Raw genomic sequence first — 57,671 nt, 5'->3', positions numbered from 1 at the left:
TCGCCGATCGGCGGCCGTGGCGAACGCGAACTCGACGCGCTGATCGGCATGTTCGTCAACACGCTCGTGCTGCGTACGCGGGTACCGGCCGACGTGCCCTTCACCGAATTCCTGACCCGAGTCAAGCAGGCCGATATCGAGGCCTTCGCCCACGCCGAACTGCCCTTCGAACGCCTCGTCGACGTGCTGGCGGTCGATCGCAGCACCGGCGCGCATCCGCTGTTCCAGGTGATGCTGAGCTACGGCGAAGCCCGGCCGAATGTCATGCCAGAGGTGCCGTGGCTGACGCTGGAACCGATCGACATCCCCGATACCGGAGCCAAATTCGACCTGCACCTGGTGCTGAACGAAACGGTCGATTCCGCCGCGCTGACCGGCAGCCTGCGTTACGCCACCGATCTGTTCGACGCGCCGACCATCGCCTCGTTCGTCGTCCGGCTGCGCCGGGTGCTCGCCACCGTCGCCGCCGATCCTCGGGTGCGCGTCGGCGATATCGACCTGCTCGACGTCGCCGAGCGCACCCGGCTGCTGCGCGAATGGAACAGCACCGACCATCGCATCGACCGCACGCTCACGCTGCCGTCCCTGTTCGCGGCGCAGGCGCGGCGCACCCCCGACAGTCCCGCGGTGACCTTCGACGCGACGACTCTGTCCTACGCCGAATTCGCCGACCGGGTGCACCGGCTCGCGCGCTGGCTCATCGCGCGGGGCGTCGGACCGGATACGCTGGTCGCGCTGGGTATGCGGCGCTCGATAGACCTGGTCGTCGGCATGTACGCGGTCAGCGTCGCCGGTGGCGGTTACGTGCCGATCGATCCCGATCACCCGGCCGAACGCGTCGGGCATATCCTCACCACCGCCGACCCGGTCACCGTGCTCACCTCGGGGTCGGATCTGGACCTGCCGGTCGACCAGACGCGCATCGATCGACTCGACCTCGACCGGTTCTCGAACGCGCCGGTGACCGACGCTGATCGACGGATGCCGCTGCGTGCGTCGAATACCGCGTACGTGATCTTCACCTCCGGTTCCACCGGGCGGCCCAAGGGCGTCGCGGTCAGTCACGGCGCGATCGTGAACCGGCTGCGATGGATGCAGTCCACCCATATCGCCCTGGACGAATCCGACGCGCTGTTGCAGAAGACGCCGGTGACCTTCGACGTCTCCGTGCCCGAGTTCTTCTGGCCGCTGCAGGTGGGGGCGCGCCTGGTCCTCGCCCGGCCCGGCGGCCACCGCGATCCCGCGTATCTGGCGACAACCATTCGGCGCGAGCAGATCACGGTGGTCCACTTCGTGCCGTCGATGCTGTCGGTCTTCGTCGCCGACGAGATCGACGTGCCGTCGCTGCGTCACATCCTCTGCTCGGGTGAGGCGTTGCCCGCCGCGACCGCGCGCCGAGTGCGCGAACTCACCGACATCACGGTGCACAACCTCTACGGTCCGACCGAGGCCGCGGTCGAAGTGACCCACCACGAGGTGACCGACGCCGATGCGCGCGAGGTGCCGATGGGCGCGCCGGTCTGGAACACCCAGGTCTATGTGCTCGACGCGCGGCTGCACCCGGTGCCTGCCGGGGTGCCGGGCGAACTGTATCTGGCGGGCGCGCAATTGGCGCGCGGCTATCTCGGCCGGTCCGACCTGACCGGAGATCGGTTCGTGGCCAACCCGTTCGGCGCGCGTGGTGCTCGCATGTACCGCACCGGCGACCTGGTGGCCTGGCGCACCGACGGATCGGGTGAGCTGGAGTTCCTCGGGCGCACCGATTTCCAGGTCAAGGTGCGCGGTCTGCGGATCGAACTCGGCGAGATCGAGGCGGCGCTGCTCGCCGCGCCCTCGGTCGCCCAGGCGGTGGTGCTGGTCCGCGACGATCACGGCACCGGCGATCAGCTGGTCGCCTATCTCGTCGGCGACGGTGATCTCGATATCGCGACCATACGCGGGGAACTCGCCCGTCGACTACCGGCCTACATGGTGCCGACCGCGTTCGTGGTCCTGCGTGAATTCCCCGTCAACGCCTCCGGCAAACTCGATCGCGGCGCGCTGCCCGCTCCCGCCGTCGCGACCGGGGTGTTCCGGCGTCCCGAAGGCACCGCGGAAACCCTTGTCGCCGAGACTTTCCTGGCGCTGCTCGGCGCGGATCGGGTCGGCGCGGACGACGATTTCTTCGCCCTCGGCGGCAATTCGCTCATCGCCACCCAGCTCGCGGCCCGACTGAGCCGGGCGACCGGCTCGGAGGTGCCGGTGCGCACCGTCTTCGACGCGCCGACCGTGCGCGAATTGGCACGGCGGCTCTCGGTCGCCCCGACGGGGTCCGATATCGAGCCGGTCGCGCTGCCACCGTTGACCGCGCAGGAGCGCGATTCGCCCATCCCGCTGTCCATCGCCCAGCAGCGCATGTGGTTCCTGAACCGGTTCGACAGCGCGAGCGGCGGTTACAACATTCCCTTCGCGCTGCGCCTGACCGGCTCGCTGAACGTGGGCGCGCTCGAATCGGCGATCGCCGATGTGATCGCCAGGCACGAGACCCTGCGGACCATCTATCCCGAACGCGACGGCGATGCCACGCAGGTGGTACTGCCCGCGGGAACCCGGCTGGTCGAATTGGTCGCACGGACCGTGCGCACCGACGAGGTGCCCGATCTGCTCGCCGCGTCCGCGCGTACGGGATTCGACGTGACGAGCGAGGTGCCGCTGCGCGTGCGCCTGCTGCGGATCGAGGACGCGACGCCAGCGGCGCAGCAGACGCACATCCTGCTGTTCGTGATCCACCACATCGCCGCCGACGGCTGGTCCTTCGCGCCGCTCACCCGCGATCTCGCGGCCGCCTATGTGGCACGGTGCGCGAATATCGCACCGAACTGGGGTGAACTCCCGGTGCAGTACGCCGATTTCGCCCTGTGGCAGCGCAGTGCCCTCGGCCGCGCCGACGACGAGAATTCGGTGCTGGCACGGCAATTGGGTTACTGGACGGCTCGGCTCGACGGACTGCCCGAGGTGTCGACACTGCCGGCGGACCGGCCGAGGCCCGCCGTGGCGACCAATCGGGGCGGCGCGCGCACCGGCCACCTCGACGCGCGGCTGCACCGCGATATCCACCAGCTGGCCGCGACGCACCGCGTCACGCCGTTCATGGTGTTGCACACCGCGCTCGCCGTTCTGCTGAGCCGTCTCGGAGCCAGCGCCGATGTCGTCGTCGGCACCCCGGTGGCCGGCCGCGGTGACGAAGCGCTCGACGAACTCGTCGGCATGTTCGTCAACACCCTGGTGCTGCGCACCGAGGTTCGCGCCGACGCCACCCTCGCCGAACTGCTCACGACCGTGCGCGCCGCGGATCTCGCGGCCTTCGACCATGCCGTGGTGCCGTTCGAGCAACTGGTCGATGTGGTCAATCCGATGCGCTCCCAGGCGCACGCGCCGCTGTACCAGGTGGCGCTGACCCTGCAGAACCAGACCAAACCGGATTTCCGGCTGCAACGGCTGTCCTTCTCCGCCCTCGACGTCGGCCCCGCGCCGATCCAGCTCGATCTGGACTGGACCCTGACCGACCGCTACGACGCCGACGGCGACCCCGACGGCATCGACCTGCATCTGCACTACGCGCTCGACCTGTTCGACGCGCAGACGGTGGACGGATTCCTCGCTGGCTTCGAACGCGTGCTGCGGGCCATGGTCCGCGATCTCGGCACCGCGGTGGGCGCGGTCGAACTGATGTCGGTCGCCGAACGCGGCATGCTGCTGTCGGACCGCAACGCCACCGCGCATCCGCTGCCGACCGAAACGCTCGACGACCTGCTCACCGCACGGGCCGCCGCCGATCCCTCCGGTATCGCCGCCCGATTCGATGGCGACGAACTCGAATACGGCGAATTCGCCGCGAAGGTGAACCGGCTCGCGCGCTGGCTCATCGCGCGGGGGGTCGGGCCGGAGACCATCGTCGGGCTCGGGGCCCAGCGCTGCCTGGACATGCTGGTGGCGATGTACGCGATCGTCCGCGCGGGCGGCGCGTACCTGCCGATCGATCCCGCGCATCCGGCCGAGCGCCTAGCGCAACTGGTCGAATCGGCCGAGCCCGCGCTGATCCTGACGGTCGGCGGGACGCGACTGCCCGAGCAGAACGCGGTCCCGGTGATCGACCTCGCGTCATTGGATCTGACCGGATTCGACGACGGACCGGTCACCGACGCGCATCGGCGCGCCGCGCTGCGTCCGGCCAATACCGCCTACGTGCTGTTCACGTCCGGCTCGACCGGTCGACCCAAGGGTGTCGCGGTCAGCCATCGCGCCATCATGAACCAATTGCGCTGGCTCGAATTCCGCTACGGAGTCACCGCCGACGACCGCATCCTGCAACGTGCCCCGCTGACCTTCGACGTCTCGGTGTGGGAATGCTTCCTGCCCGTCGCGGTCGGCGCGCCCCTGGTGATCGCGCGCCCAGGCGGACATCTCGACCTGGCCTATTTCGCCGATCTGCTGCGTGAGCACCGCATCACCATCGCCGAATACGTGCCCTCGGTACTGGCGGCCCTGATCGGCGAGGGCATGGGTGAGGCGCTGCGCTCCTTCCGGCACCTGCACTGCGGCGGCGAGGCGCTGACCCCGGATCTGCTCGCCGCCCTGCGCGGCAGTGTCGGCGGGGCCGTCCACAATGCCTACGGACCGACCGAGGCGGCCATCTCGGCGGTCTACCACGAATTCACCGATGCGGACACCGCCGCCGACACCGGCCAGGACGTGGCGATCGGCAGGCCATGCTGGAACACCCGCGCCTACGTCCTGGACGCGCGACTGCGACCGGTGTCCATCGGTGTGACAGGCGAGCTCTATCTCGCGGGCGATCAGCTGGCGCGCGGATATCACGGGCGCAGCGGCCTGACCGCCGAACGGTTCGTCGCCGATCCCTTCGGCGTGCCGGGCCGGGTGATGTACCGGACCGGCGATCTCGTGAAGTGGAACCGCGACGGCGACCTGGTCTACTTGGGCCGCAACGATTTCCAGGTCAAATTGCGCGGGCAGCGGATCGAACTCGGCGAGATCGAATCCGCGCTCGCCGGAGTCGACGGCGTGACGAACGCGGCGGTGGCGCTGTCCTCGGACACCTCCGGATACGAATATCTCGTCGGATATGTCAGCGGCGCGGGCCTGACCTCGGAGGCCGTGCTGGCGGCCGTACGCGACCGGTTGCCGGGCTACATGGTGCCATCGCATCTGGTGGTACTCGACGAGATGCCGCTCACCACGGTCGGAAAATTGGACAGGGCGGCGCTGCCATCGGTCGAATTCGCCACGACGGCAGCGGTATTCCGCGCGCCGCGCGAGGGGATCGAATCCGTCCTCGCGGCCTTGGTCACCGACCTCGTCGGCGCGAAGGCCCCGATCGGCGCCGACGACGATTTCTTCGCTCGCGGCGGCAATTCGCTGCTGGCCATGCGCCTGGTCGCGCGCGCCAACGCGGCGTTCGGCTCGGCGCTGACCGTCCGGGAGGTATTCGAAGCGCCGACCGTCACCGCACTGGCGACGCGCGTGAAGCAGTCGGCCCGATCCGGTGCGCGCACCGAAACCGTTCCACTGGTGGCTCGCCCACGTCCGGCCCGGATTCCGCTTTCGATGGCGCAGACCAGGATGTGGCTGCTCAATCGGCTGGAGCCGGAGTCGGTGGTCTACAACATCCCGATCACCATCCGGCTGACCGGCGTACTGGACGAACAGGCGCTGCGGGCGGCACTCGACGATGTGATCGCCCGCCACGAATCGCTGCGCACCGTCTTCCCCGCCGACGACGCGGGACCGCATCAGGTCGTCCTGTCCGGCGCGGACGTGCCGGAACTGGAATTCGGTCCGGTGGAGGTCGTCGAGAGCGCTCTGCTCGACGCCGTACTCGCCGTCGTCGCGATCGGATTCGATCTGCGCGCCGACCTTCCCGTGCGCGCCAGGCTGTTCCGGGTGCGCGCTGACGACCACGTCCTGGTCGTGGTCGTGCACCATATCGCCGCCGACGGCGTCTCCACCGCCCCGCTGGCCCGCGACCTGATGACCGCCTACAGCGCGCGCAGTGCGGGCACGGCACCACGGTGGACCCCGCTGCCGGTGCAATACCCCGATTTCACGCTGTGGCAGCACGAGCGGCTCGGCACCGCCGACGACCCGGAATCGGTGCTGTCGCGCCAGATCGCGCACTGGCGCACCGAACTCGCCGGCCTCGCTCCCGTGCTCGAACTGCCCACCGACCGCCCGCGTCCCCCGGTGGCCTCCGGTCGCGGCGCGGCCCACGAATTCGCCATCTCCGCCGAACTCACCGCCGCCGCCGCGAATGTCGCTCGTGTGCACGGGGTATCGCTGTTCATGGTGGTGCACGCGGCCTACGCGACCCTGCTGTCACGGCTCGCCCGGACCGAGGATGTCGCCATCGGCACCCCCGTGGCGGGCCGGGGCGACGCGGCACTCGACGATCTCGTCGGCATGTTCGTCAACACCCTGGTGCTGCGCACCGCCGTCCCCATCGGGACGTCGTTCGCCGCGCTGCTCGCCTCGGTGCGCCGAACCGATGTCAGGGCCTTCGCCAGTGCCGAACTACCGTTCGAGCGCCTCGTCGAAGAGTTGAATCCGGTGCGTTCCCAGGCTCATTCGCCGATCGTGCAGACACTGCTCACCTTCGAGCATCGTGACGACGCGGTCCTGCGGCTGCCGGAACTCGAGGTCAGCGCCTACCCGATCGACAACGGCATCGCGCAGGTCGACCTCGCCCTCGAAATCGCCGAATACGGCACCGAGGCGGGTACCGCCATGCGCGCGGTCCTGCGCTACGCGACAGATCTGTTCGACGACGCCACCGCCCAATCCCTCGCCACCCGTTTCCTCCGGATACTGAAGGCGGCGACGAGCGATACCGCGGTGGTTGTCGGCGATATCGAACTGCTCGATCCGGCCGAGCGCGCCCTGGTGCTGCGGCGGTGGAACGACACCTCCCGGCTGCTGCCGTCCGGGCACACGCTGGTCTCGCTGTTCGAGCAGCAGGCCGCGACCAGGCCCGACGCGATCGCGGTCAGTTATGAGGGGACGAGTCTGTCCTACGCCGAATTCGCGGGCCGAGCCCATCAACTGGCGCGCTGGCTGGTCCAGCAGGGTGTCCGGCCGGATTCGTATGTGGCACTGGGGATGCGGCGTTCGCTGGATCTGGTCGTCGGCATATACGCCGTGGCGATGGCGGGCGGGGCGTACATGCCGCTCGATCCCGACCACCCCGCCGAACGGGTCGACTACATGCTGCGGACGGTCGAGCCGGTCTGCGTGCTGACCTCCGGTTTCGAACTGGAGATCACCGCGACCCGTCAGGTGCGGATGGACCTGCTCGACCTGACCGGATACCCGCCAGGCCCGCTGATCGCGGTGGATCGCAACGGCGTGCTGACACCGGGTCATCCGGCGTATGTGATCTTCACCTCCGGCTCCACCGGGCGGCCCAAGGGCGTCGTCGTCTCGCACGCGGCGATCGTCAACCGCCTGCAATGGATGCAGGACCGCTACGGTCTGCGCACCGGCGACGCGGTGCTGCAGAAGACCCCAGCCACCTTCGACGTCTCGGTCTGGGAGCTGTTCTGGCCGTTGCAGACCGGTGCGCGACTGGTCGTCGCACGCCACGACGGTCACCGCGATCCGGCGTATCTGGCCGAGGTGATCGCCGCCGAGTCCATCACCACCGTGCATTTCGTGCCCGCGATGCTATCGGTATTCCTGGGCGAACCCCGTGCCGCCGAATGCCGGACGCTGCGCCGCGTTTTCGCCTCGGGCGAGACGCTGTCGGCGACCGCCGCACAGCGCGCGCGCCGGATCACCGGCGCGCGGGTGCACAATCTGTACGGACCGACCGAGGCGGCGGTCGACGTCACCTTCCACGAGGTCGACGACGCCGACACCGTCACCGTTCCGATCGGCAGGCCGGTCTTCAATACCCTTCTGCTCGTGCTGGATTCGCGCCTGCGACCGGTTCCCGTCGGCGTCCCGGGCGAGTTGTACCTGGCCGGTGCGCAATTGGCGCTCGGCTATGTGCGGCGTGCCGATCTCACCGCCGACCGATTCGTCGCCGATCCGTACGGCGAGGCCGGGGCGCGGATGTACCGCACCGGCGACCTGGTGGTCTGGACCGCGCACGGCGAGCTGGAATATCTCGGCCGCACCGATTTCCAGGTGAAATTGCGCGGGCTGCGCATCGAACTCGGCGAAATCGAGGCGGCGCTCACCGGCGTGGACACCGTCGATCAGGCGGTGGTCGTCGTCCACGGTGACGAACGGCTCGGCGACCGGCTGGTGGCCTACCTGGTCGGCGACGCGATCGACATCGATGACGTCCGCGCCGCCGTGAGCGCCGAACTGCCCTCGTACATGGTGCCTTCGGCGTTCGTCGTCGTCGAGGAATTCCCGGTGAACGCCTCGGGCAAGCTCGATCGCCGCGCGCTGCCCGCTCCCGTCCTCGGGACCACGACCTATCGCGCCCCCGAATCCGAGGAGGAACGGGCCGTCGCGCGGATCATGGGCGAACTGCTCGGTGTCGACGACCTCGGTCGCGACGATGATTTCTTCGCCCTCGGGGGGAATTCGCTCATCGCCACCCGTCTCGCGGCCCGACTCGGCGCTGAATTCGGGGCCGAGATTCCGGTGCGGACGCTGTTCGAAGCGCCGACCGTCGCCGCATTGGCCGCCCGCGTCGCCGCGTTCGGCCGGGCCGAGCCGCACGCTGCGCTGATCGCGGTCACGCGGCCCGAGCGAATCCCGCTCTCGCCCGCCCAGCGGCGCATGTGGTTCCTGAACAGGTTCGACCCGCAGGAGACGGTCAACAACATTCCCGTCGTCATCCGGCTGACCGGACCGCTCGATATCGACGCGCTCACCGCCGCCGTCGGGGATGTGATCGCCCGCCACGAAACCCTGCGCACCGTCTATCCGGAGCTCGACGGCACCGGCTACCAGCGGATTCTGGCGCCGGGCGCGGCGCAGCCGCTGGAATCGCTCGATCCGGCCTCGATCGAGCGCTCCCTCGTCGACTTCGTCGCGACGCCGTTCGACGTGACCGCCGAGGTCCCGTTGCGCGTCGGACTGGCCCGCCTGTCCGAAGGCGAACATCTGCTCGCACTGGTGGTGCACCATATCGCGGCCGACGGTTTCTCGATGGGTCCGCTGGCCCGCGATATCGCCGCCGCCTACGCGGCCCGGGTCACCGGGACCGCGCCGGGCTGGCCGGAACTGACCGTCCACTACGCCGATTACGCGCTGTGGCAGCGCGAAACGCTCGGCGAGCAGGACGATCCACAGTCGATCGCCGCCCGCCAGGTGAATTTCTGGGAGCGGACGCTGCGCGGACTCCCCGCGCAGCTGGATCTGCCCGCCGATCGCCCGCGCCCCGCCGTCGCCAGCCACGCGGCGGCCAGTACGACACTGCCACTCGACCCCGCGCTGCGCCGCGGCGTCGACGCGGTGGCGGCGCAGTACGAGGCGACGCCGTTCATGGTGGTGCACGCCGCCTTCGCGGTACTGCTCGCCCGGCTCTCCGGCACCACCGATATCGCCGTGGGGGCACCGGTCGCCGGTCGCGGCGCTGCCGCGCTCGACGATCTGGTCGGCATGTTCGTCAATACCCTCGTGCTGCGCACGCCGGTACCCGGCTCCGATCGGTTCGCGACCGTGCTCGCCCGGGTCCGCGATGCCGATCTCGACGCCTTCGCCCATGCCGACGTGCCGTTCGAGCAGCTGGTCGAGGTGCTCGACCCGCCGCGATCGCAGGCGCGGCATCCGCTGTTCCAGGTGGCGCTGTACTTCCAGAACCTCGCGCCGACCGGCATGGAGATCGCAGGGGTGACCATCGGCGAATACGACGTCGACTACGAGACCACGCAATTCGACCTGCAACTCACCGTCACCGACGAGGCGCTGCGCTTCACCTACGCCACCGATCTGTTCGACGAGTCCACCGTCGCGGGCTTCGGCGACCGGTTCACCCGGCTACTGGCCGCGGTGACGGCCGATCCGACGCGGGTGATCGGCGATATCGACCTGTTCGGCGCGGGGGAACTGCACCGGGTAGTGACCGAATGGAACGATTCCGCGCATACCGCGTTCGTCGCGGAACTGCTGCTCGACGAATTCGAGGCGCAGGCCGCCGCGACCCCGGACGACCCGGCACTGGTCTATGTCGCCGACGACGAGACCGCCGCCACCGTGCTGACCTACGGTGAACTCGATCGCCGCACCAATCAACTCGCCCGCCACCTCATCGCGATCGGTGTCGGTCCGGAATCGCTGGTGGCCCTGGCGATTCGCCGCTCGATCGATCTCGTCGTCGCCATGTACGCGGTACTGAAGGCGGGCGGCGCGTATGTCCCGATCGATCCGGACCACCCGGCCGGTCGCATCGCCCACATCCTGGCGACGGCGCGACCCGCGGCCATGCTCACCGCGTCCGACGGCGACGAATTCGGTTTCACCGGTCCGGTGGTGCGCGTCGACGCCGAGGCGTACGACGCCTACGACGACGGCCCGGTCGCGGTGAACGAGCGCTCGGCTCCGGTCCATCCCGACCATCCGGCGTATGTGATCTTCACCTCCGGTTCGACGGGTAGACCCAAGGGCGTCAGCGTGTCCCACGCCTCGATCGTCAACCAGATGACCTGGATGCAGTCGCAATACCAGTTGCTCGCCGACGATGTGTATCTGCAGAAGACCGCCACCACGTTCGACGTCTCGCTGTGGGGATATTTCCTGCCACTGCGTGTCGGCGCCACCCTGGTGCTGGCGACCCCGGACGGTCATCGTGATCCCGGCTATCTGGCCGAGGTGATCGGCGGATACGGCGTCACCGTCACCGATTTCGTGCCGTCGATGCTGAATGTCTTCGCCGGGCATATCGAATCCAGCGGCTCGCGTGACGCGGTGACCACGCTGCGCATGGTGTTCGTCATCGGGGAGGCGCTGGGCGCCGAGACGGTCCGTGCCTTCGGCGCGGTGAGCGCGGCGCGCGTGCACAATCTCTACGGCCCCACCGAGGCCGCGGTCAGCATCACTTACCGCGACGTCACCGGCGAGACCGCGCGGACCGTCATGCCGATCGGCAATCCGGAGTGGAACAGCCGCGTGTACGTGCTGGATTCGCGTTTGCGCCCGACCCTGCCCGGAGTGGCGGGGGAGCTGTACCTGGCGGGAGTCCAGCTCGCCCGCGGCTATCAGGACCGCCCCGACCTGACCGCGGATCGGTTCGTGGCCAACCCCTTCGGGGCACCGGGCGAACGCATGTACCGCACTGGCGATCTGGTGCGCTGGGAGACCGGCGGACCCGTCGCGGAGCTGGCGTATCTGGGCCGCACCGACTTCCAGGTGAAATTCCGCGGGCAGCGCATCGAACTCGGTGAGATCGAGTCCATCCTCGCGACCGCGCCCGGGGTGGCCCAGGCCGCCGCGCGGGTGGTCGTCACGGCCACCGGTGACCACCTCGTCGGCTACCTGACCCCGCGCCCCGGCGCGCAGGTGTCCGACGCGCAGGTGTCCGACGCGGAGGTACTGCGCGTGGCCGCCGCGGCGCTGCCGTCCTACATGCTGCCGTCCGCGCTGGTCACCCTGGACGCGTTCCCGCTCAACAGCTCGGGCAAGCTCGACCGCGCCGCGCTGCCGGAACCGGTTTTCGATCGCGTCGCCTACCTTGCCCCCGTCACCCCGGCCGAGCGCCTGGTCGCCGCCGCCTACGGGGCGGTGCTGAACGAGGCCCGCGTCGGCGCCGACGACAGTTTCTTCGAACTCGGCGGCAATTCGCTCAGCGCCACCCGAGTGCTCGCCCGCCTCGGCGAGCGGCTCGGCAGGCGGGTTCCGGTCCGGCTGCTGTTCGAGGCACCGACCGTGCGCGCGCTCGCGGCGAGGATCACCGGCGAGGCCGAGGCGGGCGAACAGGTGCTGCCGCTGATCGCGGGCCCTCGGCCCGATATCGTGCCGCTGGCTCCGGTCCAGCGCGGCATGTGGTTGCTCAACCGGCTCGACCCGGCCTCGGCGGCGCACAATATCCCCGTCGCGCTGCGGATCATGGGCGAACTGGACGAGGTCGCGCTAGCGGCGGCATTCGCGGATGTGGTCGCCAGGCACGAGACGCTGCGCACGGTCTACCCGGCGGGCGTCGACGGCGACGGATATCAGCTGATCCTGCCCGCTGACCCGGCCCCGGTGCGTCTCGTCGTGGCATCGCTCGATTCGGCGACGCTCGACGAACGGATCGCCGAATTCCTCGGCGCGGGTTTCGATATCACCTCCGAGGTGCCGGTACGCGCGGTCCTGCTGCGCGAGGACGCGGACAGCCACGTCCTCGTCGCGGTCGTGCATCACATCGCCGCCGACGGCTATTCGATGACCCCGCTGCTGCGCGACCTGCTCTCGGCCTACCTGTCGCGGGTACTCGGCACCGCCCCGGTCTGGCCGGAGCTCTCGGCCCAATACGCCGATTACGCACTGTGGCAGGCCGAAACCGTCGACGCCGCGGCCGTCGGGCAACTCGCCTACTGGCGCGAGGCGCTGCGCGATCTCCCCGATGAACTGGCGCTGCCCACCGACCGCCCGCGCCCGGCTCTCGCCTCCAAACACGGCGGCAATACGCGCGCCAGAATCGGCGGCGATATCGCCGACCGGGTGCGCGAAATCGCCGCGGCCAACGGCGCGACCCCGTTCATGGTGGTGCACGCCGCGCTGTCGGTGCTGTTGGCGCGGCTGTCGGGCGTCACCGATATCGCCATCGGCACGCCGGTGGCCGGGCGCGGCGCCGCCGCACTCGACGATCTCGTCGGCATGTTCGTGAACACGCTGGTCCTGCGCACCCACCCGGAACCGGACCGCACCTTCGCCGAACTGCTCGCGGAGGCGAAGGCGGTCGATCTGGCGGCATTCGGCAATGCCACCGTCCCCTTCGAACGTGTGGCCGACGAACTCGGCGTCGAATCGACGCAGTCCCGCCATCCGCTGTTCACCGTGGCATTGAGCTACCTCGACGCGGGCGGCCCGGCTTTCGCAGTGCCGGGACTAGATCTCGCCCCGGTCGAATTCGACGAGCCGGTAGCGCGTTTCGACCTGCAATTCACCGTGGCCGCCGAACCCGACGCCGACGGTCACCTCGGCGTCGAACTGAACTACGCGACGGATCTGTTCGACGCGGCGACCGCCGCCGGTCTGCTGCGTCGTTTCGGCCGTGTACTCGGGGCGCTCACCGCCGATCCTGGCCTGCCCGTCGGCGCGGTGGATCTACTCGCCCCCGCCGAGCGTGCCGACCTGCTCGGCCGCACCGGAGCGGCACCCGTGCCGCTGCGCACCCTCGCCGCCTTGATCGCGGACGCGGTCGCGATCAATCCCGATGGCCCCGCGGTGGTATCGGGGGAGTCGTCGCCGACCTACCGCGCGATGGACGAGCAGTCATCCCGGCTGGCCAGGATGCTCATCGGACACGGCGTCGGCCCGGAAGACATGGTCGCCGTCGCGATCGCGCGTTCGGTCGAATCGGTGCTCGCGGTATGGGCCGTCGCCAAGACCGGCGCGGCCTTCGTCCCCGTCGATCCCACCTATCCGGCCGATCGCATCGCGCATATGCTCACCGATTCCGGCGCGGCCGTCGGCCTGACAATCGCCGCCGAGCGCGCGGCGCTGCCCGACACCACCGAGTGGCTGGTGCTCGACTCGGCCGCGACGGCGTCGCGGATGCGGCATACCAGCGCCGCGTCGATCGCGCCGGGGGAACTGGTCTGCCCCGTGCGCGCCGACCATCCGGCCTGGATGATCTACACCTCCGGTTCCACCGGAACCCCCAAGGGCGTCGTCGCGACGAACGCCGGACTCGCGGGAGTGGCACGCGCCCAACGGGATCGGTACGCGGTCACCGTGGACGCCAGGGTGCTGCATGTGGCCTCGCCGAGTTTCGACGCCTCGATGCTCGAATTCCTGCTCGCCCTCGGCGCGGGAGCCGCGCTCGTCGTCGCGCCCGCCGATGTCTACGGCGGCGCGGAATTGACGGCGCTCATCAGGGATCAGCACGTCAGCCATGCCTTCCTCACCCCGGCGGTGCTGCGCACGCTCGACCCGAGCCGGCTGCCCGAACTCGCGCATCTGACGGTCGGCGGCGAGTCCTACGGTCCGGATCTGGTGCGGCAGTGGGCCGGCGGACGTCGCTTCTACAACACCTACGGTCCGACCGAGACCACCGTCATCGCGACGATCAGCGTCCCGCTCGAACCCGGGGGCTTCTTCGATATCGGCACACCGATTCACGGCATGTCGGCGGTCGTGCTCGACGTGCGGTTGCAGCCGGTCCCGGTCGGGGTGACCGGTGAGCTGTATCTGCGCGGCCCCGGCCTGGCCAGGGGATACCATGCCAGGCCCGGCCTTTCGGCGGATCGCTTCGTCGCCGACCCGTACGGCCGCGCGGGCGGACGGCTCTACCGCACCGGTGATCTGGTGCGCTGGACCGGATCAGGGGCGATCCAGTACGTCGGGCGCGCCGATCAGCAGGTGAAGGTGCGCGGTCTGCGGATCGAACTCGGCGAGATCGACGCCGTGCTCACCGCCCACGAATCGGTCGCGTCCTCGGTCACCGTCGGACATTCCGGCCCCGACGGGGTCGTCTCCCTGGTGTCCTACGTGGTCGCCGCGCGGGGCCGCGCGATCGATACCGGCGAACTCGCCACCTTCGCCGGACGATCGCTGGCGGCCTATATGGTGCCCGCCGCGATCACGGTGCTCGACCACATCCCGCTCACCCCGGTCGGCAAACTCGACCGCAAGGCGTTGCCTGAGCCCGAATTCCGCGCCGCGGTATTCCAGGCCCCCGCGACGGAGACCGAGCGGGTGGTGGCGCGCACCGTCGCCGAGGTGCTCGGTCGCGCCGACGCCGAACAGGTCGGGCGCGCCGACGATTTCTTCGCCCTCGGCGGAAACTCGCTGACCGCGACCCAATTGGCGGCACGCCTCGGCGCGGCGCTCGGCGTCTCGATCGGTGTGCGCGCGATATTCGAACATTCGACGGTGGCGGCATTGGCCGCCGCGCTCGAGGTGGACGATACCGGCGCGGCCCGGCCCGCGCTGGTGCGTCGCGGCGACGGCGGTCCGGTGCCGTTGTCGCTGGCCCAGCAGCGCATGTGGTTCCTGAACAGGCTGGACCGGCAGTCCACCGCCTACAACATTCCGCTCGCGGTTCGGCTGTCGGGCGCACTCGATATCGCCGCCATGAACGCGGCCGTCGCGGATGTGGTGCGCAGGCACGAGGTGTTGCGCACCGTCTATCCGCAGTGGGAATCCGGTCCGGTGCAGGTGGTGCTTTCCCCCGAGGACGCAGGGACGCCGGTACTCGCGCCGATCGCGGTCCCGGTCGACGATCTCGCCACGGCGGTCGCCGATTTCGTCGGCGCGGGTTTCGATGTCACCGAAACCGTGCCGCTGCGGGCACGCCTGTTCGCACCCGTCGGCGCGGAGACGACCACCGAGGATCATGTGCTGGTCGTCGTGGTCCACCACATCGCGGCCGACGGCTCCTCGCTGGTGCCGCTCGCCCGCGATGTCATGGTCGCCTATGCCGCGCGCCGCGACGGCCATGCGCCGGACTGGACGCCGCTGCCGGTGCAGTACGCCGATTACAGCCTGTGGCAGCGGGAACTGCTGGGCGCGGAGGACGATCCCGACTCGCTGATCTCGCGCCAGATCCGCTTCTGGAGCGAAACCCTGTCGGCGCTGCCCGATCAGCTGAACCTGCCCGCCGACCGCGCGCGGCCCGCCATCGTCTCCACCAGGGGCGGACATGTCGATTTCACCGTCGACGCCGAACTCCACGCCGGACTCGCCGGATTGGGCCGGTCGGCGGGCGCGACGCTGTTCATGGTGGTGCACGCCGCCTTCGCGCTGCTGCTGGCCCGGCTGTCCGGTACCTCCGACATAGCAGTCGGCACACCCGTCGCCGGACGCGGCGAGGCGGCACTGGACGACGTGGTCGGCATGTTCGTCAACACCCTGGTGCTGCGTACCGACGTCGCGTCCGACGACACCTTCGCGGAACTGCTCAACCGCGTCCGCGACGCCGATCTCGCCGCGTTCTCCCACGCCGAGGTCCCCTTCGAACGCCTGGTCGAAGTGCTGAATCCGCAGCGTTCGACCGCACGGCATCCGCTGTTCCAGGTCGGCTTCTCCTTCCACAACCAGGCCGAAGCACAGTTCGACCTGGACGCAATGACCGTGACGGCGGTCGACTTCGACTCCGAGGTCTCCCAGTTCGATCTGCACCTGGTGGTCACCGACCGCTACGACGCCGACGGCGCGCCCAGCGGCATCGCCGCGTCGATCACCTACGCCACGGCTCTGTTCGACGAATCCACCGTCGCGGGATTCGCGGGTCGGCTGCACCGTCTGCTCGTCGCCGTGTGCGCGACGCCCGACGTGCCGGTCGGGGATCTCGCTGTGCTCGACGACACCGAATCCCAGCGCATCCTCGACGTGTGGAATCGGGCCGATCGTTCCTTCACCCCCGCCACCCTGGACAGCGGATTCCTGGCGCAGCTCGCCCGCACCCCGGACGCGGTAGCGGTGGTCGACGAGGCGCGCACGCTGAGCTACGCCGAATTCGGGGCCGGCGTCCACCAGTTGGCGCGCGTGCTCATCGGACGCGGCATCGGCCCGGAATCCCTGGTCGCGCTCGCGATTCCACGCAGTGTCGAGCTGCTCGTCGCCATGTACGCGGTGGTCAGCGCCGGTGGCGCGTATGTGCCGCTCGATCCGAGCCATCCGCTCGAACGCACCACCGGCGTCCTCGCCGCGGCCGACCCCGAGCTGGTGCTGATCTCCTCGCGCAGACCGATGCTGCCCGCCACGCTGTCCGATCACGAAGTGCTGCTGGATATCTCGGCGCTCGATCCGAGTACCGACAGCAGTCCTGTCCGTGCGGGGGAGCGGCGCGCACCGCTGAGTCCGGCCAACACCGCCTATGTCATCTTCACCTCGGGCTCCACCGGCACGCCCAAGGGCGTCGCCGTGCCGCATGCGGCGGTGACCCACCAATTGGATTGGATGCAGTCGGAGTACGAGCTCGGGGCCGACGATGCCACGCTGCTGATGACCTCCGCCGCGTTCGACCTGTCGGTCTGGGAATTCTGGTGGGCACTGCGGACCGGAGCCAGGGTGGTCCTCGCACCGCCGGACGCTCAGCGCGATCCGGCGGGCGTCCTCGATCTGGTCTCCCGCGCCTCGGTGACCACGATGACGCTGGTCCCCTCGCTGCTGGCCATGCTGGCCGACGTGGCGGGCGAGCGGCTGCCCCGATCGCTGCGCAGATTCCTCGTGATCGGTGAGCCGTTGCCGGCGGCGACGGTCGCGCGCATCCGTGCGGCGAGCGCCGCTCGCGTCGACAATCTGTACGGCCCGACCGAGGCGGCCGTCTCGGTAACGAGTTTCCGCACCGGAGAACATGATTCGATGGGCGCGCGATCGGTGGTGCCGATCGGCCGGGTCGAGGCGGGCAACCGCGTCTACGTCCTCGACGACCGGTTGCATCCGGTCCCGGCGGGCGTCACCGGTGAGCTGTATCTGGGCGGTGCGCAATTGGCGCGCGGCTACCACGGCAGGCCGGATCTCAGCGCCGAACGTTTCGTCGCCGATCCGTTCGGGCCGGCGGGAGCCAGGCTCTACCGCACCGGCGATATGGTGCGATGGACGCCGGACGGCATCCTGGACTATGTCGAACGGCGCGATTTCCAGGTGAAGGTGCGCGGCTACCGCATCGAACTCGCCGAAATCGAACACGCGCTGCGGTCGAGCCCTTCGGTCACCGACGCCGTCGTCGTGGCATACCGGGCGAGCGATGAGAACGCCATGCTCGTCGGGTATTTCACCGCCGACTCCGCGTCGAAACCCGCGGCCGTGCGCGCGGCGCTGGCACAGGTGCTGCCCAGCTACATGGTGCCGGCGACACTGGTGGCGCTGGAGGCGATGCCGCTCAACGCCAACGGCAAGGTGGACCGCGCCGCACTACCGAGGCCCGAACTGCGCGCACGGGAATTCCGCGCACCGGCGACGGGATTGGAGCGCGCCGTGTGCGCGACATTCGCCGATGTGCTCGGCGTCGAACGGGTCGGTCTGGACGACAGCTTCTTCGATCTCGGCGGCAATTCGATGCTGGCGACCCGGCTCGCGACGCGGCTGAGCGCCGAACTGGCCGAACAGATTCCGGTGGTGTGGCTGTTCTCCGCCCCGACCCCGGCGGGTCTGGTCGACCGGCTGGTGAAGTCGCGCTCCGGGCACGCCCACGTCGACTCCGAGGCCGCCTTCGAGGTGCTGCTGCCGCTGCGCGGCGGGGGATCGGGTGAACCGCTGTTCTGCGTGCATCCCGCGGGCGGGGTCGCCTGGTCCTTCGCTGGGCTCGCCCCGCATATCGATCCGCAGCGCCCGATCTACGGCCTGCAATCACCGGCCCTGAATTCCACGGAGCCGCTGCCTGATTCGATCGAGGACTGGGCCCGCCGCTACGTCGCGGAGATCCGCGCGGTGCAGCCGGAGGGGCCGTATCACCTGCTCGGGTGGTCGCTCGGCGGCGTGCTCGCGCACGCGATGGCCGTCCATTTGCAGGAACAGGGACAGCATGTGGCAGTACTCGCCATGATGGACAGCTCCCGTGTCGTCTCGCTCGACGAATCCGCGACCATCCCCGTCGCCGACCTCCTCGGCGGACTGCTCGGCGACCAGGCCGAGGAGATCGACGCCGAACTCGACGTCGTGCGATTGGCCGAGCGCATCGGGGAACTGCCGGAACCGTTCGCCTCCTTCGGCGTCGACCGGATCACCCGGCTGCTCGACGCGGGCACGCGCTCACTCGAACTCATCGAGCGGTATCGACCGCGGCCGTACAAGGGCGATCTGGTGTATTTCACCGCCGCGCTGGACGACGCGACCGGCGCGACGGGCGCGGCGAGCTGGTCGGACGTGGTGGACGGCACCGTGCACAACCACGCCGTGCAGGCCACCCACTGGGCGATGACCTCCGATTCCGCTCTCGCCCGTATCGGCCATGTCCTGACCACGCTCTTGGACCGCACCCACCGCGCGTGACGATTTCCGATCCCCCGAGGAAGGCAACCACTATGAGCAATCCGTTCGACGACGACTCCGCCCAGTTCTACGTCCTCATCAACGAGGAGGGCGAACATTCGCTGTGGCCGATCTTCGCCGCGGTACCGACCGGCTGGACCATCGCGCACGGGGCAGCCGCCCGCACCGCCTGCCTCGAATACGTCGAAGCCCACTGGCTGGATATGCGCCCGGCGTCGCTCATCGCCGCGATGAACCCCGAAGCCAACTGAATAAGCGGGACGCACCGGTGAACATCCCCTTGCCGACCGGTGCGTCCCGCCCCCACGTGCCAGGGCTATGCCCGGCTGTGCGCCGATTCGATGACCATATGGGCCTGTTGACGCCAATCGGAGATCGCGCGGCCGTGCAACCGCTCGAGGGTGGAATCGAACTGTTTGGCCCGCTTGGTCACCGTCAGGCCCACGTAGGTGTGGCCGTCGGTGATGGCGGCGGTGGCGACAGCGCAGGCCTCGTCCACCTCGCCCGAGACGAGCAGCGCCGCGGCGTGCTCGAACCGCACCAGGGCCGGTTCCATCGTCTCGCGCGGATCGTAGAGCGATATCGCGTGCGCGGCGGCCAGCGCGGTCTCCTCGGGGCGGCCGAGCCTGGCATAGCCGATCGCTCGGTAGAAGGCGAGTTTCTCCGGCCGGAAGGAGAAGATGCCCACCGGGAGGTCCGCTGCCTGCGCGCCGTCGAGCGCCGCGGCCGACTTGTCGATGCAGTAGGCGAACTGGTCGGCGTCACCGAGGCCGGCGTGCGCGCGTGCGGCCATTCCCCACAACCAGGCCGCCGCCGCGCCCGTGCGAGGATTCTCGGCGAGCCGGGGCGCGAGCATGTTCAGCACCTCCTGCGGCTTATCGCTGTAGGTGGGCAGATAGGCGAGACCAGCGAGGGCGATATCCTCCGAATAGCGGTCGCCGATATCCTGCGCCGCGTGAATCGCGGTGGTGTACCAGTTTCGCGCCCGACCGAAATATCCTTCGTTGAAAAGTATTTCGCCGACGACATTCGCCAATCTGCCCGCGGTGCGGACCAGGCGAATCTGGTGGAGAGTCGCCTGTCTTTCGCCCAGACAGCCGCGAACCGTTCGGAATTGTTCCAAGGTGGTGTGCAGTAATTCGTGCGGGGGCACCTGCACCACCTGGCTGCCGAGCAGGTCGGCGGCCTCTTCCAGCAACCCCAGTCTGCGTTCGCTGATCGATCCGGCATCCAGTGTCGCGAGCATCTTCTCGGGTTCGTTCGCCACGAGGTCTGCCGCCTGGCCAGCCAGGCCCGCGCCGATGCAGGCCAGCAACTCTCGACGTCTCACGTCGTCTTCCTCGACTTCCTTGTCGAGCCCGATCGGCGCTGCACGGATCGCCGTGTGTTCCAGCGCTGTATACCTACCGAGCTTGGTGTTCCGCACGAGCGCCGAGCTCGCGTCTCCGGTTTCACTGGCCGCGTCGTGGCCCGCCGTGATCGCCCGCTCGAATCGCGCGACGACAACTGGATCGGCCTCGGATAGCACCCGGTCGAGCAAACGCCTGCTTGCGGCATGCATCCGGGTTGTCCGGCCCTTCTCCCACAAGACAACGGTGCGCGGGGTAACGCCCACCAAGCGCGCGAACTCGTAGCGACTTCGCCGCATCGCCGCGCGAAGCGCCATCACGTCTTCGCCCGTCCAGTCGATCTCAACCATAGGTCCTGCTTCCTCACGCCAGGCCGACTCGATCGGAAATTACTCGCAATTACCGCATTCGGGTCTGTTATCTACCGAATCGCAACGCGCACTCTGGAACTGCATCCGGCACCGGGGTTGTGCCCAGACCTTTCGAAGGCGTCGGCTCTCCGGAAAACGTGGCGCACGGTCCCGAGGCGGTCCGATCCAGCCGCTTCGAGCGCCGTTTCCGGTGGCGCCTTCCGGTGCCGGATGCACTGACCACTCGGAGGTGAACGATGGACGTGCTGCACTCGGATATCAGGGAACTGTGGCTGATTCAGAGCCGTGACTGCACGCAGGAACCATTATCCCTCGACGAGGACCGCGCCCGATTCATCCGCTCGGTGCACGCGGGCCACGGCGCGGCCTGCCGTCAGTACTTAGCGGCGTCGGCCTTCTGTTTCCGCCGAGCCGCGCAGCGCTGAACCCGTGGGATCGCTGTGGTCGATCCTCACCGGCTGCGGTCTGCTGGTCGCGGTGGTGGGGATGGTCGACAGCTGGCTCGGAGGCAACCGCGCATCCGACGAACATGACGTCCGGACAGCGTCTTTCACTGTCGAGCAGGCGCATCTGGTGATGCAGTCGCATCGCGTATGCCGTGCCGACGCCTGCCCGAGGAAAGGCGCGGCCTTCCGCACTCTCGTCGCCGCGGGGCGCATCGTGCCCGACGCGCGCGCCGACCGCTATTCGCTGTAAAGAGCCATCTGCCATCGGATGTGGCTGTACAACAACGACATCGTACTGCGATGATGACAGTAAATACGTCTCATTGATTCACGGAGGTGTCGATGGCCGAGAAGGAATCCGCGCACGTCGTGGTCGCCGGCGCTGGTCTCGCGGGACTGGCTACGGCGGTCTGGCTCGCCGAGGCGGGCCATCGGGTCACCCTGGTGGAGAAGCGGGGACGGCTGGGCGGTCGGACGATCTCGTTCGAGGTGGCTGGTATCGAGGGGCGAGTCGACAACGGTCAGCATCTGTTCGCGGGATGCTACGACGCGCTCCTGCGGTACATCGACACCATCGGCACGCGGGACCGGCTGTTCTGGGACGCACCGCCGTTCGCGATCAGAACCGGACCGGATCAGTTGCTGACCATGCGCGCGCCGAAGTGGTTGCCGCCCACGCTGCGCCGTGCCGTCGGACTGTCCTGGATGGCCTGGCCGCCGATTCCGTGGCGCGATCGCCCCGCCGCCGTGCGCACCTGGGCGAAGATCGCGCGCGCCGCGCTGCGGCCCGCCCCGGAACTCGATGATCTCACGGTGGACCGGTGGTTCCGCCGGATCGGAGCGCCGGAATCGTTGCGCGCGTTGGTCCTCGACCAATTCGTCATCGGCCTGCTGAACGAGAAGCCGGATCGGGTATCGGCCTTCATGTTCGCCCAGACACTGCGTTTCATCGGCCGTCGCGCGCTCGCGGGGAATCCTCGGGCCGGTGACGCGGTGTGGCCACGCGTGAGTCTGCACGAGCTGTTCGTCGCGCCTGCCGAGCAGTACCTGCGGGCACGCGGCGCGCAGGTTGTCGTCGGAACCGGTGTCGCCGATATCGAACTCACCGAGGACCGCCTCACCGGTGTCAGGCTCACGGACGGGCGCGTGATCGACGCCGACGCCGCCGTGCTCGCGCTGCCGCCGTGGTCGCTGACGACACTGCTCGATCGAGGACTGCTCGGGCAGTACGACCATTTCGCGCCTGCCCGCAAGATCGAGCCCGCACCGATTTCGAGTGTGTACGTGTGGCTGGATCGTCCACTGCGGATGCGGCGGCTCGCGGAGAACCTGCGCGACACCACCATCGAGTGGGTGTTCGACACCACCGGTATGCACGGCGTCGAGACCGAGGCGGGGCACTGCTATTCGCTGGCCGTCAGCGCCTCCTGGGATGTGATCCACCTGCCCAACGCCGAATTCACCGCGGCGGCAGTGGAATCGCTGGTACAGCACTATCCGGAGGCGCGCGCGGCGAAGGTGTTGCGCACCCACGTCATCCACCAGCCGCAGGCGACGTTCTCCGCGCAACCGGGTTTCGACGCGTTACGCCTGCCGCAGCGCACACCCATCGACGGTCTGTTCCTCGCGGGTGACTGGACGCGGACCGCACTGCCCTCGACCATGGAGGCCGCCGCCGAGAGCGCCGTTCTCGCCGTCGCCGCTACCCGCGAATTCCTCGACGCGAGATGACCACCCGCTCGACTCCCGGGAATCAAGGGCGCTGAACAGCCCGGAAGTCCCTGGTGACCGTGCCTTTTCGCGACTGTCGTCGCATCTTCGACCAATCCGCGCGCAGGGTGGGTCCGAATGGGAAACGACAAGAACTTTCAGGATGAAAGGCGATAGATGGGCACCGGCAAGCACAGGGCAATCAGCCCGCGTCGACAGAAGATAGGGTCCATGGTCGTGGCGGGCGCGGTTCCCGTGGTTCTTACCCTGGTGGGGAGCGGCACCGCGGATGCCGAGCCGGACCAGTACATCCCGGCGAGCCGGACCGACCACGCCGCCTCGATCGCCGACGACGCCGATTCGCCCGGTGCCGCGGTCACACCGGCGGCTCAGGACGAGGCCAAGCAGTGGCCCGCCGTGGAGGTGCCGAACGTGCGTCCGTACCTGGGCAGGCGCATCCCCGATGACACGCTGACATCACTGCAGTGGGCGCGGCCGATACCGAAGGCCGAGTACCTGGCTCCGCTGGAAGCGCTGCACGCGCCCGTCGCGGTCACGCCGGTGCCGCCGATCGCGCCGCCGCCAGGCAAGTTGCGCTTCGGCGACGTGCAGGTCGAGTCGCCGGAGTGGCTGCCGAAGGAACAGGCCATCCAGATCAACGACGGAGCGGCCATCGGCGAGGCCAATATCGCGACGTTCCTCGATTCGGTCGGCATGGAACGCACTCGCTCCGACCGTGTCGCGAGCCAGACCCTCGGCGCCGCCGCCATCGGCGCGACGGCGGGCGCGGCGTTCGCGAGCCCGTTCGCGCTCATCGGCGCGGGCGTCGGTGGTGGACTCGGCCTGGCCATCGGCATGCCGTTCGCGCCCATCGGTCTCGCCGCCGCCCCGCTCGGCGCGGCCTACGGCGCGGCCCTGATGGCCGCTCCGCTCGCGGCCATCGGCGCGGGTATCGGCGCGGGTATCGGGGCGACGGCCGCACTCGCCGCGCCGCCGCGGGCCATCGCCGTGGTGTCCGATGCCGCCGCCGGTGCCGACGAGACGGTCAACGGCTGATCGGATGACGCCGGTGCCCGCTTCGGGATCTTCGAGGCAGGCTGATCCGTGTGCGACGGCGGGCCCGCCAACTGCCCGCCGTCGCCGCGCCCGCTCCGTCAGACCAGTGGTTTCTGCCTGCGCATACGGTGCCGGAGATCGGCCAGCAGCACATGGGTGCCCCCGTGGCGCAGGGGGCGCGGGATGAAACGGTTGACGAAACCGACGAAGACGAACAGGTGCTCGAAACGGCGCTGATCCGCGGCGGTCCACTTCAGGTGCAACTGCTCACGGAAATGCGGGGCGAGGAATCCGATGGTGAGGAATTGCAGCAGCCTCTTGAACGGCAATCGCATGTACCAGTGGATCATCCGTAGATTCAGCAGATCATCGACGTAGGACCGCACGAAGTCGTCCATGATCGCCTGCTCGCAGGCCTTGTTCCAGTACTCGTCGAAATCCTTGCGGGTGGCGGGCCACATCTCCTCGGTGACCTGAAGGGTGGTGCCGAGCGTGGACGACGACGCGTAGAACGCCTCGGCCTGTTCCTCGCTCATCCGCCCCTGGAGCAGCTGGTAGGTGTCCTCGAAGCCGATGTACAGGCATGCGGCGACCCACATCTGGAGATCGCGGTCGAAGGCGTTGTACTTCACCGGGGCGCCCGGCTCCGAGCGAACATGCCGGTGCACCGAGTTCACCGCCTCCCGATACGCCGCCCGTTCCTCCTCGGTACCAAGGATGGCCACGGCAAGGTATTGGGTGGTGGTGCGCGCCCGTTTCCACGGGTGTTTCATCAGAGACCCCGACTCCACCTTGCTCTCCGCGACGCCGTATCCGACCCCCGGCCGCGCCATCTGCATCGCCACATTGGCCGCGGCGCCCGCGAAGGACCAGAAGTCCAACGCGTCGGACAGTTTGATCGGCCGCTTGGTGAGCGGCCGATGCGAGGTGCTGATGTGGATGCGGGTCTGATCCCCGTGCAGGGGCGTGGCGTCCTGGTGATCCCTCGGCTGAGCGGCGGCGGTCATCGTGTAACCGCCTTGGATACCCCGTCGTTCACGGCGGGGAGGAAGAGGTGTGCGTGTCGTTTCTGTTGCATCGCATGATCTTTCGTTGGATCGAACGTATGGGCGAAGTGGTGCGCTACACCTACAGGCTGCGGCCTGGACGCATCGCTGAAGCTGCTTTGTCGACTTGGGTGTGTCGACCACGGCCACGACCGCCGATCCGGCGTTCGATCTGCCCTACCTCGGTCACCGGAGACGGTGTGCTGCCGAGTTGGCGAAGGCACAGCGGAAGATGGCTCGTCGTTTATCGGAAGGGTCGGCCTGGTAGCAGGGGGTACGTCGAGGCGAAGCGTCGGGCGGCGAAGTTGGCGAAGAAAGCGGCCCGGCAGAATATCCATGACTCCCGTGTGTGGGCGAAGCGGGTTGTCGAGCGCCATGATCTGATCGCTGTCGAGGATTTCAAGCCGCTGTTTCTGGCGAAGTCCACGATGGCGAGGAAGGCTGCTGACGCCGCTATCGGTGTGGCGAAGCGTGAGTTGATCGAGGGTGCTGGCCGGGCCGGGCGGAGGGTGGTGTTGGTTCGGCCCGCCTATACGACGATGACGTGCGGTAGCTGTTTCGTGAGAGCCAAGCGACTCGAACTGCACGAACGTGGTTTCTCGTGTTCTTTCTGTGGTTTCACCGATTCGAGGGACCGCAACGCCGCCAGAGTGATTCTGGTTGTGGCAGAACGGGTCCACACCAGTGTCGATGACGTGAGACAAGCGGATTCGCCTCCTTCGGGGGTTGGTTCGGTTGCTGTCCGAGCTGGAAATCTCCCCGCCTTCAGGCGGGAGAATTAAGAGAGTCCTTTCGTGGTACGGCGGACGAGGCGAACGAGCGGGATCGCGATGGTCCGCGCGACGGCGGCGAGACTCGCGGCGAAGAGCAGGCAGCCGAGAAACTCGAAAACTGTCGACTCCGCGCCGAGAATCCTGTTGATCGCCTTGGTATCCCGACTCTCGGATCGAGAGACGGGACGGGCCTCTCGGCCGAAGCGCGACCGGGGCCGGCGAGAATCCGGTGCACGCCGAGATCGGCGGCTCGCGGCACGGTGTGAAACGTCATCGAACCTCCGGCGGCATGCGAAGCGGGTGGCCCCGCACCCGGTATGTTACTGCATATTCTTCTAATTTCGCAGCGTTGGGCTCGATCGATTCGGGCGGGTGCGCGGCGGGTTACGCGGGTGCGAAATGCGGTGTATAGCCAGGTAATGCGGCTGTTGAGACTTGGCCATTGCTTGACTTCCCGGGTGGCGCTGCGCAGAGGTAGTTATCGACAGATCGGACGATCTCGCCGATCGATACCGGCCGTTCGCCCGGTTGTGCGCTCATCGGTTCGGTGCCGTCCGGTCGCCGAGGATTGTCGAACGCGTTCGTCGTCTGCGATCCTCTGCTCGTGGGCGGACCCGTAGTACGTGTCGCGGAAACGGCGCGATGGGGTGTGCGACCCTCGTGCCGCCGTTCGCGCCGGACCTCTTCCCGTGCTGTGTCGCCGAACATCCCGGTAGTGTCGGCCGGGAGAACCGTCACCAACATAGTTCACTTAGTCGGCGACATAACTGGTCATATACATGCGTAGTTGCGGGTAGTTGTGAGGGATATTCGCTCGAAGGACTTCCATATATTCGAGAATCGTGCGTAACATAGCTCCCCGTACCGGACGGATGGTCACGCGATCGGCTCGATCCGTGGCGTGACCATCCCCTCGGGGCCGCGGCAGTGGGGCCGCTGGTGCTCGTTCCGGCGTAGGAAAGGACGCACGTACATGCTCGAGAAGCTGGATCGAATATTCAGCTACGAGATGAAGGTTTCCGAGTTCGTCGGAACCCTGATCATCCTCGGAATCCCTTACGGGCTGATCGGTCTCATCTGGACGCTGACGCACACGAGTCACCTGAAGGATATGCACGGACTCGACGTCGTCATGTCCTTCCTCGGTTCCATCGTGTGCTGGCCGGTGCTCACCTTCTCGAATGTGTGCATGACCTGATGATGTTTCTGGTGTGGCTCATCGACATCCTGGTGATCGGAATCAAGATCCTCGGTGGGCGTATGAAGGTCAATCCGATTCTGCGCTACGGACTGTGGGTCGCCGTGCTGAGCGCCCTCGCGGCGGGTATCGGCGTCGTCGGCTACCTCCTCGTATTGCTGCAGCATCACCTGAGCGGGGCCGCGTAGCCGCCAACGGCCGTATCGAGATCTATCCGGACGATAACTTACTGGACACTTAGATCGACCGCGTGGCTGTTCGCTGCTCGGATCAGCTCTAACCACCTGCTGATTTCGCCGTTCACGAGGTGCTTTTGCGAAGCGGTGACAGGTTTCCTTATAAGAATTAGCATTCACATCTGTGTTGTGTCTCACGTCGTACCTATGCGACACTGCACACGCTCCGCGCCTCGCCCGGGGGCGACCGGCACGCCGGTCGGCGAGTGGGCGACGGACAGCCGGGAAAGGACTCGGGCACCAGTGACCATCACCGAACGACCGCCTGAACAGACAGATCTGGGATTGGCGGTCCAGGACCTGAAGGGGTTGTGGCAGCGGCATCCACAGCGCTCGCTCGAAACGCTCGGCCGTCAAGTGATGCTGGGCCGGGACGCGGTGATCGAGCTGTTCCGCGCGATTTTCGCGCGCCGGTTCCCGTATCACGAGTTCATCAGGCAGTGCGCGTTCATGGCCAGCGTCTCCGCGGCCCCCACGGTATTCGTCGCGATACCGATCGCCGTCGTCGTCTCGATCCAGGTGGGCGCGTTGGTGAATCAGGTCGGTGCGACCACCTTCATCGGTGCGGTCGCCGGCCTCGGCATCATTCGCCAGGGTGCGCCACTGGTGACCTCGTTGATGATCGCGGGCGCGGTGGGTTCGGCGATCTGCGCGGATCTCGGCTCGCGGACCATCCGCGAGGAGATCGACGCGATGATGGTCATGGGCGTCGACCCGGTACGGCGGCTCGTCGCACCGAGGTTGGTGGCCGCGGTGCTGGTCAGCATGCTGCTGTGTGGATTCGTCGTCTTCGTCGGATTCGCGACCGCCTATATGTTCAATGTCTACGCCCAGTCCGGGACGCCGGGATCGTTCATCAGCTCCTTCGCGTCCTTCGCGGTGGCGAACGATCTGAGCATCGCGCTGATCAAGGCGGCGATATTCGGCGCGCTGACCGCGATCATCGCCTGCGACATCGGATTACACGCCAAGGGTGGTCCGGGTGGTGTCGCGAACGCGGTCAATTCGGCGGTGGTCACCTCGGCACTGATGTTGTTCGCCACCAACATCATCCTCACGCAGCTGTACAACACGCTGTTTCCGACGAAGGTCATCTGAGATGGGCTCGCAGTACACCCCGCCCGCGCTGAAACCATTCCGGGGGGTCGGTACGGCAGTGGCCGTGCCGTACCGGATGAATCAGCGCGTCGGGCACCAGGTCATCACGTTCTTCCAGGCGTTGATGGCAATTCCGGTGGCGCTCAAGCATTATCGCAAAGAGGTGCTGCGGCTCACCGCCGACGTCGGGTGGGGTAACGGATCGCTCGTGGTCGGTGGGGGCACGGTGGGTGTCATCATCATCCTGTGCGCCTTCGGCGGCATCACGGTCGGCATGGAGTCGTACTCGGCGCTGAACCTGCTCACCATGGGGCCGCTGACCGGCGCCATCTCCGGTTTCGCGACCACGAGGGAACTGGCCCCGATCCTGGCCACGCTGGCCTTCGCCATCCAGGCCGGGTGCCGTTTCACCGCGCAACTCGGCTCGATGCGGATCTCCGAGGAGATCGACGCGCTCGAATCCATCGCCATCCGCCCGCTGCCCTATCTGGTGACCACCCGGATGATCGCGTCGACCCTGACCATCATTCCGCTGTACACGGTCGGTCTCGCCACCGCCTACCTGGCCACCAAACTGTCGGTCCTGTTCCTCGGCGGCACCTCCGCCGGTACCTACGACCACTACTTCTACCAATTCCTCGTCGGCCCCGACGTTTTCTTCTCCCTGCTCAAGGTCGCGGTGTTCACGCTGCTCGCGACCTTCATCCAGTGCTACTACGGCTACACCGCCACCGGCGGCCCCGAGGGTGTCGGGGTGGCGGCAGGCCGCGCGATCAAGATGGTCATCGTCGTCATGGTTTTCACCAATCTGTTTCTCACCCTTGCGATCTGGGGCATCGATCCCGGATTCCGGATCTCGGGATAGGGGCCGCCGATGTTGCTCGATCCCAGTGGACGCGGCCCGACCGCCCGCCAGCTCACCCTGTCCGGACTCGCCATGTTCGTGGCGCTCGTCGTCGCGATGGCGCTGCTCGCACTGCGATACAACGGGTACTTCGAGGAGAAGGTGCCGGTGACCGTCGAGCTCACCAGCACCGGTGACGGACTGCCCGCCCGTGCCGACGTGAAGTTCCGCGGCATGGTCGTCGGTTCCGTCGTCGAGGTGGAGGTGGTTGGCAAGGGCGTGCGTCAACGCGCCGAGGTCGATTTGAAACCCGATGTCGCTCACACGATTCCGGCCGGGGTGAAGGCGCGGGTGGTGCCGAACAACCTCTTCGGCGTCACCGCGATCGAATTGGTGGACACCGGTTCCGGCGGCGCGAAGCTGTCGGCGGGCGCGACGATTCCCGAGGATACCGGTGCGGGGGCCGTCCAACTGCAGACCACTCTCACCGTGCTGCGAGATGTGCTGGACAATATCCAGCCGGAGAAGCTCGGCCGGGTGCTCGCCACTTTGGCCGCCGCACTGGATCCTGGCGCCCGTGCCCCCGGTTCCACCGTCGAGCGCCTGGACAACTGGCTGTCCCAGATACATTCGACTCCCGGCATCGGCGATCTCCTCGGCGATCTCGGCCGCGCCAGCACCGAATTGAGCCGCTCCGCGCCCGAATTGGTCGGTGTGCTGACGGAATCGGTGACCGTGGCGCGCACGCTCACCGAACGCCGCGCGAATCTGGTCGCCCTGCTCGCGAACGCGAGTAACACCATCGACTCGGTGAACGGTCTGTTCGCGGCGAATCCGAATTCCGCGAAGGAACTCGTGCCAGGCCTCGACCAGGTCTTCGGCGATCTCGCCAAAGATCCGGAGGCAATCCCCTTCACGGTGCGCAATCTCAACGCGACATTGGGCAAACTCGGCTCGGTCTTCCATTTCGGTCCCAAGCGCCAGATGGTGTGGTCGATGGACGTGAGTCTCACGCCGTTCCAGCAGTACACCGCCTCGGAATGTCCGCACTACGGCCCGATGTACGGTCCGCGCTGCGGCGGGCCGACGGTTCCCGAGGTCGCTCCGGAGCAGGTGTATCCGCCGCAGATGATGCCGCGCTGGCTCGACGCCGCGGGGCCGGCGCCGGTCTCGATCGTGCCCGGCGCGCAGGGGGCGACGGGCGGGGGGGCGGCCGGGAGTCCCGCTATTCCAGGACTGCCCGCGATTCCTGGACTTCCGGCGATTCCCGGACTCACCGCACCGGCTTCCGACACCACCGGGACCGGCCATACCGCGGCCGTTCCCGGCGTCCGGCCGATCGCGGCGGGACGAGGGTACGCGGGCGTCGCCGCCGTCGTCGGCGGTGCGCCGACCGCGGCGCAACTGCTGCTGATCACACCGCTGCTCGCCGGAGGAACGGTGACCGTTTACGACACCGCAGAAGGAGGTAACTGACCGTGAAATCCGGTAAAGCGCTCGTCGGATTCAGCTTCTTCGCGGTGCTGGCGATCTTCTTGACCTACACGATCTGGTCCACCCTGCAACGATCGGTGCCGGGCGATACCGCGACCTATTCCGCGACCTTCTCCGATGTGATGGGGGTGCGGATCGGCGATGACGTCAGGATGGCCGGCGTACGCGTCGGCCGCGTCGACGCGATCGACTTCGATGACGACTACCTGGCCAGGATCGAATTCCGGATCCAGGACCGGCAGCGGCTGACCACCGCGACCAAGGCGCTGGTCCGGTACCAGAATCTGATCGGTCAGCGCTATATCGCCCTGATCCCCGGCGAGGGCGGCGGCGAGGCGCTGCGACCGGGCGGGCATATCCCCATCGAACGCACCGAGCCGTCCTTCGACGTCTCCTCGCTGCTGTCCGGGTTCGAACCGCTGTTCGGCGTGCTGCAACCGGATCAGGTGAATTCGCTGTCGGAGACGCTGATCCAGGCGCTGCAGGGCGATGGCGTCTCACTGAGCATGCTCATCACCCAGGCCGCGGAGTTGGCGGGCACCTTCGGCCAGCGCGACCGGATTCTCGGCGATGTCATCACCAACCTCAGCAGTGTGCTGAGCGGATTGGCCAATCGCAGCCAGGAACTGGAAACCCTCATCACCCAGGCCCGATCCCTCGTGGAGGCGCTCTACGCGGAGGGTGAGTCGCTGAAACATTCCGTCGACCAGGTCGCCACCGCGACCGATTCGCTGGTCGGGCTCATCACCCAGGTGAAACCCGATTTGGCCAGGGCGCAGAACGACGCGACCACCGGTATCGCGCTGCTGCTCGTCAACGGCGCGGCGCTCGACAACGCCGCGATCCAATTCCCGACGGTGCTCAACGCCTTGGCGCGGTTCACCAGCTACGGCGGCTACGCCAACGCCTACATCTGCCGACTCGACGTGTCGCTGTGGGGTGTACTCCTGCCACCGGGATTGTTCTCCCAGGTCGGCGGCGACTCTCAATCGGAGGTATGCCGATGACGACGGCACGTCGATGGTCCTGGTACTCGAAGAACCGGTATCTCTGGCTGGGTGTGGCAGCCGCGGCGGCGGTCGCGCTGTTACTGGTCGTCTCCAGCGCGGTCTCCGAGGCGCGGCTGGCGGATAAGACGATTCACGCGGAATTCGCACAGGCCGCCGGGCTGCGCCCCGGCGCGACGGTGGACGTCTCCGGAATCGAGGTCGGCGCGGTGCGCGCGGTCCGGTTGGTCGGCGACAAGGTCGTCGTCGACCTGCGCGTGCGCCGCGATCTGCGGCTCGGGCCGAATGCAAGGGCGGCGATCAAGATGTCGACCATCCTCGGCAGGCTCCATATCGAACTGACTCCGGGAAATGGAAAAGAACTGCCGCAGGACACGATTCGGTTGGAGAACACGGCGGTGCCCTACAACCTGGCCAAGGTGATCCAGGATCCGAAGTACACCTCGTCGTTCGAGCGGATCGAGCGGATCGACCCCGATAAATTACGGCAATCGCTGGACCTGCTCGATCGTCAGATGGGGGATTCCCCGCAGATGACGGTCGCGGCGCTGGACAGTATCGGCGCGCTGGCGAAGGTCATCAACGAACGCCGTGACGAAGTCGACACGCTACTGAAGAGCATGGACCAGGTATCGGAACTGGTCTCGGATAATCAGAACAGCGTGCTGGTGCTGCTGACCAGGGGCGAGGCGATCGGCAATGCCGTGGCCAAGCGGCAGACTCTGCTGCGCCAGCTCCTCGACAATGTCGCCGCGCTCTCGGGTCTGCTGCAGGACATGGGCGTCGAGAACAACGGCCAGCTCGGTCCGCTCATCGAGAATCTCAACACCATGACCGAGGGTCTGGAGAAGAATCGGGAGAACCTGGACCGGCTCTACGAGATCATGCCGGTCGCGTTCCGGCAGTTCAACAATGCGCTCGGCAACGGGCCGTACGGTGATGTCTGGGCGCCGTGGTTCCTCCCCGACAACTGGCTTTGTTTCGCACAGGCGGTACCGGGATGCAACTGATGAATTTTCGTACCATGTCGAAACTCGTGGTGATGTGCGCCGCCGTGGCCTTCGCCTCGGGATGCTCGATTCTGCCGGAGAGCATCGCCTCGTTGCCGGGAGAGTATCTCGACGAACATCTGCGCATCAGCGCGGATTTCGAGAATGTGGCCGGTCTCTACGCCGGTAACGAGGTGGCCGTGCTCGGCGTTCCGGTGGGCAGAGTCGACACGGTGACCGCACGCGGCAGCTATGTCGAAGTGATCATGTCGATCGATAAGGACGTCAAGCTGCCCGCGAACGCGATAGCAGCGCTGATCTCCCCGCAGCTGATCACCAACCGGCATGTGGAACTGGCTCCCGCCTACACCGGCGACGGGCCGGTGCTCGCCGACGGCGATCATATTCCGTTGGCACGCACCAGAACCCCTGTCGAATTGGATCGGATCCTGGAGAATTTCGATCAGCTCGGCGCGGCGCTCGCCGGCGACAACCAGAACGGCCCGATGGCCAGCCGGGTGCTCTTCCCGCTGCTCGACGGCAACGGTGATCGGCTGCGAGAGACGCTGGACGCGCTGTCCTCGGCCTTCGAGGTCACCTTCGCCAACAAGGACCAGATCGCCAATACCATCGTCAAACTCAACGACATCACCCAGGTGATCGCCTCCAACGACCAGACGGTGCGCGACTTCAGCGGCAGGCTGACCGAATTGGTGCAGCTGATGGGCGAGCAGGCTCCCGGCCTGCACGCCGTGCTGACACAGCTCAACGATTTCGTCGCCAATACCTCGGCGGTCGTCGGTCAGAACAGGGATCAGCTGGCAGGCGCACTCACCCGATTCGTCACCATCACCGAGCAGATGCGCGCCAACGCCCGCGGACTGACCGAAATCATCGATGTGACACCGCTGTTCCTCCAGAACTTCTCCAACGCCGTGAGCCGGGATCAGCGTGCGCTGCGCCTGCACGGTCTGCTGGACAAGGCGGTGCTCGATGGCGAGGCGTTGGGGCTGTTCTGCGAACGCGTGCAGATGCGGCTCGACGGCTGCCGTACCGGAAAGATTCAGGATATGGGTCCGGACTTCGGTCTCACCGCCGCGCTGCTCGGGATCACCAAATGAGCGCGCGCACAGGTAGTTACGCGATCAAGGCGATGGTCGCGCTGGTCACCGCGGTCGGTATCGGCGCGGCCACCGGATGCGCGGTCACCGTGGCGAACATGCCGATGCCGAAACCGGGTATCGGCGGCGACGGCTACGTCATCCACGCCGCCTTCCACGACGCGCTCAACCTGCCGGAGCGCGCCCACGTGAAGATCGGCGGCACCGATATCGGGGTCGTGACAGAGATCGAGTCGACCAATTTCATCGCCGACGTCGAGATGCTGATCCGTGACGATATCCAGTTGCCGCGCGGCACCACGGCCGAACTGCGCCAGGCCACCCCGCTCGGCGACATCTTCATCGCCATGACACTGCCCGCCACGGCACCGGACACGCAGCTGCTGCGTCCCGGCGACACCATCGGTGTCGAGCACACCGCGGCGGGAGCCTCCGTCGAGCAGTTGATGGTCTCCATCTCCATGCTGCTCAACGGCGGCGGCCTGAATCAGGCCGCCAAGATCACCTCCGAGATGGATTCCATGTTCGCCGGGCGGGCGCCGCAACTGGCGCATGTGCTGAACGAACTGTCCAGCGCGATCGCGGCGCTCAACGCGCGCACAGCCGATATCGACGGCACGCTGTCCGGCATCACCGTACTGACCGGTGAACTCGCCCGGCGCAAGGCCGAACTCGGTGTGGCCGCCGATACCTTCCCCGGGCTGTTGGGGTTGGTGGCAGAGAACAACAAGGATATCGCCGGTCTCATCGAGAAGGTCTCGGTGACCATGGCCGCGCTCGGCGATTTCACCGAGACCACCTCGCCGGAATTCGTGAGTCTTTTCGACAGCGTCCAGAAACTGATGTCCGGTTTCACCCAGTCCACGGAGTTGGGCCAGGCGCTGGAGCGTTTCGACCAGGTCTACCCGTCCGTCATGGCCTCTTTCGAAGGACCGACCCTGGCCGTCGCCGCGACGGTTTCGTTCCTGAGCATCGGCGCGCTGACCGATCCCGCGGGCAGCAGAGCACCCGAACTCGGCGATGTCCCCGCCTTCATCGGCAGTCTCACCCAGGTGATCGAGAAGGTCATCGGCAGGTTGAACAGCACACCGCGGCCGGGAGGCGGACGATGAATATCCCGTTGTGGAACTACCTGGTTCGCCACCGGATCGGCGTCGCGAATATCGGGCTGATCGTCGTGCTGATACTGGGCTCGGCCTACCTCGGCGCCGCGGTGCTGCGATTCAACCCGCTGCCGAGCACGTATCGGGTCACCGTCGAACTGGAGACCTCGGGCGGGCTGCTGGCCAATCACGATGTGACCTTCCGCGGTACCAGGGTCGGCAAGGTGGCGCAGGTGCGGATATCCGACACCGGTATCACCGCGATCGCCGAAATAAACTCGGGCGCGAAGATTCCCGTCGGCGGCACGGTCGCGGTCGGCAGGCTCTCGGCGGCGGGCGAGCAATATCTGGATTTCCGGCCGGATTCCGACACCGGCCCGTATCTGGTCGACGGATCGGTGGTCGAGCGAGCGCGGACCAAGGCGCCGGTCACGATCGAATCGCTGCTCACCAATGTGAGCAGCCTGATCGGCGGGATGAATCCGCAGCGGCTCAACGTGATCATCGATGAGCTGGACAAGGCATTGGCGGGCGGTCCGGATCGTCTGCGCAACATGATCTCCGGGATCAGCAGGGCCATGGCAGGACTGGACGGACTGCTCCCGCAGACCCGTCAGCTGATCGAGAACCTCGGCGTGATCTCGGAGACGACCTCGCACGCGCAACCGGATCTGACCACGCTGACCACCGGCGCTGGCGCGCTGTTCGAACAGCTGACAGCGGCCGATCAGGAGGTGCGCCGCTTCTTGGATCTCGCGCCCGGGCAATTGGCGACACTGGGCGGATTCGTGGAGGAGACCAAGGACCCGATCACGAACCTGGTGACGAATTTCGTCGCGATCACCAGATCGGCGAAACTGCGCGCGCCCGCCATCGCCGCGCTGTTCCCCGCTCTGCGCGAAGGGGTCGAGGCGGTCGGCATCCCGTCCTACGACGGTTCGTTCCACACCCTGGTCGACCCGTGGCCCCGGCCGACCTGCGATTACGACACCATCCCCGTGGTCCCGACGCTGGAGACGACCGATACCAGGGTGCGGCTGTACAACTACTGCGTCACCAGCGACCCGGCCCTGCAGGTCCGCGGATCGGCGAACGCCCCCCGGCCGAATGTGCCGGACAACGGTTCCGGGCCGCCGCCCGGGGTCACCGGCAACGAACTGTCTCGACCAGCACCCGGTAGATAGGAACGATTCGACATGAGTGACAAAGACGTCGATACGACGGCGCAGGCCGTGGACATCACGAAGGTTGCCGCGCAGGAGACCGCCTCCGAACCGCAGGCGGCGGATTCCGGATCGGCCGAATCCGATGTCGCCGGTTCGAGCACCGCCGGATCGAGCACCGCCGGATCGGCCACCGCCGAATCCGCCACCGCTGAATCCGCCACCGCTGGTGCGGATGTCGCCGATTCGAGCGCGCCGGAATCCAGCACCGTCGCATCGGCCGGTCGCTCCGGCATCGGCGCTGTACTCGGCCGCGTCCGAGTGGGGAAGAAGGGGGCGGTCGCCGTGCGCACCGCCGCCGCGTTGCTGCTCGGCGCGTCCCTCGCCTCCTCGGTCTACTTCTTCCTCCAGGACCGTGCGAGCGACGGCCTGCTGGCGGCGCACGAGCAGGCGCGCGCCGCCGCGTGCAAATACGCTCCCGTCCTCGCCGATTACGACGCGAAGAATCTCGACAGCTACTTCGCCGCGGTGCTCGCCGGTGCGACCGGCGACTGGAAGAAGCAGTTCGACGACACCAGCAGGGAGCTGAAAGAGGTGCTGTCCCAAGGCGAAGTGGTGTCGAAGGCCAACGACGTGCAGTGTGCGATCAAATCCGGTGACGAGACCTCCGCCGAGGCCATCGTGGTGATCGGGCAGACCATCACCAGCCTCGGCACGCAGGGCAAACCCGCCCCCGGTCAGCTGTCGATGGTGATGCGTATGGAGAAGGTCGACGGCGTCTGGCTCGTCAACAAGGTGAATTCGCCGTTGGCGCCGTCACCACAGCAGTGACTCCCCGATCCCGGGCCGATCACCCCGCGGCGGTCCTGCCGAACAGGATGACCTGCATCAAACGGATGACGCGTGCGGGCGAACAGATCGGATTGTCGGGACCGTGCCAGCGTCCGATATCGACCACGAGGGCCAATGCGGCGTGGACCAGCATCCTGGCCTCGGCGGCGGAGAGCTCCGGGCGCATCCCGCCGACCAGCTTGGCCCATTCCTCGACATTGAGGCGCTGAATATTGCGCAGCACCGTGCGATCCTCAGCCGGTACGTTGCTGATCTCGGCGTAGTAGACGAAGGTCAGCTCCCGCTCGTCGAACGAACCGCGTACGTACAGTTCGATGAGGGTCCTCAGCGCCTGCTCCGGACTTTCGGAAGCGGCGATAGCGGGTCCGATGGCGGCCGAAACCCGTTCCGCCGCACGGCGGAACGCCGCGGCGAGGATATCGCCTTTGCTGCGGTAGAACCGGTACACCGCGGACGAGGCGGGCAATCCCGCCGCATGGGCGATATCTTCCACGCTCACCTGGGGGTAGCCGTGCTCGTGGAACAGTTCGATGGCCCGTTTGAGCAGCAACTCGTGTTTGAAGGTGAGCGGAACCTCGGTGGCGCCGGGAGATTCGGCCTGCGAGTCGAGGGCGGGCAGATCGGCGTCGAGGACCGTGTGACAGGCCGAACGGAGCAGATTCGTCAGCGTTCGCACCGGAACCGAGACGTGGTGGTCGGAGATGCTGCCGATGATGCTGAGGGCCGCGGAGGCGCGCACCGACCGCTCGCCCCCGTCCAGATCCGGGCGCGACTCGACCAGCAGATCGCGGACCACGGTGTAGACCCGGAACAGATGCTCGCTGAGCACTCGGTTGTCGTCGGGTTCGAGATATCGGCTCTGCCAGCGCAGGAGCGCCGCGCTGCGGCGATTCGCGATGGATTGGGTGATCAACGCGTCGAGGATGTGTTCGAGACGCTGCGCGGCGGGCGCGTCGGCCAGTTCGTCGGGTAGTCGTAGGGCCTCGACGGCGAGGGTGCCCAGCCGCAGCGTTTCCTCGCGGAACAGCGCGTATTTGCTGGGGTAGTGGCGGTAGAGCGCGGTGGAGCTGATGTCGAGACGGGAGGCGATGTCCTCCATGCTGACGCCGTGGTAGCCCAGATTGCCGAACGCCTCGGCGGAGGCCGCCGCGATCTGCGCCCGGCGATCGCGCGGGCGGCGACGGACGACTCGTTGCGCGGTGCCGTCCTCCGCATTCGCCTGCCGGGGAGCGCGACGTTTCGGGGCATCCATTCAGCGATGGTAACCCAGGCGAACGATCGCTAAACCCTGGTTGACGTGGGGCGGAGAATATTTGAATGAAAAGTCACAAAGAGGTGGTAACACGGCCCTCAACGTGCGCGATCTACATATCCAGGTGGAGAATATCTAATAACATAGTGCCTCTCATGCGAGGGCGGGGCGCTGGAAGAGGACCACCTGCATCAGCAGCTTGACCCGAGCCTGGGCGGCGAAGGGTTCCGAGTCGAAGGACCGCCCGAGATCCACCACGAGCGCGAAGGCCGCGTGGACGAGGAACCTGGCCTCGGCGGGGGAGAGTTCGGGCCTGACCTCGCGCAACAACCGCGCCCATTCCTCGACACTGAGTCGCTGGATATTGCGCAGTACCGTCCGCTCCTCGGCCGGAACATGCTGGAATTCGGTGTAGTACACGAAGGTCAGCGCCCGTTCGGCGAAGGAGCCCTCGACGTAGTGGCCGATCAGATCCGTCAGCGCCGCCTCCGGCCCCGACGCCGCGGCAACCGCGGGCCCGATCGCGCCGGAGACCCGCTCGGCGGCCCTGCGGAACGCGGCGGCGAGTAGATCGCTTTTGCCCCGGTAGAAGCGATACACCGCCGAGGCGGCGGAAAGCCCTGCGGCGCTGGCGATCTCCTCGACGCTGACGTTCGGGTAGCCGCGGTCGTGGAAGAGTTCGACGGCCTTGCGCAGTAGTAATTCGTGTTTGAACGAATCCGGGATCTCGATCGCCACCGGTATCCGCGCCGTCTTCTCCGCAGGCGGCAGCGGTGCGTCGGCGATGGCGAGGCAGGCCGAACTGAGAAGTCGCACAAGGGATTTCGATGGCAAGGTGGCGTGGTGGTCGGCGATACTCGTGATCACGCTGAGCATCGCGGCGCGCAGCACCCTGCGGTCGTTCTCGGTCAGTTCGGGCCGCAGTTCGCCGAGCCGGTCGCCGAGCGCGTTAAGCACCGTCAGTTGCTGTTCGTCGAGGGTCTGTCGATCCGGCTCCTCGAGGTAGCGACCCTCCCAGCGGACCAGGGTGACGCTCGGGCGGTTCTCGATGGTCGCGCCGATGAGGGCGTCGACCACCTGCCGCAGCCGCTCGCGCGGCGGCGCGGGCTCGGCCTCGGCCTGTTCCGGCAGCTCGACCGATTCGGTCATCGCCCTGCCCACCCGCAGCAGTTCCTCGCGGAACAGCGCGTATTTGCTGGGATAGTGGCGGTAGAGCGCGGCCGAACTGATGCCGAGTCCCGAGGCGATATCTTCCATGCTGACGCCGTGGTAACCCAGCGACCCGAAGGCCGCGGCGGACGCGGCGGCGATCTGGGCGCGCCGATTCTTCGGTCGCCGCCGGATCTCCCGCGGTGCCGAATCGCCGGTGACGGCCTTACGCGCGGTTCGGCGATTGTCGACACTCATGTCCGACATGGTAACGAGCCAGGACTCCGCGCGGTTTCGTCCGTGTCGGCCAGAGCGTGCGGGACGGGCGCACCGGCGCGACGACGAGGCGGTTTTGTCTCGCGCCGGTGCGCCCGAGTGCCGGCGGGCGGGTTCCGACGATGCGGGTGGGCACCGGGGGCATCATTCGAATCGCCGCCGAACAGCTGGAAACTTACCTCAATATTTTACCAGTGTAAGGCCATGAGACATATGTGAATGATAGATCACTTATTGCTCGTGGAACCGTGCGGCTCGGTGTTGAGGTGCCGCAGCTGGCGCCCGGCGCGCAGATCCGATTCGTCGGGGGACACGAACTCGGTCCGGTGCTGGTCGACGGCGGGGGTGCTCGCGCTCGGTGTCACACACACCTTCGCCGAGACTCCCGCGCCGCGGGTCGTCGCGGTGACGGGGTGGCGCGAGGCGGTCAGTGGGCCGTGGGCGGGCGCACCGCGGCGTACCAGTCGAGCAGGTCGGGATCATCGACCGCGCTGCGCTCGACGACGCGGCTGGGGTCGGCGCCCTGGAACAACTTCTTGATCGGGACCTCGAGTTTCTTACCGGTGCGAGTATGCGGAATACCGGGGGCGAGCAGGATCTCGTCGGGGATGTGGCGCGGGGAGACCTCGGTCCTGATGGTGGTCTCGATGCGCTCGCGCAGTTCGTCGGTGAGCCCGGCGCCGGGTACGAGGACGACGAACAGCGGCATCCAGTACCCGCCGTCCGGTTGCTCGGCGCCGATTATCAGTGCCTCGGCGATCTCGGGCAGCCGCTCGACGGCTTGGTAGATATCGGCGCTGCCCATCCGAATGCCGTTCCTGTTCAACGTGGAATCGGAACGGCCGTGCACCACGATACTGCCGCGGTCGGTGATGGTGATCCAGTCGCCGTGGCGCCAGACGCCGGGGAACATGTCGAAATAGGCGTCGCGGTAGCGCGTGCCGTCCACATCGCGCCAGAAGCCGACCGGCATGGATGGCATGGGGTTGGTGATCACCAGTTCGCCGACCTCCTCGCGCACCGGTTCGCCCGCGGCGTCGTAGGAGTCCATGGCGACACCGAGATAGGGCGCGGACAACTCGCCCGGCCAGACCGGCACCGTGCGGACCCCGCCCATGAAGGCGGAGACCACATCCGTGCCGCCGCTGATCGAGGAGATCCGGACATGTTCGCCGATATTCTCGCCCAGCCACAGCGCCGAGGACCGAGGCAGTGGTGAACCGGTGATGCCGACCGTTCGCAGCGCGGTCAGGTCGTGCTCGGCACTCGGGCGCGCACCCGCCTTGATACAGGCGAGCACATAGCCGGGGCTGGTGCCGAGCACCGTCACGCCGATCCGGGACGCGATGCGCCACAGCGCGTCCGGGGCCGGGTAGGACGGGCTGCCGTCGTAGCAGACGATGGTCGCGCCCACCAGCAAGCCCGCGACCTGGAAATTCCACATCATCCAGCTCGGGCTCGTGTACCAGAAGAAGATGTCATCGGCGCCGATATCCGATTGCAGCGCGATCGCTTTGAGGTGTTCGAGCACAACGCCACCGTGGCCGTGCACGATGCCCTTCGGCAGACCGGTTGTGCCCGAAGAGAAGACGATCCACAGCGGATGGTCGAAATCCACCGGTTCGGTCGCGATCAACGCGCCCGCGTTATCGGTGCTGTCGACCGCGTCGCGCCACGGTGTCGCCCTGTCGACGGGCAATCCCAGTCGCGAGACGGCGACGGTGGCGCGCAGACTCGGCAGACCGGCCCGCAGGGCGGCGATATCGTCGCGTTTGTCGTGGGCCTTACCGCCGAAACGGTATCCGTCCGCGGTGATCAGCACCGTCGGTTCGAGTTGCCCGAGCCGATCCAGCGCGGCCTTGGCCGAATAGTCCTGGCCGCAGGCACTCCAGACCGCGCCGACGGCGGCGGTGGCGAGGAAGGCGACCACCGCCTCGGAGATATTCGGCAGATATCCGACGACGCGATCACCGGGACGCACCCCGAGAGTTCGCAGTGTGCGAGCGAATGCCGCGGTCTCGTCGATCAATTCGAACCACGAGACCTCGCGCGGTTCGGCGTCCTCGTGCAGCGCGATGATCGCGGGCCGCCCATCGGTACGGGCCTGGCGCACCACCTGATCGGTGTAGTTCAGCCGGGTGCCGGGGAACCATCGCGCCCCCGGCATGGCCGAATCGGCCAGCACCTCGCCGCCGATCTCGCCGAGTTCGAAGTACTTCCACAGCACGCGCCAGAAGGCCGCGGGATCGTCGACCGACCACTGCCACAGTGTTCGGTAATCCGGTGCGGTGATACCGGTCTCGGCTTCCGCGAACCGGGCGAATTCGGTGACGGCGGCTTCGTCGACATCCCGATCGGTCGGCACCCACTGTGGTCGCACCGCAAATCCTTCCGGCTCTGCTGTCTCGGTGCGATCGACGCTACGCGGTGACGGTGGCCCTTCGCACGATCTGCTCGGCGTGGCGCAGGATGGGGCCGTCGACCATGCGGCCCTCGAACTGGAAGACGCCCCGGTGGTTCGGCACCTCCTCCAGCACCCGGCGAGCCCAGGAAATCTCGTCCTCGGAAGGGGCGTAGCCCGCGCGGATGACGGCGACCTGACTCGGATGAATAGCGACCTTCGCGTCGAAGCCGACGGCGACGGCGTCGGCGGTCTCCGCCCGCAGCCCCTCGAGGTCGCGGATATTCAGATACACCGCGTCGAGTGCGAATTTGCCGTATGCCTTCGCCGCGAGCAGCGTGGCCGACTGGAGGTAGCGCGCCACCTCGTGGTAGCTCCCGTCGGGACGCCTGCTCGATTTGCCGCCGAGTCCGGCGACGAGATCCTCCGCGCCCCACATCGCGCCGATCACATTGGGCGCCTGCACTACTCGCTCCACCGCGACCGCGCCGAGCGGGGATTCGATCAGCGCGATCACCTCGTAATCCGCGAGCGCGGTGAGCTGTTCGGCCGATTCCGCTTTCGACAGCATGATGCGGCGGTAACCGGTTTTCGCGAGTGCCGCCAGGTCGAGCGCGTGCTCGTCGGTGCTCGCGGCATTGACCCGGACGACGGTGGTCTCGGGATCCAGCGGCGTCTCGATGAGCGCCGTGCGAGCGGCGGGCTTATCGCCCGCGGCCACGCCGTCCTCGAGGTCGAGGATGACGACGTCGGCCGCCGCGGCGGCCTTCGCGAAACGCTCGGGACGGTCGGCGGGGCAGAAGAGCCAGCCCGGACCTGCGATCTCCCAACTCATGATTCCTCCGGTGTCTTGCGGATCAGCGCGTTACGGGTCGCGGTCGCGACGACGTCGCCGTGTTGATTGCGGGCCGTGTGGGCCAAGGTCACCACGCCCTCACCGGGGCGTGACTTGGATTCGCGCTTCCCGGTCACCACCGTCTCGACGTACATGGTGTCGCCGTGGAACAGCGGTTTCGGAAAGGTGATCTCGGAGAAGCCGAGCTGGGCGACGAGTGTGCCCTGGGTCAGCTGCCCGACCGAGAGACCGATCAGCGTGGAGAGGGTGAACATCGAGTTCACCAGGCGCTGGTTGAAGGGCGGCTGCTGATCGGAGAACGCCGCGTCCAGATGCAACGCCTGGGGATTCATGGTCAGCGTGGTGAACAGGACGTTGTCGGCCTCGGTGATGGTGCGGCCAGGCCGGTGCTCGTACACGACGTCGGTTTCGAACTCCTCGAACCAGAGTCCGCGCTGCACAATATGTTTCACAGTCCCAACTCCCGACCGATGAGCATCAGCTGTACCTCCGTGGTCCCCTCGCCGATCTCGAGGATCTTGCTGTCACGGTAGTGCCGCGCCACCGCGTAATCGTTCATGAAGCCGTTGCCGCCGAAGATCTGGGTGGCGTCGCGGGCATTGTCCATCGCGGCCTCGGAGGCCACCAACTTGGCGATGGAGGCCTCCTTCTTGAACGGCTTACCCGACAGCATCAGGGCGGCGGCGTCGTAGTAGGCGGTGCGGGCGGCGTGGGCGCGCGCCTCCATCCGGGCGATCTTGAAGGCGATGGCCTGATTGCGCCCGATGGGCTGGCCGAAGGCCAGGCGCTGCTTCGCGTAACGGACGCTCTCGTCCACGCATCCCTGGGCCGCGCCGACCGACAGCGCGGCGATGGCGATGCGGCCCTCGTCGAGGATCCGCAGGAAATTCGCGTAACCACGGCCGCGCTCGCCCAGCAGATTCTCTTCGGGCACCCGGACATCGGTGAAGGTCAGCGGATGGGTGTCGGAGGCATTCCAGCCCACCTTGTTGTAGGCGGGTTCGGCGACGAAGCCGGGGGTATCGGTGGGCACGAGGATCGTGGAGATCTCCTTCTTACCGCCGGACTGCCCCGTCACCGCGGTGACCGTCACCAGTGTGGTGATATCGGTACCGGAGTTGGTGATGAACTGCTTGCGTCCGTTGATGATCCATTCACCGCTGTCAACGGACGCGGTGGTCCTGGTGCCACCCGCGTCGCTGCCAGCGTCCGGTTCGGTGAGGCCGAACGCGGCGAGGGACCGCCCGCTGGTCAACTGCGGCAGCCATTCCTGCTGCTGCTTGTCGTTGCCGAAGCGGTAGATCGGCATGGCGCCCAGCGAGACTCCGGCCTCGAGGGTGATGGCAACGCTCTGGTCGACCTTGCCGAGTTCCTCCAACGCCAGGCACAGCGCGAAGTAATCGCCGCCCATACCGCCGAACTCTTCCGGGAACGGCAGCCCGAACAGACCCATCTCGGCCATTCCCGCGACGACCTCGTACGGGAAGGTGTGGTTCGCGTCGTGTTCGGCGGCCACCGGGGCGACGACCGTCTGCGCGAAATCGCGCACCGTCAGCGCGAGATCCCGATAATCCTCGGGCAAGGTGCCGGTGGACAGATAATCGGTCATGCGGGAGTTCCTTCTTCCTCGGTGGTTTTCGCATCGGCGGTGACGGCGATGCGGGCCAGCGGCTGGTCCAGCCGGACCTGGGCGCCCGCCTCGACCAGGATCTCGACCGTGCCCGCCACCGGCGCGGTGAGTGTGTGCTCCATCTTCATGGCCTCGACCACCACCACGGCCGCGCCCGCGGCGACCTCGGAACCGGAGACGACGGGCACCGCGATCACCGAACCCGGCATGGGACTGCGGATTTCGGCGTCACCGACGTGATCGGCGCCACCGCGCACATTCACCTCGGCGACTTCGCGCAATACCGCGACACCGGACGGTCCGGCGACCCAGAGGTGTCCGTCGTATTCGGCGACGCGGTAGTTCCGCCGCACCCCGTCACGGGCCACGGTCAGCGTCCCGGCGCCCGCGACCTCCGCATCGGCGAAGGAGGCGGTGAGCGTGGACTCGTTTCCGGTGGTGGAGGTTTCGTCATCGCCGAGCCGGACGGTGGCCGCGTGCGGCGTTCCGGTCAGATATACGTGCTGGATTCGCTCGCTGCCCGAGAGCCGGATGGTCGTCGGCGCGGGGACTCCGAGCCGCCAGCCGGACGGAATCTCCCACGGGTCGGCCGATGGCGCGGGCCAGCGCCGCAGCCAGTGATACGCGGCGGCGGCGATGAACTCGTCGTCGCCCACGGCCGCGGGCACGAAATCGGCGACGCGGCGATCCAGCAGCGCGGTGTCGAGACGTCCCGCCGCGACATCGGGATCGGCCAGCAGGAAACGCAGGAATTCGATATTGCTCGTCACGCCGAGCAGCACGGTATCGGCCAGTGCCCGATCGAGTTTCGCGATGGCAGCGGTCCGGTCGGCGGCGTGGGCGATGACCTTCGACAGCATCGGGTCGTAGTCGCTTCCGACCACGGTGCCGACCCGCAACCCCGAATCCACCCGAACGCCCGAGCCGTGGGGTTCGGTCAGCGCGAGCACAGTGCCGCCGGTGGGCAGGAATCCGCGCCCGGGATCCTCGGCGTAGACCCTGGCCTCGATGGCGTGGCCGACCATCCGGATATCGTCCTGGGACACCCCGATCTTCTGCCCCGCGGCGACCCGCACCTGGCATTCCACCAGGTCGATGCCGGTGACCAATTCGGTGACCGGATGCTCCACCTGCAGACGGGTATTCATCTCCATGAAGAAGAATTCGTCCGGGCGATCCGCGGAGACGATGAATTCCACCGTGCCGGCGCCGATGTAGTTCACGCTGCGCGCGGTATTGCAGGCCGCGGCTCCGATGCGCGCCCTGGTCGCGGCGTCGAGCAGCGGCGAAGGGGCCTCTTCGATCACCTTCTGGTGTCTGCGTTGCAGGCTGCACTCGCGTTCGCCCAGGTGCAGCACATTGCCGAAGCGGTCGGCCAGGATCTGCACCTCGATATGGCGCGGCCTGGTGACGAAACGTTCCAGGAACAGGGTGTCGTCACCGAACGCGGAGGCGGCCTCGCGGCGCGCGCTCGCCAGCGCGTCGGGCAGTCGCGCCGGATCCTCGACCATGCGCATACCCTTGCCGCCACCGCCCGCCGAAGGCTTGACCAGCACCGGGTAGCCGATTTCGACTGCCGCGGCGATCAGATCGTCGTCGGAGAGTCCCGGCTTGGCGATGCCGGGGACCACCGGCACATCGAAGGCCGAGACGGTGTTCTTCGCGGTGATCTTGTCGCCCATCACCTCGATCGCGCGCGCGGGCGGGCCGAGGAAGACGATGCCCGCTTCGGCCAGCGCGGCGGCGAACGCGGCGTTCTCCGACAGGAATCCGTAACCGGGATGGACCGCCTGCGCGCCGGTGCGAACCGCCGCCGCGACGACCTTCGCGATATCGAGGTAGCTCTCGCGGGCCGGGGCCGGGCCGAGACGCACCGCGACATCGGCCTCGCGAACATGGCGGGCCTCGACATCGGCGTCGCTGTAGACGGCGACGGATCGAATACCCATGGCGCGCAAGGTGCGAATGACGCGCACCGCGATCTCGCCGCGATTGGCGACGAGCACGGTGTCGAATTCGGCGGTCTGCGATTTGTTGCCGGGAAGTGGGGTGGGTGAGCTCATGATCGCGATCACATCCGGAAGACGCCGTAGGAAACGGGTTCGAGCGGCGCCTGCGCGCAGACCGAAAGGGAAAGGCCGAGAATGGTTCTGGTGTCGGCGGGATCGATCACGCCGTCGTCCCACAGGCGCGCCGTCGAATAGTACGGATTGCCCTGGTGCTCGTATTGCTCGCGGATGGGCGCCTTGAACGCTTCCTCGTCCTCGGCCGACCACGGGTTGCCGCTGCTGTCGAGCTGGTCGCCGCGCACCGTCGACAGCACCGAGGCCGCCTGTTCGCCGCCCATCACCGAAATCCTGGCATTCGGCCACATCCACAGGAAGCGCGGCGAATACGCGCGCCCGCACATGGAGTAGTTGCCCGCGCCGTAGGAGCCGCCGATCACGACCGTCAGCTTCGGCACCCGCGCGCAGGCCACCGCCGTCACCATCTTCGCGCCGTGTTTGGCGATACCGCCCGCCTCGTAGTCACGCCCGACCATGAAGCCGGTGATGTTCTGCAGGAACAGCAGCGGAATCTTGCGTTTGTCGCACAGTTCGATGAAATGCGCGCCCTTCATGGCGGATTCGCTGAACAGGACCCCGTTGTTGGCGATGATGCCGACGGGATGGCCGTGGATGCGGGCGAATCCGGTCACCAGGGTTTTGCCGTACTCGGCCTTGAATTCGTGGAAGCCCTCGCCGCCGTCCACGATGCGGGTGATGACCTCGCGCACATCGTAGGGAGTGCGCAGATCGACGGGAACCACGTCGTACAGTTCCGATTCCGGCGCGGCGGGCGGGGTGCTCGGCAGGATCTCCCACGGACTGGCCGGGCGCGGTCCGAGGGTGGCCACGATGCGCCGCACGATCCGCAGCGCGTCCTGATCGTCCTCGGCCAGATGATCGGTGACACCGGAGGTCCGCGAATGCAGCGCGCCGCCACCGAGTTCCTCGGCGGTGACGACCTCCCCGGTCGCGGCCTTCACCAGCGGCGGACCGCCGAGGAAGATGGTGCCCTGATCGCGCACGATCACGGCCTCGTCGCTCATGGCGGGGACATACGCGCCGCCCGCGGTGCACGAACCGAGCACCGCGGCGATCTGCGGAATCCCCTTGGCGCTCATGGTCGCCTGGTTGTAGAAGATGCGCCCGAAATGTTCGCGATCGGGGAACACGTCGTCCTGACGCGGCAGGAACGCGCCGCCGGAGTCGACCAGATACAGGCACGGCAGCTCGTTCTGCAGCGCCACCTCCTGGGCGCGCAGATGCTTTTTCACCGACATCGGGTAATAGGTGCCGCCCTTGACGGTCGCGTCATTGGCGACGATCACGCATTCGCGCCCGGAGACCCGGCCGATGCCGCTGATCACACCCGCGCCGGGACATTCGTCGTCGTACATCCCCGTGGCGGCCAGCGGGGACAGCTCGAGGAACGGGCTGCCCGGATCGAGGAGTTGATCGACGCGCTCGCGCGGCAAGAGTTTGCCGCGCGCGACATGTCGCTCCCGCGCCTTGGCGGGGCCGCCGAGCGCCGCCGTTGCCAACCGATCCCGCAGGTCGCCGACCAGCACCCGGTGGGCACTGTGATTGTCGACTTCTCGGGTAACCGTCATCACGCCGTCCTGCCATCCAGTTAGTCGCCGATAACTGGAATTCAGGTTAATCTTGATTAACCGAGATGTCCAGAGTCCGGGGAAAGGGGGCACGGATGGCCGATAGCGAGCCCGGCACTCTCACCCGCCGTGAGCAACTGAAGGCGGACCGTCGCAGACAGTTGCTCGACGCGGGAGCCCGGCTGATCGCCGATCGCGGCTATCTCGGCGTCCGCCTGGACGACCTCGGCGCAGCGGTCGGCATCAGCGGTCCTGCGGTATACCGGCACTTCCCGAGCAAGGAAGCGCTGCTCACCGAACTCCTGGTCGGCATCAGCCGACGGCTGCTCGACGGCGGCAAACGGGTGGTCGCGGAAACCGAGTCGGCCGAGGCGGCGCTGGCGGGCCTGGTGGATTTCCATCTGGACTTCGCTCTCGGCGAGCCCGAACTCATTCGCATCCAGGACCGCGACCTCGACAATGTGCCCGCGTCGTCACGGCGTGAGCTGCGACGTATGCAGCGGCAGTATGTCGAGATCTGGGTAGGGGTATTGCGTGAGCTGCATCCGGGACTGCCCGAGGAGGCGGCGCGAGTTCAGGCGCACGCGGCGTTCGGTCTGATCAACTCGACCCCGCACAGCGCCACCTCCGCCACCGCCGCCCGCACCCGGCCGATTCTGCGACGGATGGCACTGACGGCCTTGAGTTGACGCCCGCACCGCGGTGCCGCCGAACGGAAGGTTCTGGGCGCCGCCGGAGGAGCCGATATCGGTCGTCGTGGGGTGCGAGTACGCGGCTACCCCGAGGATTCGGCCACTGTCGAGCGGTGAGGTGCGTGGGCGGTGGCCCGGGGACTGGTTCGGTAACGGCCAGGGGTCGTTCCGATGATGTCGGTGAACGCCGCGATGAAGCCGCTGGGGTTGGCCCATCCGCAGGCGTAGGCGGTTCGGGTGGTGTCGTGGCCGTCGGCGAGGAGCACGAGCGCGTGGTAGACGCGTAGCTGCGTGCGCCACTCGTAGAAGGTCATGCCGAGTTCGGTGCGGAACAGTCGGCTGAGGGTGCGAGTGCTGGCTCCGACCGTCTTCCCGAGTTCGGTCAGCGTGGCGTTGTCTGCCGGCTTCTCGTACAGCATCCGAGCGATGGCTCGCAGTCGGTCGTCGCGTGGCTCCGGCAGGTGCAGTGGCTGTTCGGGTGCTTCGCGGAGTTCGTCGACGAGGACTCGAAGGAGACGAGAGCGTGCGGAGCGGCTGTAGCCGGGCGCGGCGGCGTCGTAGTTGCGGGGGCCGGTCAGGGCGAGTAGGACCTCGCGGGCGAGGTCGGAGACCAGGAATACGGCGGGATGGTCCGGTATGAGCCGGGCCAGGGATGGCGTGAGAAAGACGATCCGCATATCGGTGTCGCCGTGGGCGCGGTGGTAGTGCGTGAACCCGGCGGGGGTCCAGGCGACCCGGTTGGCGGGAACGATCGACGTGCCGCGCTCGGTGTGAACCGCCGAGACGCCGCAGGCCGCGTATGTCAGGTGTCCCCGTGCGTGCGATTGCACCGTACTCATTTCGCCGGATGGCCAGAGGTGGCGTCCGCCGGACGGCCACATATGTGACGTCACACCGGAGATCAGGCGAGGTTGGCGGTGAACGGGCATCAGTTGGCATTCTATCGGTAGCAAGCCACGCCTCGACCTGGTGATATTGCCTCATGCGGAGTGGTCTTCCGTCGCGCCGAGCGCCCGACCGAACACCTGTCATCGAGGCGACATGCCTCGATGCCGCGACTCGAGAGAAGGAGAAACGCATGGCGACGTTCGTCCTCGTGCCCGGCGGTTGGAAGGGCTCCTGGTCGTTCGAGGCGGTGGTGCCGCTGCTGGAGCGTGCCGGTCATGCGGTCCACGCCCTGACCCTGACCGGTCTGCGGCCAGACGACGACACTGCGACGGTCGCGACCGCCAACCTCGACACGCACGCCGACGACGTATTGCGACTCCTCGATCGCGCCCACCTCACCAGCGTGACGTTGGTCGGCCACAGCTACGGCGGGATGGTGATCGCCGCCGCCGATCGCGCTGAAGGCCGGATCTCACGACTGGTGCATCTCGACGCCTACGTACCGCGCGACGGCGAGTCGTGCTGGTCGTCGACGAGCGAGCACTTCCGGGAAGTGTTCGCTGCCGGCGCTGCGACCACCGGCTACGCCGTCCGACCGCCGGGTGGCGGCGATCCCCGCCGCCGTCCCCATCCCCTCGCCTCGTTCATGCAGACGATCCGGCTCACAGGCACACTCGCACAGATCCCCCGTCGGGAGTTCGTCTACTGCTCTGGATGGGAAGACCGGACGCCGTTCGCCGAACTCCGCACCCGACTCCACGCCGATCCCGAGTGGCAGGTCCACGACCTCCCCACCGGCCACGATGCCATGCGTGAGGCCCCGGAGGCCGTCGCCGCACTACTGCTCGGCGAACGCGTCGCGGACGCGTCGACGCGCGGACGACGGATCTGCCTGTGAGTGCCACACCAGCCCCGCTCATCCGGCCCCCATCAATCCGCCGTCGTTCGGGCCACGGCTTGTACGTTCCCGTTTGTGCATAGCTGGGTTCAGGGGCGCGGACACGCGGGCCGGGTTGCCAGGCAGGTGTCGTTGTCGGACCATAGGGTGGGCCAATGGCCTCTTTGTCCGACCCCGCGGTGCGCGAATTCCTGTCCCACGGAACACGAACGGGCAAGGTGGCCATCGTCGCGGCCGACGGTCGCCCGCTCGTGACCCCCGTCTGGTTCCTGCTCGACGGCGACACCGTGGTCTTCAACACCGGCAAGACCACCGCCAAAGGCAAGGCTTTCGCACGGGATTCCCGCGTCGCCCTCGTCGTCGACCAGGAGGAACCGCCCTACGGGTCCGTCCAGATCCAGGGCACGGTCACCCTTTCCGAAGATCCCGACGAACTTCTGCGCACCGCGACCGAACTCGGCGGGCGGTATATGGGCGCGGACCGTGCCGAGGAGTTCGGCGAGCGCAACGGGGTTCCCGGCGAACTCGTGGTGCGCGTGCACCCGGCGAAGGTCATCGCGCATTTCGACGCCACCGCGTGATGGGTCGGTCGGCCTCCGATCGTCGCCGACCCGCCGCCTAGACTCACCCGCATGACCGTGCACTTCATCGGGGCCGGGCCGGGCGCGGCGGACCTGCTGACCGTACGAGCGGTCGCCCTGCTGCGTACCTCCCCGGTCTGCCTCTACGCGGGCACCTACCTTGACCCGGAAGTCCTCGCGCACTGTTCGCCCGGCACCGAGTTGATCGACACCCAGCACCTGGACATCGACCAGATCACCGCCCACCTGGTGCGCGCCCACGATTCCGGCAGCGACGTCGCCCGCCTGTGCTCGGGTGACCCGTCGATCTACTCCGCCCTCACCGAACAGACCCGCCGCCTCGACGCCAACGCCATCCCCTGGGACGTCACCCCCGGCGTCCCCGCCTACGCCGCCGCGGCGGCCCTCCTCGGCACCGAACTGACGGTCCCCGAAGTGGTCCAATCGGTTGTCCTCACCCGCACCCAGGCCCGCTCCACGGCGATGCCCGAATCCGAGGCGCTCGCGAACTTCGCCCGAACCGGAGCGACGCTCGTCCTGCACCTGGCCATCACGCGCATCCGCACCTTGGCCGCCGAACTCACCGCAGACTACGGCCCCGACTGTCCCGCCGCCGTCGTCTACCGAGCCAGTCAGCCGGACCAGCTGGTCCTGCGCGGCACCCTCGCCGATATCGCCGACCAGGCCGAGGCCGCTGATCTTCGCCAAGCCGCCGTCATCCTCGTCGGCCGGGCCCTCACCCCCGCGATCACCTGCACCACCTCGCACCTCTACGACCCCGCTCGCGAACGCCCCGCCGTCCCCAGCTGATTCGTCCCCGGGTGCGGGCGCACACAATCTGCCTGTCCCCGAACGGGCTGAGTCTCCAGCCGCAGCGCACCCTCGACCCGGACGTCGTGATGGTCGTCGGCCGCCGCCCGGGCCTCGGGCCATAACTTCTCAGTCCCGGCCAGGAAGAACCCGACCGCATCTACACCCGCGCGGAACGGATCGCCCGGGATTGCTCCTGTGACAACGCCGACACATCCCCAGCAAATGGGCCTCGCACCCACTGCCAGGCGTGATGCAATTCGGCTATGGATCTTGGTTGGTCGGGCACGGGGGGCAACGGTAGATTGTTCCGGTGATCAGCACTGGAGATCCCGGCTCGGCCGGTCGGCGGGTAAGTGGCACGGTCGGGCCCATGTAACAAGATCGGCCTTGGACAGATAGTGCCAATGAACATTTTTGCCTGATTTTTATGAAAACTGAACCCGGATGCGCAGGCGCCACCCTCGAATAGGTGTGCGTCCTGTCCGGGTGTCGTCGGGGAGCGCTTGCGTGGTGTTCCGGAAGCGAGGTTTGGGTTGGACCGGCTGGATTTCGGCGGGAACGGCGAAGCTGGTGGCGAGTACTTCCCACTGTCGCCCGCGCAGCTGGGCATCTGGTATGCCCAGCACGTCGATCCGCAGGTGCCGATCAATATCGCACAGTATGTCGACCTCCACGGCGATCTCGACGTAGGCGCGCTGGAGCAGGCGAGTCGGGACGCTGCCGTCGATATCGGTTCGGGCTTCCTGAGGATCGTCGAGCACGACGGTGAACCGTCCCAGACGATCGACCCGTCGCTGGACGCCACCCTGGAGTACATCGATCTGCGCGATGCCGACGATCCCGAGGCCGCGGCCGCGGAGTGGATGCGGGCGGAGTACAGCCGTCCCCTCGATATCGTCGGTGACCGCCTGATTCGCGCCGCCGCGCTGCGCCTGGCCGATTCGCGCTGGTACTGGTATTCGCGAGCGCATCACATCGCGCTCGACGGTTTCGGCGCCATGACCTTCATGAACCGGATCGCGGAGCTGTATACGGCCGCGGTCAACGGCGAGGAGCCGAAGCCCGCGAAGGCCACCGATCTGCGCACGCTCTACGAGCAGGAGATCGCCTACCGCGACAGCGCGCGGTTCCAGTCCGACAAACAGCACTGGGCCCATCGGGTCGAGGGGCTGGAGGAAGGTTCCAGTCTCGCGGGTCGTTCCGCGCCGCCGTCGCCGGTGAACGGAGTCGCGAGTGCGGCGCTGTCGGCCGAGCAGGACGATCTGCTCAGCGCCGCGGTCAAGCGGCACGACAATTCGCCCGCCGGTCTGCTGATCGCCGGTTTCGCGGCGTATCTGGCCCAGATGACCGGCGCGGAAGACGTGATCCTGAGTCTGCCGGTGACCGCGCGCACGACCGCCGCGATGCGGCGTTCGGGTGGCGTCGTGTCCAATATCGTGCCGCTGCGGTTGACGGTCGCGCACGACACGACTGTCGCCGATCTGTTGAAGTCGGTGACGGTGGAGGTGTCGGGGGCGCTGCGTCATCAGCGGTACCGGCACGAGGACATCCGCCGCGATGCCGCGGGCGATGGTGTGGTGACCACCGAATTCTTCGGTCCGTGGGTCAACATCATGCTGTTCCACAGCGAGATGGTGCTCGGTCCGATGGTCGGCCAGTTGAATGTGCTGTCCACCGGCAGCATCGAGGATCTCGGCGTCAACTTCTACCAGTCGGCGGGCACGCGCTCGCATATCGATTTCGAGACCAACCCGAATCTCTACACCGAGGACGAGGCGCGCACGCATCACGCGCGGTTCATGGAATTCTTCGGTCGATTCCTCGCGGCCGACGCCGATGCCGCGGTGTGGGATCTGCCGGTCACCACCGAGGCCGAGCGGGAACTGACGCTGCTGGAGTGGAACGACTCCGAGCAGGATGTCCCGGCGACGACGTTGTCGGCGCTGCTGGACGCGCAGATCGAGGCGACGCCGGACAATGTCGCGCTCGATTTCGATGGCGCGACCTTGACGTACGCGGAGTTCGGCGCGCGGGTCAACCGGTTGGCGCGATACCTGATCGCCGACGGCGTCGGCCCGGAGTCGCTGGTCGCGCTGGGGATGCGGCGTTGCCTGGAATTGGTCATCGGCATGCACGCGGTGCTCGAGGCCGGTGGCGCGTATGTGCCGATCGATCCGGATCACCCGGCCGATCGCACCGCCTACATCCTCGAATCCGCCGATCCGGTGTGCGTGCTGACCCTCTCGCACGACGTGCTGGACTTGCCGGAGTCGGTGCGGCGGGTGGAGATCGACACCCTCGACGTATCCGAGTTCTCGGACGCGCCGATCACCGACGCGCAGCGGCGGGCGCCGCTGCGCGAGGACAACACCGCCTATGTGATCTACACGTCGGGATCGACCGGACGTCCGAAGGGTGTCGCGGTCACCCATCACGCGATCGTCAACCAAGAACTGTGGATGCTCGACGAGTACCGGTTGAGCGCGGATGACGTCTACCTGCAGAAGACCGCGACCACCTTCGACGTGTCGCTGTGGGGTTATTTCCTGCCGTTGATGGTGGGCGCGAAACTCGTCATCGCCGCACCGGACGGGCATCGCGACCCGCTGTATGTGGCGGACATGATCGAACGGCACGGCGTGACCGTGACCGATTTCGTGCCGTCGATGCTGACGGTTTTCGTCACCCACGCCACCGAAGCCCAGTGCGCCACGTTGCGCGCGGTCTTCGTGATCGGTGAAGCCCTGCCCCCGGAAACCGCCGCGGGATTCCGCGCGATCTCCACCGCCGGTCTGCACAACCTGTACGGCCCGACCGAGGCCGCGGTGTCGGTGACCTTCTGGGAGGCCACCGCCGCCGATAAGATCACCGTCCCGATCGGTATTCCGGAATGGAATGTCGAGGTCTACGTCCTGGACGCGCGGCTGCGCCCGGCCGCGATCGGCGCGCCGGGTGAACTGTATCTGGGTGGCCGCCAGTTGGCGCGTGGATATCGCGGCCGACCGGATCTGACCTCGGATCGGTTCGTCGCCAACCCGTTCGGCGCGGGCGGGCAGCGCATGTACCGCACTGGCGACCTGGTGCGCTGGAATGCCGCGGGCACCCTGGAATACATCGGGCGCACCGATTTCCAGGTGAAATTCCGTGGTCAGCGCATCGAGCTGGGGGAGATCGAGACCGTAACCCTCGCCCATCCCGCGGTGAGCCAGTCCGCGGTGCTCGTGGTCGACACCGCGACCGGACAGCAGTTGGTCGCCTACGTCGTCGCCGCGCCCGGTCAGTCGATCGATCCCGTCGAGCTGACGCGGTTCGCTTCCGAACAGCTGCCCAGTTATATGGTGCCCGCTTCGGTGATGGTGCTGGACGGATTCCCGCTCAACACCAGCGGCAAGCTGGATCGTAAGGCATTGCCAGAGCCGGTTTTCAGCGCGGACGCGGCGGGTTTCCGTGCACCGCGCACCCAGGCCGAGCAGATCGTGGCCGGAATCTTCGCCGATGTGCTGTCCCAGGACCGGGTCGGCATCGATGACAACTTCTTCGATCTCGGCGGCAACTCGCTGGTCGCCACCCAGGTCGTGTCGCGGATCGGCGCGGCGTTCGGCACCCAGATCGGGGTGCGTGCGCTGTTCGAGACCCCGACCGTCGCGGGAATCGCCGCCCGCGCCGAACAAGCCACCCCCGCCGATACTTCCCGTCCGCCACTGGTGGCGCAGCAGTTGCCCGCGCGGGTGCCGCTGTCGCTCGCGCAGCAGCGGATGTGGTTCATCAACCAGTTCGATCCGACCGCGCCCACCTACAACCTGCCGTTCGTGGTGCGATTGCGCGGACATGTCGATATCCCGGCGCTGAAGGCCGCGCTCAACGATGTGATGGCGCGCCAGGAATCGCTGCGTACCGTTTTCCCCGAATCCGGGGACGGCGGCTACCAGCAGGTGGTGCCCGACGACGAGATCAACCTCGCCGTCGCGGTGGACTCGATCGATGAATCCGAACTCCAGGCCACGCTGACCGAATTCGCGTCGACCGGATTCGACGTCTCGCGCGAATTGCCGATCCGGGTCCGCATCTACAAGGTCACCGGCGGCTCGACCAACGGCACCCCCGATCACGCGGTCGCGTTCGTCGTCCATCACATCGCCGCGGACGGCTTCTCCTTCGGGCCGCTCTCGCGCGATGTCGCCACCGCCTACCTCGCGCGCGCCGCCGGTGAGGCTCCGGCGTGGTCGCCGCTGCCGGTGCAGTACCAGGATTACAGCATCTGGCAGCGCGAACTGCTCGGCTCCGAATCCGACCCGGGCTCCATGGCCGCTCGCGAAATCTCCTACTGGCGTAGGCAATTGGTGGGTCTGCCGGATCAGCTCGACCTGCCGACCGATCGCCCGCGCCCGCCCATGCAGAGTTTCGCCGGCAGCCGGGTCGGTTTCGATATCGATGTCGATCTGCATACCCGCCTCGTCGCGCTGGCCCGTGCGCAGGGCGTCAGCCTGTTCATGGTGATGCACGCGTCGCTGGCGCTGTTGCTGGCGCGGCTGTCGGGCACCAACGACATCGCCATCGGCACACCGGTGGCCGGTCGTGGCGAACAGGCGCTCGATGATCTCATCGGCATGTTCGTCAACACCCTCGTGCTGCGTTCGGATGTCGACGGCGGTCAGCCGTTCACCGAATTGCTCGCCCGCACGCGCGAAACCGATCTCGCGGCGTTCGCCTACGCCGATGTGCCCTTCGAGCGCCTCGTCGAGGTCATCAACCCGACCCGCTCCCAGGCGCGCCATCCGCTGTTCCAGGTGATGCTGTCGTTCCAGGAGATGTCGCACGCGGCGTTGGAGTTGCCCGGTCTGTCGGTGACCGCCGATGAGCTCGACGTCGACATCGCCAAATTCGATCTGCAGTGGACGGTGACAGAGGAACGTGGCGGGCAGGGTGAACCCGCAGGCATGGCCGCGGTGGTCTCCTTCGCCACCGATCTCTTCGACGCCGAAACGGTCGCCGAGTTCGGTCGCCGTTTCCTTCGCGTGCTCGAAACCGTAGCTGCCGCACCGGAATCCATGGTGCACGATATCGACATCCTCGACGAGGCCGAACGCGCACAGGTTCTCACCGGCTGGAATCGGACGGCGCACGAGGTGCCCGCCGCGACGCTGGATTCGATGTTCCAGGCGCAGGTCGCGCTGACGCCCGAGGCGCCAGCGGTGAGCTTCGAGGGGACGAGTCTGTCCTACGCCGAGTTCGCGGCGCGGGTGAATCGTCTTGCCCGGCATCTGATCTCGCTCGGCGTCGGCCCGGAGTCGATGGTCGCGCTCGGGATGAGCCGTTCGCTGGAATTGGTGATCGGCATGTACGCGGTGAGTGTGGCCGGTGGTGCGTATGTGCCGCTGGATCCCGATCATCCGGCCGATCGCACCCGCTACGTCCTCGAGACCGCGGCACCTGTCTGTGTGCTCACGACCTCGCGTGAGGGGTTCGACGCGGGCGCGGTCGAGACGGTCGATATCGACGATCTCGACCTCGACGGCTATTCCGACGCCCCCGTTTCGGATGCGGATCGTCGTGCGCCGCTGCGTTCTTCGAATGTCGCGTATGTCATTTTCACTTCGGGTTCTACGGGTAGGCCCAAGGGTGTGGCGGTGTCGCA

At 67.4% G+C, this 57,671-nt stretch carries 35 protein-coding genes (1 of these 35 running past the window's edge); 23 read left to right on the top strand and 12 right to left on the bottom strand.

The window, feature by feature from the left end:
• On the top strand, window positions 1–19,089 hold the 3' portion of the coding sequence (locus ABZS43_RS22585) for a non-ribosomal peptide synthase/polyketide synthase (protein WP_355037913.1). It extends 6,258 nt beyond the left edge of the window; only the last 19,089 of its 25,347 coding nucleotides appear in the window; the start codon falls outside the window, past its left edge; its stop codon occupies window positions 19,087–19,089.
• 32 nt (window positions 19,090–19,121) lie between these two features.
• A complete protein-coding gene (locus ABZS43_RS22580; RefSeq protein WP_355037912.1) occupies window positions 19,122–19,340 on the top strand; it encodes an MbtH family protein in 219 nt (72 codons plus the stop codon).
• 65 nt (window positions 19,341–19,405) lie between these two features.
• Here the strand turns inward: ABZS43_RS22580 and ABZS43_RS22575 are convergent, their stop codons facing one another.
• Window positions 19,406–20,788: a helix-turn-helix transcriptional regulator gene (locus tag ABZS43_RS22575; protein WP_355037911.1), complete on the bottom strand. Its 1,383-nt coding sequence runs from the start codon at window positions 20,786–20,788 to the stop codon at window positions 19,406–19,408.
• Between the two features lie 257 nt (window positions 20,789–21,045).
• On the opposite strand from ABZS43_RS22575, the gene ABZS43_RS22570 reads away from it, so the two are divergent.
• The 4 genes from ABZS43_RS22570 to ABZS43_RS22555 all read left to right on the top strand — a co-directional run bounded on the left by ABZS43_RS22570 (window position 21,046) and on the right by ABZS43_RS22555 (window position 24,021).
• Window positions 21,046–21,234 carry a hypothetical protein gene (locus ABZS43_RS22570; protein WP_355037910.1) on the top strand — a complete coding sequence of 63 codons (189 nt, stop codon included), beginning with the start codon at window positions 21,046–21,048 and terminating at the stop codon, window positions 21,232–21,234.
• 4 nt (window positions 21,235–21,238) lie between these two features.
• On the top strand, window positions 21,239–21,505 hold the full coding sequence (locus tag ABZS43_RS22565; RefSeq protein ID WP_355037909.1) for a hypothetical protein: 267 nt from the start codon (window positions 21,239–21,241) through the stop codon (window positions 21,503–21,505).
• Between the two features lie 92 nt (window positions 21,506–21,597).
• Window positions 21,598–22,986 (top strand): hydroxysqualene dehydroxylase HpnE, encoded by a 1,389-nt coding sequence (hpnE, locus tag ABZS43_RS22560; RefSeq protein ID WP_355037908.1) that lies wholly within the window; start codon window positions 21,598–21,600, stop codon window positions 22,984–22,986.
• Between the two features lie 210 nt (window positions 22,987–23,196).
• Window positions 23,197–24,021, top strand: a complete 825-nt coding sequence (locus ABZS43_RS22555) for a hypothetical protein (RefSeq protein WP_355037907.1) — start codon at window positions 23,197–23,199, stop codon at window positions 24,019–24,021.
• Window positions 24,022–24,119: 98 nt separating this feature from the next.
• On the opposite strand, the gene ABZS43_RS22550 is transcribed toward ABZS43_RS22555, so the two are convergent.
• Window positions 24,120–25,028, bottom strand: a complete 909-nt coding sequence (locus tag ABZS43_RS22550; RefSeq protein ID WP_355037906.1) for an oxygenase MpaB family protein — start codon at window positions 25,026–25,028, stop codon at window positions 24,120–24,122.
• Window positions 25,029–25,372: 344 nt separating this feature from the next.
• Between ABZS43_RS22550 and ABZS43_RS22545 the strand changes: the two genes are divergently transcribed.
• From ABZS43_RS22545 to ABZS43_RS22490, 12 genes are all read left to right on the top strand, one after another.
• Complete coding sequence (locus tag ABZS43_RS22545) at window positions 25,373–25,849, top strand: transposase (RefSeq protein WP_355037905.1); 477 nt, start codon at window positions 25,373–25,375, stop codon at window positions 25,847–25,849.
• A 964-nt stretch (window positions 25,850–26,813) separates the two neighbouring features.
• Window positions 26,814–27,038 carry a hypothetical protein gene (locus tag ABZS43_RS22540; RefSeq protein WP_355037904.1) on the top strand — a complete coding sequence of 75 codons (225 nt, stop codon included), beginning with the start codon at window positions 26,814–26,816 and terminating at the stop codon, window positions 27,036–27,038.
• Complete coding sequence (locus ABZS43_RS22535) at window positions 27,038–27,226, top strand: hypothetical protein (protein ID WP_355037903.1); 189 nt, start codon at window positions 27,038–27,040, stop codon at window positions 27,224–27,226. Before ABZS43_RS22540 ends, ABZS43_RS22535 begins: the two co-directional genes overlap by 1 nt.
• A gap of 291 nt (window positions 27,227–27,517) precedes the next feature.
• A complete protein-coding gene (locus ABZS43_RS22530; protein ID WP_355037902.1) occupies window positions 27,518–28,372 on the top strand; it encodes an ABC transporter permease in 855 nt (284 codons plus the stop codon).
• 1 nt (window position 28,373) lies between these two features.
• Window positions 28,374–29,237, top strand: a complete 864-nt coding sequence (locus ABZS43_RS22525) for an ABC transporter permease (protein ID WP_355037901.1) — start codon at window positions 28,374–28,376, stop codon at window positions 29,235–29,237.
• A gap of 9 nt (window positions 29,238–29,246) precedes the next feature.
• Window positions 29,247–30,692 (top strand): MCE family protein, encoded by a 1,446-nt coding sequence (locus ABZS43_RS22520; RefSeq protein WP_355037900.1) that lies wholly within the window; start codon window positions 29,247–29,249, stop codon window positions 30,690–30,692.
• A 2-nt stretch (window positions 30,693–30,694) separates the two neighbouring features.
• Window positions 30,695–31,717 (top strand): MlaD family protein, encoded by a 1,023-nt coding sequence (locus ABZS43_RS22515; protein ID WP_355037899.1) that lies wholly within the window; start codon window positions 30,695–30,697, stop codon window positions 31,715–31,717.
• Complete coding sequence (locus tag ABZS43_RS22510) at window positions 31,708–32,727, top strand: MCE family protein (RefSeq protein ID WP_355037898.1); 1,020 nt, start codon at window positions 31,708–31,710, stop codon at window positions 32,725–32,727. Before ABZS43_RS22515 ends, ABZS43_RS22510 begins: the two co-directional genes overlap by 10 nt.
• Complete coding sequence (locus ABZS43_RS22505) at window positions 32,727–33,827, top strand: MCE family protein (RefSeq protein WP_355037897.1); 1,101 nt, start codon at window positions 32,727–32,729, stop codon at window positions 33,825–33,827. The genes ABZS43_RS22510 and ABZS43_RS22505 overlap by 1 nt, the downstream gene beginning before the upstream one ends.
• Window positions 33,824–34,939 (top strand): MCE family protein, encoded by a 1,116-nt coding sequence (locus tag ABZS43_RS22500; RefSeq protein ID WP_355037896.1) that lies wholly within the window; start codon window positions 33,824–33,826, stop codon window positions 34,937–34,939. The genes ABZS43_RS22505 and ABZS43_RS22500 overlap by 4 nt, the downstream gene beginning before the upstream one ends.
• On the top strand, window positions 34,936–36,114 hold the full coding sequence (locus ABZS43_RS22495) for an MlaD family protein (RefSeq protein ID WP_355037895.1): 1,179 nt from the start codon (window positions 34,936–34,938) through the stop codon (window positions 36,112–36,114). Before ABZS43_RS22500 ends, ABZS43_RS22495 begins: the two co-directional genes overlap by 4 nt.
• A 12-nt stretch (window positions 36,115–36,126) precedes the next feature.
• The gene (locus ABZS43_RS22490; RefSeq protein WP_355037894.1) at window positions 36,127–36,924 is read left to right on the top strand and encodes a hypothetical protein; all 798 of its coding nucleotides are present in this window, start codon (window positions 36,127–36,129) and stop codon (window positions 36,922–36,924) included.
• Window positions 36,925–36,943: 19 nt separating this feature from the next.
• Here ABZS43_RS22490 and ABZS43_RS22485 read toward each other — a convergent pair whose 3' ends face one another.
• From ABZS43_RS22485 to ABZS43_RS22445, 9 genes are all read right to left on the bottom strand, one after another.
• Window positions 36,944–38,197 carry a TetR/AcrR family transcriptional regulator gene (locus ABZS43_RS22485; RefSeq protein WP_355037893.1) on the bottom strand — a complete coding sequence of 418 codons (1,254 nt, stop codon included), beginning with the start codon at window positions 38,195–38,197 and terminating at the stop codon, window positions 36,944–36,946.
• Between the two features lie 153 nt (window positions 38,198–38,350).
• The gene (locus ABZS43_RS22480; protein WP_355037892.1) at window positions 38,351–39,604 is read right to left on the bottom strand and encodes a TetR/AcrR family transcriptional regulator; all 1,254 of its coding nucleotides are present in this window, start codon (window positions 39,602–39,604) and stop codon (window positions 38,351–38,353) included.
• Between the two features lie 245 nt (window positions 39,605–39,849).
• On the bottom strand, window positions 39,850–39,987 hold the full coding sequence (locus tag ABZS43_RS22475; RefSeq protein ID WP_355037891.1) for a hypothetical protein: 138 nt from the start codon (window positions 39,985–39,987) through the stop codon (window positions 39,850–39,852).
• A gap of 62 nt (window positions 39,988–40,049) precedes the next feature.
• Window positions 40,050–42,002, bottom strand: a complete 1,953-nt coding sequence (locus tag ABZS43_RS22470; protein ID WP_355037890.1) for an acetoacetate--CoA ligase — start codon at window positions 42,000–42,002, stop codon at window positions 40,050–40,052.
• 40 nt (window positions 42,003–42,042) lie between these two features.
• Complete coding sequence (locus ABZS43_RS22465; protein ID WP_355037889.1) at window positions 42,043–42,858, bottom strand: CoA ester lyase; 816 nt, start codon at window positions 42,856–42,858, stop codon at window positions 42,043–42,045.
• Window positions 42,855–43,331, bottom strand: coding sequence for a MaoC family dehydratase (locus ABZS43_RS22460; protein WP_355037888.1), 477 nt, complete (start codon window positions 43,329–43,331; stop codon window positions 42,855–42,857). Before ABZS43_RS22460 ends, ABZS43_RS22465 begins: the two co-directional genes overlap by 4 nt.
• The gene (locus ABZS43_RS22455) at window positions 43,328–44,488 is read right to left on the bottom strand and encodes an acyl-CoA dehydrogenase family protein (RefSeq protein ID WP_355037887.1); all 1,161 of its coding nucleotides are present in this window, start codon (window positions 44,486–44,488) and stop codon (window positions 43,328–43,330) included. Before ABZS43_RS22455 ends, ABZS43_RS22460 begins: the two co-directional genes overlap by 4 nt.
• A complete protein-coding gene (locus tag ABZS43_RS22450; protein ID WP_355037886.1) occupies window positions 44,485–46,572 on the bottom strand; it encodes a biotin carboxylase N-terminal domain-containing protein in 2,088 nt (695 codons plus the stop codon). Before ABZS43_RS22450 ends, ABZS43_RS22455 begins: the two co-directional genes overlap by 4 nt.
• An 8-nt stretch (window positions 46,573–46,580) precedes the next feature.
• Window positions 46,581–48,164, bottom strand: a complete 1,584-nt coding sequence (locus ABZS43_RS22445; RefSeq protein ID WP_355037885.1) for a carboxyl transferase domain-containing protein — start codon at window positions 48,162–48,164, stop codon at window positions 46,581–46,583.
• Window positions 48,165–48,259: 95 nt separating this feature from the next.
• Here ABZS43_RS22445 and ABZS43_RS22440 point away from each other — a divergent pair, with 95 nt between their 5' ends.
• Window positions 48,260–48,853: a TetR/AcrR family transcriptional regulator gene (locus ABZS43_RS22440; protein ID WP_355037884.1), complete on the top strand. Its 594-nt coding sequence runs from the start codon at window positions 48,260–48,262 to the stop codon at window positions 48,851–48,853.
• A gap of 86 nt (window positions 48,854–48,939) precedes the next feature.
• Here the strand turns inward: ABZS43_RS22440 and ABZS43_RS22435 are convergent, their stop codons facing one another.
• Window positions 48,940–49,686, bottom strand: a complete 747-nt coding sequence (locus ABZS43_RS22435; RefSeq protein WP_355037883.1) for a helix-turn-helix transcriptional regulator — start codon at window positions 49,684–49,686, stop codon at window positions 48,940–48,942.
• A gap of 248 nt (window positions 49,687–49,934) precedes the next feature.
• Between ABZS43_RS22435 and ABZS43_RS22430 the strand changes: the two genes are divergently transcribed.
• The 4 genes from ABZS43_RS22430 to ABZS43_RS22415 form a co-directional block, all read left to right on the top strand.
• The gene (locus ABZS43_RS22430) at window positions 49,935–50,642 is read left to right on the top strand and encodes an alpha/beta hydrolase family protein (RefSeq protein WP_355037882.1); all 708 of its coding nucleotides are present in this window, start codon (window positions 49,935–49,937) and stop codon (window positions 50,640–50,642) included.
• 155 nt (window positions 50,643–50,797) lie between these two features.
• Window positions 50,798–51,223 (top strand): PPOX class F420-dependent oxidoreductase, encoded by a 426-nt coding sequence (locus ABZS43_RS22425; protein ID WP_355037881.1) that lies wholly within the window; start codon window positions 50,798–50,800, stop codon window positions 51,221–51,223.
• Window positions 51,224–51,274: 51 nt separating this feature from the next.
• Window positions 51,275–52,033, top strand: a complete 759-nt coding sequence (cobM, locus tag ABZS43_RS22420) for a precorrin-4 C(11)-methyltransferase (RefSeq protein ID WP_355037880.1) — start codon at window positions 51,275–51,277, stop codon at window positions 52,031–52,033.
• A 536-nt stretch (window positions 52,034–52,569) separates the two neighbouring features.
• The coding region (locus ABZS43_RS22415; RefSeq protein WP_355037879.1) for an amino acid adenylation domain-containing protein at window positions 52,570–57,671 on the top strand (5,102 nt) is incomplete at its 3' end.

Source organism: Nocardia sp. NPDC005366 (genome assembly GCF_040606855.1).
GTDB lineage: Bacteria > Actinomycetota > Actinomycetes > Mycobacteriales > Mycobacteriaceae > Nocardia.
This window is presented reverse-complemented; position numbering and strand designations above follow the sequence as displayed.

Bases quoted from the DNA above. Each gene is read 5' to 3' on its own strand.
- ABZS43_RS22535 (WP_355037903.1), top strand. From the start codon at position 27,038: ATGATGTTTCTGGTGTGGCTCATCGACATCCTGGTGATCGGAATCAAG.
- ABZS43_RS22555 (WP_355037907.1), top strand. From the start codon at position 23,197: ATGGTCGTGGCGGGCGCGGTTCCCGTGGTTCTTACCCTGGTGGGGAGC.
- ABZS43_RS22455 (WP_355037887.1), bottom strand. From the start codon at position 44,488: ATGACCGATTATCTGTCCACCGGCACCTTGCCCGAGGATTATCGGGAT.
- ABZS43_RS22440 (WP_355037884.1), top strand. From the start codon at position 48,260: ATGGCCGATAGCGAGCCCGGCACTCTCACCCGCCGTGAGCAACTGAAG.
- ABZS43_RS22465 (WP_355037889.1), bottom strand. From the start codon at position 42,858: ATGAGTTGGGAGATCGCAGGTCCGGGCTGGCTCTTCTGCCCCGCCGAC.
- ABZS43_RS22480 (WP_355037892.1), bottom strand. From the start codon at position 39,604: ATGAGTGTCGACAATCGCCGAACCGCGCGTAAGGCCGTCACCGGCGAT.
- ABZS43_RS22570 (WP_355037910.1), top strand. From the start codon at position 21,046: ATGGACGTGCTGCACTCGGATATCAGGGAACTGTGGCTGATTCAGAGC.
- ABZS43_RS22575 (WP_355037911.1), bottom strand. From the start codon at position 20,788: ATGGTTGAGATCGACTGGACGGGCGAAGACGTGATGGCGCTTCGCGCG.
- ABZS43_RS22490 (WP_355037894.1), top strand. From the start codon at position 36,127: ATGAGTGACAAAGACGTCGATACGACGGCGCAGGCCGTGGACATCACG.
- ABZS43_RS22445 (WP_355037885.1), bottom strand. From the start codon at position 48,164: ATGACGGTTACCCGAGAAGTCGACAATCACAGTGCCCACCGGGTGCTG.
- ABZS43_RS22550 (WP_355037906.1), bottom strand. From the start codon at position 25,028: ATGACCGCCGCCGCTCAGCCGAGGGATCACCAGGACGCCACGCCCCTG.
- ABZS43_RS22520 (WP_355037900.1), top strand. From the start codon at position 29,247: ATGTTGCTCGATCCCAGTGGACGCGGCCCGACCGCCCGCCAGCTCACC.
- ABZS43_RS22500 (WP_355037896.1), top strand. From the start codon at position 33,824: ATGAGCGCGCGCACAGGTAGTTACGCGATCAAGGCGATGGTCGCGCTG.
- cobM (WP_355037880.1), top strand. From the start codon at position 51,275: ATGACCGTGCACTTCATCGGGGCCGGGCCGGGCGCGGCGGACCTGCTG.
- ABZS43_RS22485 (WP_355037893.1), bottom strand. From the start codon at position 38,197: ATGGATGCCCCGAAACGTCGCGCTCCCCGGCAGGCGAATGCGGAGGAC.
- ABZS43_RS22450 (WP_355037886.1), bottom strand. From the start codon at position 46,572: ATGAGCTCACCCACCCCACTTCCCGGCAACAAATCGCAGACCGCCGAA.
- ABZS43_RS22540 (WP_355037904.1), top strand. From the start codon at position 26,814: ATGCTCGAGAAGCTGGATCGAATATTCAGCTACGAGATGAAGGTTTCC.
- ABZS43_RS22495 (WP_355037895.1), top strand. From the start codon at position 34,936: ATGAATATCCCGTTGTGGAACTACCTGGTTCGCCACCGGATCGGCGTC.
- ABZS43_RS22505 (WP_355037897.1), top strand. From the start codon at position 32,727: ATGAATTTTCGTACCATGTCGAAACTCGTGGTGATGTGCGCCGCCGTG.
- ABZS43_RS22580 (WP_355037912.1), top strand. From the start codon at position 19,122: ATGAGCAATCCGTTCGACGACGACTCCGCCCAGTTCTACGTCCTCATC.
- ABZS43_RS22525 (WP_355037901.1), top strand. From the start codon at position 28,374: ATGGGCTCGCAGTACACCCCGCCCGCGCTGAAACCATTCCGGGGGGTC.
- ABZS43_RS22430 (WP_355037882.1), top strand. From the start codon at position 49,935: ATGGCGACGTTCGTCCTCGTGCCCGGCGGTTGGAAGGGCTCCTGGTCG.
- ABZS43_RS22510 (WP_355037898.1), top strand. From the start codon at position 31,708: ATGCCGATGACGACGGCACGTCGATGGTCCTGGTACTCGAAGAACCGG.
- hpnE (WP_355037908.1), top strand. From the start codon at position 21,598: ATGGCCGAGAAGGAATCCGCGCACGTCGTGGTCGCCGGCGCTGGTCTC.
- ABZS43_RS22425 (WP_355037881.1), top strand. From the start codon at position 50,798: ATGGCCTCTTTGTCCGACCCCGCGGTGCGCGAATTCCTGTCCCACGGA.